Origin of the sequence: Labilibaculum manganireducens, from assembly GCF_002843385.1 — a bacterium.
GTDB classification, from domain to species: domain Bacteria; phylum Bacteroidota; class Bacteroidia; order Bacteroidales; family Marinifilaceae; genus Labilibaculum; species Labilibaculum manganireducens.
On sequence record NZ_MVDE01000042.1, the window covers coordinates 1 to 43,679 of the forward strand.

The 43,679-nt window shown below is 36.6% G+C and carries 38 protein-coding genes; 25 read left to right on the top strand and 13 right to left on the bottom strand.

Features of this window, described 5'->3' with window-relative positions:
- The 8 genes from BZG01_RS21650 to BZG01_RS18820 form a co-directional block, all read left to right on the top strand.
- Nucleotides 1-1,388, top strand: a 1,388-nt coding sequence (locus BZG01_RS21650) for an HYR-like domain-containing protein (RefSeq protein WP_218973165.1), incomplete at its 5' end; no start/stop codon positions are given.
- 18 nt (nucleotides 1,389-1,406) lie between these two features.
- Nucleotides 1,407-2,084: a hypothetical protein gene (locus tag BZG01_RS18790; protein WP_101311383.1), complete on the top strand. Its 678-nt coding sequence runs from the start codon at nucleotides 1,407-1,409 to the stop codon at nucleotides 2,082-2,084.
- 19 nt (nucleotides 2,085-2,103) lie between these two features.
- A complete protein-coding gene (locus tag BZG01_RS18795; RefSeq protein ID WP_101311384.1) occupies nucleotides 2,104-2,913 on the top strand; it encodes a hypothetical protein in 810 nt (269 codons plus the stop codon).
- Between the two features lie 28 nt (nucleotides 2,914-2,941).
- Entirely contained in the window at nucleotides 2,942-3,796 is an 855-nt protein-coding gene (locus BZG01_RS18800; RefSeq protein WP_101311385.1) for a hypothetical protein, read from the top strand.
- Nucleotides 3,797-3,882: 86 nt separating this feature from the next.
- Nucleotides 3,883-4,632 (top strand): hypothetical protein, encoded by a 750-nt coding sequence (locus BZG01_RS18805; RefSeq protein WP_143470954.1) that lies wholly within the window; start codon nucleotides 3,883-3,885, stop codon nucleotides 4,630-4,632.
- Nucleotides 4,633-4,638: 6 nt separating this feature from the next.
- The gene (locus BZG01_RS18810; RefSeq protein ID WP_101311387.1) at nucleotides 4,639-5,343 is read left to right on the top strand and encodes a PKD domain-containing protein; all 705 of its coding nucleotides are present in this window, start codon (nucleotides 4,639-4,641) and stop codon (nucleotides 5,341-5,343) included.
- Nucleotides 5,344-5,394: 51 nt separating this feature from the next.
- Nucleotides 5,395-7,920 (top strand): T9SS type B sorting domain-containing protein, encoded by a 2,526-nt coding sequence (locus BZG01_RS18815; RefSeq protein ID WP_180327394.1) that lies wholly within the window; start codon nucleotides 5,395-5,397, stop codon nucleotides 7,918-7,920.
- A gap of 214 nt (nucleotides 7,921-8,134) precedes the next feature.
- Nucleotides 8,135-9,193: a PorP/SprF family type IX secretion system membrane protein gene (locus BZG01_RS18820; protein ID WP_101311389.1), complete on the top strand. Its 1,059-nt coding sequence runs from the start codon at nucleotides 8,135-8,137 to the stop codon at nucleotides 9,191-9,193.
- A 99-nt stretch (nucleotides 9,194-9,292) separates the two neighbouring features.
- Here BZG01_RS18820 and rsmI read toward each other — a convergent pair whose 3' ends face one another.
- Nucleotides 9,293-10,006: a 16S rRNA (cytidine(1402)-2'-O)-methyltransferase gene (gene rsmI, locus BZG01_RS18825; RefSeq protein WP_101311390.1), complete on the bottom strand. Its 714-nt coding sequence runs from the start codon at nucleotides 10,004-10,006 to the stop codon at nucleotides 9,293-9,295.
- Nucleotides 10,007-10,008: 2 nt separating this feature from the next.
- Entirely contained in the window at nucleotides 10,009-10,641 is a 633-nt protein-coding gene (locus BZG01_RS18830) for a hypothetical protein (protein ID WP_101311391.1), read from the bottom strand.
- Nucleotides 10,642-10,853: 212 nt separating this feature from the next.
- Between BZG01_RS18830 and BZG01_RS18835 the strand changes: the two genes are divergently transcribed.
- Both BZG01_RS18835 and BZG01_RS18840 read left to right on the top strand, forming a co-directional pair.
- Nucleotides 10,854-11,444 (top strand): thymidine kinase, encoded by a 591-nt coding sequence (locus tag BZG01_RS18835; protein WP_101311392.1) that lies wholly within the window; start codon nucleotides 10,854-10,856, stop codon nucleotides 11,442-11,444.
- An 11-nt stretch (nucleotides 11,445-11,455) separates the two neighbouring features.
- Nucleotides 11,456-13,930: a bifunctional UDP-N-acetylmuramoyl-tripeptide:D-alanyl-D-alanine ligase/alanine racemase gene (locus tag BZG01_RS18840; protein WP_101311393.1), complete on the top strand. Its 2,475-nt coding sequence runs from the start codon at nucleotides 11,456-11,458 to the stop codon at nucleotides 13,928-13,930.
- 203 nt (nucleotides 13,931-14,133) lie between these two features.
- Here BZG01_RS18840 and BZG01_RS18845 read toward each other — a convergent pair whose 3' ends face one another.
- Nucleotides 14,134-14,850, bottom strand: coding sequence for a Crp/Fnr family transcriptional regulator (locus BZG01_RS18845; RefSeq protein ID WP_101311394.1), 717 nt, complete (start codon nucleotides 14,848-14,850; stop codon nucleotides 14,134-14,136).
- Nucleotides 14,851-15,005: 155 nt separating this feature from the next.
- The gene (locus tag BZG01_RS18850; protein WP_101311395.1) at nucleotides 15,006-16,652 is read right to left on the bottom strand and encodes an NAD+ synthase; all 1,647 of its coding nucleotides are present in this window, start codon (nucleotides 16,650-16,652) and stop codon (nucleotides 15,006-15,008) included.
- Between the two features lie 298 nt (nucleotides 16,653-16,950).
- Between BZG01_RS18850 and gldB the strand changes: the two genes are divergently transcribed.
- The 3 genes from gldB to BZG01_RS18870 all read left to right on the top strand — a co-directional run bounded on the left by gldB (nucleotide 16,951) and on the right by BZG01_RS18870 (nucleotide 19,406).
- The gene (gene gldB / locus BZG01_RS18860) at nucleotides 16,951-17,964 is read left to right on the top strand and encodes a gliding motility lipoprotein GldB (RefSeq protein WP_101311397.1); all 1,014 of its coding nucleotides are present in this window, start codon (nucleotides 16,951-16,953) and stop codon (nucleotides 17,962-17,964) included.
- A gap of 101 nt (nucleotides 17,965-18,065) precedes the next feature.
- Nucleotides 18,066-18,839, top strand: coding sequence for a nitrilase-related carbon-nitrogen hydrolase (locus BZG01_RS18865; RefSeq protein ID WP_101311398.1), 774 nt, complete (start codon nucleotides 18,066-18,068; stop codon nucleotides 18,837-18,839).
- A gap of 9 nt (nucleotides 18,840-18,848) precedes the next feature.
- Entirely contained in the window at nucleotides 18,849-19,406 is a 558-nt protein-coding gene (locus BZG01_RS18870) for a 5-formyltetrahydrofolate cyclo-ligase (RefSeq protein ID WP_101311399.1), read from the top strand.
- A 48-nt stretch (nucleotides 19,407-19,454) separates the two neighbouring features.
- Here BZG01_RS18870 and BZG01_RS18875 read toward each other — a convergent pair whose 3' ends face one another.
- The gene (locus BZG01_RS18875) at nucleotides 19,455-19,625 is read right to left on the bottom strand and encodes a DUF362 domain-containing protein (protein ID WP_096429549.1); all 171 of its coding nucleotides are present in this window, start codon (nucleotides 19,623-19,625) and stop codon (nucleotides 19,455-19,457) included.
- A gap of 201 nt (nucleotides 19,626-19,826) precedes the next feature.
- A complete protein-coding gene (locus BZG01_RS18880; protein WP_101311400.1) occupies nucleotides 19,827-21,008 on the bottom strand; it encodes a M20 metallopeptidase family protein in 1,182 nt (393 codons plus the stop codon).
- A 425-nt stretch (nucleotides 21,009-21,433) separates the two neighbouring features.
- Between BZG01_RS18880 and BZG01_RS18885 the strand changes: the two genes are divergently transcribed.
- The 8 genes from BZG01_RS18885 (at nucleotide 21,434) to BZG01_RS18920 (ending at nucleotide 30,839) form a co-directional block, all read left to right on the top strand.
- Nucleotides 21,434-22,534: a DUF1573 domain-containing protein gene (locus BZG01_RS18885; protein ID WP_101311401.1), complete on the top strand. Its 1,101-nt coding sequence runs from the start codon at nucleotides 21,434-21,436 to the stop codon at nucleotides 22,532-22,534.
- A gap of 289 nt (nucleotides 22,535-22,823) precedes the next feature.
- Nucleotides 22,824-23,951 (top strand): methylmalonyl Co-A mutase-associated GTPase MeaB, encoded by a 1,128-nt coding sequence (gene meaB, locus BZG01_RS18890; protein WP_101311402.1) that lies wholly within the window; start codon nucleotides 22,824-22,826, stop codon nucleotides 23,949-23,951.
- Between the two features lie 92 nt (nucleotides 23,952-24,043).
- A complete protein-coding gene (locus BZG01_RS18895; protein WP_101311403.1) occupies nucleotides 24,044-25,138 on the top strand; it encodes a TlpA disulfide reductase family protein in 1,095 nt (364 codons plus the stop codon).
- Between the two features lie 228 nt (nucleotides 25,139-25,366).
- Nucleotides 25,367-26,230 (top strand): metal ABC transporter solute-binding protein, Zn/Mn family, encoded by an 864-nt coding sequence (locus tag BZG01_RS18900; protein WP_101311404.1) that lies wholly within the window; start codon nucleotides 25,367-25,369, stop codon nucleotides 26,228-26,230.
- An 11-nt stretch (nucleotides 26,231-26,241) separates the two neighbouring features.
- On the top strand, nucleotides 26,242-26,982 hold the full coding sequence (locus BZG01_RS18905) for a metal ABC transporter ATP-binding protein (RefSeq protein WP_101311405.1): 741 nt from the start codon (nucleotides 26,242-26,244) through the stop codon (nucleotides 26,980-26,982).
- A 3-nt stretch (nucleotides 26,983-26,985) separates the two neighbouring features.
- The gene (locus tag BZG01_RS18910; protein WP_101311406.1) at nucleotides 26,986-27,822 is read left to right on the top strand and encodes a metal ABC transporter permease; all 837 of its coding nucleotides are present in this window, start codon (nucleotides 26,986-26,988) and stop codon (nucleotides 27,820-27,822) included.
- A gap of 89 nt (nucleotides 27,823-27,911) precedes the next feature.
- Nucleotides 27,912-29,306 carry a dihydrolipoyl dehydrogenase gene (gene lpdA / locus BZG01_RS18915; protein WP_101311407.1) on the top strand — a complete coding sequence of 465 codons (1,395 nt, stop codon included), beginning with the start codon at nucleotides 27,912-27,914 and terminating at the stop codon, nucleotides 29,304-29,306.
- 144 nt (nucleotides 29,307-29,450) lie between these two features.
- Nucleotides 29,451-30,839: a C1 family peptidase gene (locus BZG01_RS18920; RefSeq protein WP_101311408.1), complete on the top strand. Its 1,389-nt coding sequence runs from the start codon at nucleotides 29,451-29,453 to the stop codon at nucleotides 30,837-30,839.
- Nucleotides 30,840-30,934: 95 nt separating this feature from the next.
- Here the strand turns inward: BZG01_RS18920 and BZG01_RS18925 are convergent, their stop codons facing one another.
- Complete coding sequence (locus tag BZG01_RS18925; protein WP_101311409.1) at nucleotides 30,935-31,390, bottom strand: hypothetical protein; 456 nt, start codon at nucleotides 31,388-31,390, stop codon at nucleotides 30,935-30,937.
- Nucleotides 31,391-31,622: 232 nt separating this feature from the next.
- Here BZG01_RS18925 and BZG01_RS18930 point away from each other — a divergent pair, with 232 nt between their 5' ends.
- Entirely contained in the window at nucleotides 31,623-32,102 is a 480-nt protein-coding gene (locus BZG01_RS18930) for a Dps family protein (protein ID WP_101311410.1), read from the top strand.
- 42 nt (nucleotides 32,103-32,144) lie between these two features.
- Here the strand turns inward: BZG01_RS18930 and BZG01_RS18935 are convergent, their stop codons facing one another.
- The 4 genes from BZG01_RS18935 to BZG01_RS18950 all read right to left on the bottom strand — a co-directional run bounded on the left by BZG01_RS18935 (nucleotide 32,145) and on the right by BZG01_RS18950 (nucleotide 36,109).
- Nucleotides 32,145-32,756 carry a DEAD/DEAH box helicase gene (locus BZG01_RS18935; protein WP_101311411.1) on the bottom strand — a complete coding sequence of 204 codons (612 nt, stop codon included), beginning with the start codon at nucleotides 32,754-32,756 and terminating at the stop codon, nucleotides 32,145-32,147.
- Nucleotides 32,757-32,868: 112 nt separating this feature from the next.
- Nucleotides 32,869-33,771: a DMT family transporter gene (locus BZG01_RS18940; RefSeq protein WP_101311412.1), complete on the bottom strand. Its 903-nt coding sequence runs from the start codon at nucleotides 33,769-33,771 to the stop codon at nucleotides 32,869-32,871.
- 269 nt (nucleotides 33,772-34,040) lie between these two features.
- Nucleotides 34,041-35,219 carry a MalY/PatB family protein gene (locus BZG01_RS18945; protein WP_101311413.1) on the bottom strand — a complete coding sequence of 393 codons (1,179 nt, stop codon included), beginning with the start codon at nucleotides 35,217-35,219 and terminating at the stop codon, nucleotides 34,041-34,043.
- Between the two features lie 143 nt (nucleotides 35,220-35,362).
- Nucleotides 35,363-36,109, bottom strand: coding sequence for a hypothetical protein (locus tag BZG01_RS18950; protein ID WP_101311414.1), 747 nt, complete (start codon nucleotides 36,107-36,109; stop codon nucleotides 35,363-35,365).
- 256 nt (nucleotides 36,110-36,365) lie between these two features.
- Here BZG01_RS18950 and BZG01_RS18955 point away from each other — a divergent pair, with 256 nt between their 5' ends.
- The 3 genes from BZG01_RS18955 (at nucleotide 36,366) to BZG01_RS18965 (ending at nucleotide 42,096) form a co-directional block, all read left to right on the top strand.
- Nucleotides 36,366-37,358, top strand: coding sequence for a lytic transglycosylase domain-containing protein (locus BZG01_RS18955; RefSeq protein ID WP_101311415.1), 993 nt, complete (start codon nucleotides 36,366-36,368; stop codon nucleotides 37,356-37,358).
- Between the two features lie 31 nt (nucleotides 37,359-37,389).
- Nucleotides 37,390-40,251, top strand: a complete 2,862-nt coding sequence (gene uvrA, locus BZG01_RS18960) for an excinuclease ABC subunit UvrA (RefSeq protein ID WP_245870430.1) — start codon at nucleotides 37,390-37,392, stop codon at nucleotides 40,249-40,251.
- A gap of 177 nt (nucleotides 40,252-40,428) precedes the next feature.
- Entirely contained in the window at nucleotides 40,429-42,096 is a 1,668-nt protein-coding gene (locus BZG01_RS18965; RefSeq protein WP_101311416.1) for a nucleoside kinase, read from the top strand.
- 293 nt (nucleotides 42,097-42,389) lie between these two features.
- Here the strand turns inward: BZG01_RS18965 and smpB are convergent, their stop codons facing one another.
- Nucleotides 42,390-42,836, bottom strand: coding sequence for an SsrA-binding protein (gene smpB, locus BZG01_RS18970; protein WP_101260304.1), 447 nt, complete (start codon nucleotides 42,834-42,836; stop codon nucleotides 42,390-42,392).
- A 33-nt stretch (nucleotides 42,837-42,869) separates the two neighbouring features.
- A complete protein-coding gene (locus BZG01_RS18975; RefSeq protein WP_101311417.1) occupies nucleotides 42,870-43,460 on the bottom strand; it encodes a YIP1 family protein in 591 nt (196 codons plus the stop codon).
- Between the last annotated feature and the right edge of the window lie 219 nt (nucleotides 43,461-43,679).

The window sequence follows — 43,679 nt, forward strand, 5'->3', positions numbered from 1 at the left end:
ATAATTGTGACGGAGCAATCAGCGGAACACATTCAGAAACGTTCCCGATTACAGCATCAAAAACTGTAGTTTGGACTTATACTGACGGATCAGGAAATACCAGTACACAGACTCAGAATGTAGTAATCAATGATACAACGGATCCAGTAGCAGACGCAGCAAGTTTATCAGATGTGACAGCCCAGTGTGAAGTAACAAGCTTAACAGCACCAACAGCAACCGATAACTGTGACGGAGCAATCAGCGGAACACATTCAGAAACGTTCCCGATTACAGCATCAAAAACTGTAGTTTGGACTTATACTGACGGATCAGGAAATACCAGTACACAGACTCAGAATGTAGTAATCAATGATACAACGGATCCAGTAGCAGACGCAGCAAGTTTATCAGATGTGACAGCCCAGTGTGAAGTAACAAGCTTAACAGCACCAACAGCAACCGATAACTGTGACGGAGCAATCAGCGGAACACATTCAGAAACGTTCCCGATTACAGCATCAAAAACTGTAGTTTGGACTTATACTGACGGATCAGGAAATACCAGTACACAGACTCAGAATGTATTAATTAATGATACAACGGATCCATTAGCAGACGCAGCAAGTTTATCAGATGTTACAGCCCAGTGTGAAGTAACAAGTTTAACAGCACCAACAGCAACCGATAATTGTGACGGAGCAATCAGCGGAACACATTCAGAAACGTTCCCGATTACAGCATCAAAAACTGTAGTTTGGACTTATACTGACGGATCAGGAAATACCAGTACACAGACTCAGAATGTAGTAATTAATGATACAACGGATCCTGTAATTCCAATACTTTCAGATGTAATTGGAGAATGTACTGCAACAGCCATAGTACCGACTACAACAGATAATTGTGCTGGTGTTTTGACAGGAACAACAAGTGATCCTTTAACATACAATACTCAAGGAACTCACGTAATAGCATGGACTTTTGATGATGGAAATGGAAATTCAATTGTTGTAAATCAGAATGTAATAATTAATGATGTAACAAGTCCAATTTTAGCTGATTTATCAGATCTAAATATTATCGATTGCGCAGAAGATGAAAGCGTAATTCCTCAAGTGAAATCATTTACAGGCTTAGATATACAAGCAACTAGATATTCAGATAATTGCGCAACAAGTTTTATTGTTCAATATCGAATTCAATTACCGGATTCTTCATTTGCAAATGCATACGGTACAAAGGCTTTAGGGGCTAATTCGTTATCGGATCCATCCGGGTTTGAATTTCCTGAAGGAATCTCAATGATTCATTTTAGAGTATTGGATGCTAGTGGTAATATTTCAAATGCACAAACATATACAGTTACGGTTAATCATAAACCGATACCATCAGGAATAATTTATTAAATTTTAAATATAGTCAACATGAAAACAAATTTTACAAAACTATTAAGCGTATGCTTTTTCCTTTTTCTTGGATTTGCAGCTTCGGCGCAGACAGATACAAGAAGTGTTGGAGAAACCAAAGCTTATACTGTTACTCCCGAAAGTGGAAGTAATGGTTTACTGTGGACCCTATCGGGTACCTCAGGAACAGATTGGAATATTACTGCAGGAGCATTGAATTCAGGCTCAATTACAGTTTTATGGATGAAACCAGGTACGTACAACATGACTTTCACTGAAACAGAGAGCCATACAGGAGTTGATTGTTCTACCACAAAAAACTTAACAGTAACTGTTAATGCTGACTTTGATGTAGTGATCGCTGATGCGGTATCGGATTGTGCGACTGGTTCTACCGGTAACTCCACAGTAGACTATACCTTGACTAAGACAAATGGTGCTGCGGATTGGACATTCGATTATGCAACTACAGGTTTAACTCCTGAATTGTCTGGAACTGCAGTTGCAGTATCAGGAAATACGTATACTCTAACTTTAACTGTACCTAATTTAGCTGCAGGTGCGGATCAAACTTTTTCAGTTACTATTAGTAATGTAAAAGATAGTTTTGGTAACAGTGATAATACTGCTGGGAATAATGTTACTGGTGACGTAACTATTTATGGTGTGCCAAATACAGGAAACATTACATTTTAATAAGTTAAAATAAATCGATATGAAATCTCTTTTAAAACTTTTAATGGTTTTCGTGGGAGTATTATTAATTACTAATACTCAGGCACAAAATACAGGTACCACTCCATATGCTGGATCAACGCATGCATATACTATCACAAAAAGTAGTATTGCAGGTACAACCTTAGCTTGGTCTGTAACTTCGGGTACTCCAGGAACAGAGTATAACTTTGTTGGAGCAACGGATGGAGTAACTGCTAATGTAGAATGGTTACTTGCTGGTACATACATTTTACAAGTGGTTGAAACAAGAACAGATGTTACTCCGGCTTGTCCAACAACTCGTCAGATTTCTGTAACTGTAACTGCAAATACATTTGATGTTGTAGCTGCTTTAGTTACTTCTGCAACAGATTGTGCTACTGCATTTAACCCGGTTGTAGATGTTACTGCTGATGGCGATAATTCGAATGATGTATTTGGAACAACTACAAGAGAATATACAGTTAGTATGACTGGTGGAGATATAGCTAAAACATGGTCGTTTGATTATGCAATTAGCGATATTGCTACATCAGATAACGTAACAGGCGTTCTTGTAAATGGAGTTGCTGCTTTAACAGGTACAATTAATGTTCCTGCGAATACTGCATCTAAGACAATTACTGTTGAATACAATACCAATAAAAATACTGCTGGTGTGAATGGACAAGATCCAAATATCTCAATTGCTCTTACTATTTCTAATGGTAAAGATGAGTTAGGAACTCCTGACAGCAATGCAGTAAATGATGTGGCAACTTATACTGTAAATGCTGTTCCAGCAACTACAGGTATTATAACTGACTAATAGTAAACTCTGATAAAATTAATATATCATGAAAAGATTATTAAAAATAACTCTGGTTCTTGCAATTTCTTTAATTGCATTTGGAACATATGCACAAGATGCAACTCATGGAGTTGGTTCTATTCATAAATTTACAGTAAATGTGGATGCTAGTAAAGTACATTTGGCAGATCACGTAGGTAACACTTACACATGGGCTGTTTTTCAAGCTGATGGTACAACTGCTGCTGTAAGTGGAACAGATTATTCATTCACATCTGCAGGAGCAGGTGTGGACGCGAATACTGTAAATATTCAATGGTTACAAGCCGGGACTTTCTTTGTGGAAGTAACTGAAGCAAATGTTGCTGGAGCCTGTACAACCTTAAGACGTTTACAGATTCTTGTTTCGACTGGAACTATTGACTTGGCGGTTATTGCATCTGACAATGCAGGTGCTGTTGTTACTGGCGGTGCATTAACTGATTGTAATGATGGCAGTGGAGCACTAATTGATAATATAACGAATGATTTCGGTTCTTCAACTCGTTACTTTACAGTTTCGATGGCTAATGAGAGTAATCCTTGGACAACAGGAGCATGGGGATTTGATTTCGCAACTTCTGTCGCTTCAACTGTAACTTCATCAGCTGGTGGTACTGTAACTGGTTCAAGCGTAGCCGTAGCATCGGGAACTTCGCAAGTGATATTAGCTGTAACAACTGCTAACACTCCTGGAATTTCACCAGCGAATGATATAACATTGAATTTAGTTGCTTCTGGTGCGTTTATTACAACCGGAGCAGGAAATACAAGTGAAGATGTAGCTAATGCAGCTAATAATACACCTGATTCATTTGTTATTACAGCATCACCTGAAACGAGTGTGATTGCTATTGACTAAATATTGTAAAGTTTGTTGACTTACATATAGAATCCTTCCCGGATTTCGGTCCGGGAAGGTAATTCAAACATAAAGAATAGAAAGATTTGTTTAAAGGTGTACTACATAGAATTCTGATTGTCATTGTATTTACAATGATGGCTTTGGCTTCAGCTAAGGCACAGAGTCCGTATGTAATATTGCCTGGTAGTACGCATAAACTTACTATTACTGATCATGTTGGGAATACTTATGAATGGAAAGTTTATAAGGTGAGCAACTGGACAGATCAAAAAGACGCTTTATTGGCGGATAATGATGGATTGGGAGGAGATGATGACTTTTTATTTGTTGGGGGAGAATTTGAAAAATCTGAAGTTGACATTACCTTCTTAATTGAAGGAAAGTATTACGCAATTGTGGAAGAGTTTAATGCAGGAACTACTTTTTGTTCTTCTCGAAGAGATATACCTGTTGAGGTATTTGGCACTGAAGCCACTATTGTATTTAAAGATCTGACATCAGATGATTGTGCTGATTTAGATCCACAGTTTGCTGCAGAAATGATAGCAATGTTTAATTCAGGTACAGTGTTACCTGAATCACAATACCCGATTACAGTGAACTATCGTTTAGATGGGGATTCTGCTGATCGAACTGCAATTGTAAATTTTGCAGATAAAATGCTCCATGTAGCGGGTGTTATTGAAGATGAAAATATTGACACTATAAATACTATTACCATAAAGAGTGCAACCAATAAATATGGGGGTACGTTAAATGTGGTAACAGGAAAAGAAATTCATACAAGAACAATTAATAAGAAACCAAAAATATCGATCATAAATTTAAATTAAACTACTATGAAACTGACTAAAATATTTGGCTTGCTATTTATCAGCTTAATTGCATTTGCAGGAACTGTTAGTGCACAGGATCAAACTGTAACTATTAACACATCTCATACTTATAATGTTGATCCTGTTGCAGGAGTGACTTATACTTGGGCTACAACAGGTGGTACCAGCACTGATCTGGTTGCGCAAACAGGAAATTCTATGACACTGATCTGGGATGTTGCGGGAACATATGATGTAACAGTTTTTGGGACTGATGCAAATGGCTGTTTGACTGAAACAAGAACATCTCAGGTTTTAGTTGTTGGTGCAGCTTCTGTAATGTTTGCTAATTTACCTGCAAATGATGCAGTTGTAAGTTGTTCTCCATTATTGGGTGGTACTTTAACAGTTAGCGATTTCGATGTTGTATTCACCGGTGGTGTAGCTCCGTTCGAATTGACATATGAGATTACTGCTATTGATAATTCAAAAGAAACTAAGGTGGTTACAATGGGTACTGCAGGTGACGCAACTCCTTTAACAGGACAATTGTCAATTTCAGATTTTGAAAATCTAACTGCCGGTGATCAAACAGTAAGCATTCAATTGATTAGTGCAAAAACTGCTGATAATGGAACTGTTGCTGTTGATACTGATCTTGCTGATAACACAAGAAGTGTTACTGTTCATGGTAAGCCAGTTATTTCAGGTACTATTACACTTAACTAGAGATTAGTTTAGGAGTTTTATTTAAATAATTAAAAGAATAAAAATTAGATGTTGAAAACCTTACTACATAAAACACTGCTTACTGCAATAGCCATCCTTTTGGGAGGATGGGCTGTTGTGGCACAGCAGTATGTGGTTAAGGGAACAACACTTAATTTTAAGGTGGATGAAGTTACTGGTTATGAATATCATTGGTCAGTAACACATACATCAAGCGGTTCAGTAGCATATCTTGCATCAAAAACATTTGAATCAGGTGATTATGTATTCGCTAACGAAGGTGATTATCAGGTGAAAGTATATCCGGAGGATTTAGGGACACATTGTTTTGGTGATCCTTTAACCATGATGGTAGTGGTTGATGGCGCAGCTCCAACCGCTGAGTTTGATGATTTAGAGGTACCCTATGTTTGTTCTGCAAATAATGGAGGAGATGCAAATGGTAAAGTGAATATTACAGTTAATTATTCGGGTCCTAAGCCATGGACATTTAAAATTTCAGTGGATCGTGCACCTGCAGTAATGCCTGTTGGAGCAGACGAGCTGTACGTAAATACTTTTGAGTTTGAGCTTGAAATTCCGAATACTACCGGTAAAACACATAGAGCTGAGATTTTGTTGGTTGAAGCTAAAACAGTATCAGGAATTCCTGTAACTGAAGATCTTGCCAATCAAACTTTAGAGGTTGATGTAATGGCCTTGCCAAATACTATATTCGGGGATTATGCTCCGGTAATTCAGGCAGGAACAATTCAGTCTTATACTGCAACCATCGAGAAGAATGAAAATTATGAGCTTTTTGTTCCAGATGGAGCAACAGTCCTAAATGAAAAGACGAAGAAGCTAAGCGATAAGTTCCATAGTGAATTAAGTTTTGATGTTCAATGGGGAAATACGCCTGGAGATTATCAGATAAAATTGTTGGAGCGCACAGCTTTTGATTGTGCCGGAGATACAATTTATGCAGCTATTAGTGTTGTTGAATCTTTCGTAGTTAGTTTGGGTGGAGATATTCAAATTTGTGAAGGAGAGAGTGCAACATTAACTCCGACCATCGACTTTGATGGAACTTATACTTACCTATGGTCAGATGGATCAACAGGTTCTTCATTATCCGTAACTGAGGCGGGAACATATTCTGTTACAGCAACTGATTCCGGAACAGGTAAATCATCATCGGCAGCAGTAAGTGTTAATGTGTTAACAGCTCCGCTTGTTGATTTGGGAGCGGATTACGAATTGGCTGATGGTGAAACAAAGGTGTTGGATGCAGGAAATCCGGGATTAACCTATTTCTGGTCGACAGGTGAAACGAGTCAAACAATAAGCGTTAATAGTAGTAATACTTATAGCGTGGATGTAACTAATGTAAATGGATGTGTAGGAACTGATGAAATCATTATAAGCAGTAAAAGCGATGTATTTGCTATAAATTTAGGTGGCGACAAAAACATTTGTGATGGTGAAGAGGTGATTTTAAATCCAAATCCAAGCATTTCTCAAAACTATACTTACCTATGGTCAAATGGAGCAGGAACCTCCACACTTACTGTGAGTGAGTCCGGTATTTACTCGGTAACGGTAAGAGACGGTGCTGGCAATGAAAAAACCGATGAAATTGAAGTAATTGTGCATGCTTTACCAATTGTTGATTTAGGTGGAGATATTACATTATACGATGGTGAAACCACGACTTTGGATGCCGGAGTTTCAGGATCAGGTTTGGTTTACGAATGGAGTTCCGGAGAGTCAACCCAGACAATATCGGTAAGTGATGAAAATGTATATTCTGTGAAGGTTACAGATGAATACTCATGTTATAATACAGATGATATTAGTGTTGTTCGAAAAGACGGTCATAAATTCTCTGTAGATTTAGGTGGTGATATTCAGATTTGTGAGGGTGACAGAGTGTATCTTGAACCAATTATTGATAGAACATTTATTTCTGATCCTATTTATAAATGGATACCGTCAGAGTCAACTGAAAAGGGAATCCTTGTCAATCAATCAGGTAAATATTGTGTTGATGTAACGGATCCATTTGGTAATACAGAAGGAGATTGTATCGAATTAACAGTTAATCCTTCGCCTATTGTGGATCTTGGAGAAGACCTTATTGTTCAAACCGGAGAAAATGTAACTCTTGATGCTGAAAATAATGGTAGCTTCTACCGTTGGTCAACAGATGATATTTCTCAGACTATAAATGTGAGTCAGGCCGGAGAATATTGGGTTGAAGTAACCAATCAACAGAGTTGTATGGGAAGGGATACGATAAATGTAGTTTATCCGGAAGGTGATCAATTTGTTGGATTAGCCAGCGGATTCTCTCCAAATGGAGATGGTAAAAACGATGTTCTGTTTGTTCGGGGTAACAATATTGGTTCAATGAATTTGATTATTTATAACCGATTGGGACATAAAATCTTTCAATCGAACAGACAAGATGTAGGATGGGATGGTACCTATCGTGGAGTAAAACAAGATATGGATGTTTATGTTTTCTTCCTGCAAGTAACCTTCCTTGATGGTAGTTCTGTACAAAAGCGCGGAAATGTTACACTACTGTACTAATATAGTTGATGAATAAAATGGATTATTACTGTTAAATTTCATCATATTAATTATATTTATGCCAAATAATTTGTCGCAAAAAAATAAATGTAAAATAAAATATTTCGCAGTGGGTAATAGGCTATTATTACCCATTTTTATATTTTTGCTTGGGGTATTTCGTTTTGCTGGTTGAAAACTTTGCTAATCGGCTGAAAGACCCGTAAAATTGGATATGAGGAAGAGTTTAATTGTTTTTATACTAATATCGTTATTCGGGGTCTGTCAAGTCTCCGCTCAGCGTGTGCACTCTTCTCAATTCTATTCTATCCCATTATTGTTAAATCCAGCTCTTACGGGAAATTCTGATTATAACCTTCGGGGCGGGATGAATTATCGTAACCAGTGGAATAGTGTAACAACGCCTTTTGTTTCTCAAGCGGTTTTTGTTGATGGTAAATTATCGACTCAACTATTAAGTTCTTCATGGCTTGGTGTTGGGGGTATGATTTTCAATGATAAAGCGGGAGAAGGTAGTTTAAAGACCACTCAGGTCATGTTTTCAGGATCATTAAATAAAAGTCTGAATGCAGGGAATACATTGTTCTTACATATGGGAGTTGGTTTGGAATTAGTTAATAAATCAGTTGATTATAACAAATTGGTTTTTGATGATCAATGGGATGGTACACTTTTCGATCCAAATTATCAAACAGGCGAACCTTTAGGAACTCAATCTTTATTTTACACTGACTTTTCTGCTGGGACTATGGTTACCTTTTTTAAAGGGAAATCAAAATATTTTATGGGGATGGCAATTAGTCATATAAATCAACCCAATGAATCCTTTTACGCAATTACCAATAACCTTAAAAGACGATTTGCATGGCATGGAGGAGTAGAGTCCAGATTATCTTCGAGATTATATGTCAAGCCCGAAATTATGCATACTACCGAGAGTGGTTCAAACGAGTGGATTGCCGGAACCAATTTTATGATGCTGTATGGAGAAAAAGGCACCATTCTTCATTACGGATTGTGGTATCGTTTTACTCAGGATATTATTCCTGCATTCGGATATGAGAAAAACCGCATGAAATTTATGATTAGCTACGATATTAATGTCTCTGATTTACAGGCCGCATCTTCTAACAGAGGTGGTTTGGAGATTTCTCTGACTTACAATTACAACTATTCCAATCCCAGGGAAATCCGAAAGTTGAAGCGTCGTCAGAAAGTTAAAAAATTGGGTGATAAGGCAATCTCTTGTCCTAAATTTTCACATGAAGACTAAATTAATTACGAATTAGTAATTATGAGTTAGACGTTAAGAGTATATTAATGTTAATATTTAATCTGTGTCTTATGTGTATCTGAAGAAAGGGATTCGTAATTACATTCTGTCTTTTTTTACGTATTCTTTCTTCTTTTTCTCAACAAGCTTACCGCCAACAACAATTACAATTTCACCTTTTACAGTTTTAGAACTGAAATGAGCGATTAGTTCAGCGAGAGTGCCACGTACATTTTCTTCGTATAGTTTCGTTAACTCACGGGATACAGATGCTTTTCTATCTTCTCCCATTACTTCAGCAAATTGCTCTAAGCTTTTCACTAAGCGGTGTGGAGATTCATAAAAAATCATTGTTCTTGATTCTTCAGCCAGTTCGTCTAATTTAGACTGACGCCCTTTTTTTTGCGGTAAAAATCCTTCGAAACAAAATTTTTCATTTGGCAAACCGGAATTCACTATAGCAGGGATAAATGCTGTTGCTCCGGGTAAACATTCAACATCAATTCCATTATCAAGACAATGTTTCACCAAAAAGAACCCGGGATCTGAAATAGCCGGTGTTCCGGCATCAGATATTAAGGCAATGGTTTCACCGGCTTTAATTCGGTTAACGATGTTTTCGGCTGTTTTGTGTTCGTTAAATTTGTGATGTGAGTGTAAGGGTTTTGAAATTTCGAAATGTTTTAATAAAAACCCAGATGTTCTTGTGTCTTCAGCAAGAATTAAATCTACTTCTTTTAATATTCGTAAGGCTCTTAAAGTAATATCTTCTAAATTTCCAATTGGAGTTGGAACAAGGTATAGTTTCGACATGTTTAAAATTTTCTTTTGGTGATTTCGATGAATTGGGTTACGGTAGGATCCTCCAGATCCCACTCTTTTTCAGCTTTTATCCAATTCATAACAGATTCAAAAGTACCTGCTTTATTTATGAAGGAAATGGCTGTATTGTATTCATCTATATTGTTTTCGAAAAGCTCACGGGCAAACAAAAAGCGATCATTAATTCCAATAGCCGACTGAATATCTTTCAGTTTCTGAGATGGAAGTTTCTCGCCTATCAGTTGAATAGGTTCCGATTGAACTTTTTGGATTACAATTTCTGATTCTATTTGCTCTTTTTTTTCAGTTTCAGGTTTTTCAGTACTGATATTGTCAATTACCTGTTGTTTTTCAGAATTTGTATTAGAAAAATCAATTTCTTTTTTGATTGGTTCAGGTGAAGCAGATATAATTTCTTCAGGAATATCCGTTGAAACGGTCCCGGCCGGTTTTAATTCACAATTCTTTTTCAGGATTTTAAAATCCTGACTTAAACCCAGTATTCTGGAATCAAGTAACTCAATACCATCATTTAAATCCGCAGGCTTATTGGTGAAATGTTCCAGTAAGTTTTGAATTTCTTCGGTTTTACTTTTAAGCAGTTGAATGACTAGTTTATTATCCATGACCAGAATTTTAATATGCAACAGAATTCTATGTACTAATTTACAAAAGTAAAGCTAATTTTTTTTGTATTGATTGGTTGAGTGGTTTTTTCGGTTCAAACAAAATATTTTTTAGGGAGGTATTGTTTAAAAGTTTATTAGCTCAGTAATGCAAGTATGAAAGTGTTTTCCTATTTTTGTCTATCTATGTAAAATAACCTAAAGTTTATCACATGTTTCTTGAGAATGATATTAACAGAGCTGGCAGTAATGGTTGGATCGAAGTAATAGTTGGTTCTATGTTTTCGGGTAAAACCGAAGAATTGATCCGTCGGTTGAACCGGGCAAAAATTGCCCGTCAGAATGTTGAAATATTTAAACCTCATATCGATGTGAGATATTCAGAGGATGAAGTGGTTTCGCATGATTCCAACTCCATTCGCTCAACTCCTGTTGAAACATCAGCAAATATATTGTTGCTTGCCAGTAACGTTGATGTGGTAGGTATTGATGAAGCTCAGTTTTTTGATGCCGGCCTGTCTGACGTTTGTAACGAATTAGCCAATCAGGGTATTCGAGTGATTGTTGCCGGCCTGGATATGGACTTTAAGGGCAATCCTTTTGGTCCGATTCCGAGTATTATGGCTACTGCAGAATATGTTACCAAAGTTCATGCAGTTTGCATGCGTTGTGGAAATTTAGCCAATTACTCGCATCGTTTGGCTGAGGCTGATAAATTAGTGTTGTTAGGCGAAAAGAGTGAATATGAACCGCTTTGCCGAAATTGTTACCAGAAAATTTACAGAACATCTTCAACAAAATAAGCGGATGTATTATGACTGTTGCACAATCATATACTATTGAATCAGTAGCTTCTATAACAGGAGGTGTTTGTTATGGGAAAGAAAATCTCATTGTTAAAACCCTATCGATAGACAGCAGGTCATTACAACTTCCCGAGGAAATTTTATTTTTTGCTTTAGTTGGTGCGCGGCACGATGGTCATTTATACATCAAAGATTTGTATCAAAAAGGGGTTCGTGCATTTGTTGTTAGTAATTCTGAATGTACAGATTTAAAACAGTATCCTGAGGCCGGCTTTATTTTGGTTCCCGATACGCTTTGTGCTTTGCAGAATTTGGCCGAAAATCACCGAAAGAATTTCTCTTTTCCTGTAATGGGAATTACCGGCAGCAATGGAAAAACTATTGTAAAAGAGTGGCTGTATCAGTTGCTGAATGAATCGTATTCTATTGTTCGCAGTCCCAAAAGCTATAATTCTCAGGTGGGAGTTCCGCTTTCTGTCTGGAACATGAACAGTGAGGCCAATCTGGCTATTTTTGAGGCTGGTATTTCTCAACCGGGAGAAATGGATCAACTCTCAAAAATTATTCAACCTACCTATGGGATTTTTACTCATTTGGGGGATGCACATCGCGAGAATTTTAAGGATGAAGTTCAGAAATTAGAAGAGAAGATAAAATTATTCTCTTCCTGCGATTCGATTGTGTATTGTACCGATAATAAACTTGTAGATGAATCATTAAAGTCCCGGTATGGACAGAATAAAGAATTGATTTCCTGGTCAAGAAATCAGGCCACCAATCTGATGGTTGTTTCGGAAGAAATAAAAGGGAACCGGACATTCATTAAAACCAAATATAAGAAGGAAACAAAAGAAATAAATTTGCCTTTTAGCGATAAAGCTTCAATTGATAATGCAATTACCTGCTGGCTTTGTTTGCTGAACCTGAATGTTGATGATGAAACCATAAAAGAACGATTCCTGAAATTAGAACCAATTGCCATGCGATTGGAAATAAAAGAGGGAATAGGTGATTGCACCCTTATTAATGATTATTACAATTCAGATTTGGGTTCGCTGGGAATTGCCTTGGATTTAATGAATCAGCAGCAAAAAGATAAGAGCAAAACCCTTATTTTATCAGATATTTTTCAATCGGGTTATACAAATCATCAGCTTTACAAGGCGATATCCAAATTGCTCGAACAGAAGAAAATAAATCGTCTGATTGGTATTGGGGAAGGCATTTCGTCGCAATCGAAACTATTTACCTGCAATGCTTCTTTTTATCGCTCAACCGATGTGTTTCTGGCAGATTTGAATCGAAATCAGTTTAAGGACGAAATTATTCTAATAAAAGGAGCAAGAAATTTTCATTTCGAGAGAATTTCAAATGCGCTTCAATACAAAGCACACCAAACGGTTTTGGAAGTGAACTTAAATGCCATGGTTCACAACCTGAACTACTTTCGTTCTTTATTAAAACCAAGTACCAAACTGGTAGTAATGGTAAAAGCTTTTTCTTACGGAAGCGGATCAACCGAAATTGCTAATTTACTGCAATATCACCGGGTTGATTATTTAGCCGTTGCCATAGCCGACGAAGGTGTCGAACTAAGAAACGCAGGAATCACGATCCCAATTATAGTGATGAATCCGGAGCCTCATAGTTTCGATACCATGATTGAGTATCGCCTTGAGCCAGAAATATACAATCAGACTATTTGTCTTGAATTCGAAAAAGCATTAAAACGAAATGGAGTAAGAAACTATCCTATTCACATAAAACTGGATACAGGAATGAATCGTTTGGGTTTTGTTCATCACGATATTGACACTTTGTTGTCACTGATTGTGAGCAATGATCATTTCTTTATCAGTTCTGTATTTTCCCATTTGGCAGGTGCAGATGAGCAGCAACACGATGATTTTACAGCTCGGCAAATTAATTCGTTTACCCAATGGAGCGATCAAATATTGTCGCAGTTTTCGTATCCTATCGATCGGCATATTTTAAATTCAGCCGGTATCGAACGTTTTCCGCAAGCACAATTCAATATGGTTCGTTTGGGAATTGGTCTTTATGGAATCAGTGCCACGCACCAGGAAAAACTGATGAATGTGAGCAGCCTGAAAACTACAATTTCGCAGATAAAAGAAGTGTCGAAAGAGAATACCGTAGGTTACGGACGAAAAGGGCAATTACAGACCGATACACGCATTGGAGTTATTCCAATAGGTTATGCCGATGGTTTCAACCGTAAACTGAGCAACGGCCATGGAAAAGTGATGGTGAACGGGCAATTGGTGCCTGTTGTTGGCAATATTTGCATGGATATGAGTATGATTGATTTGACCAATACCGATGCTAAAGAAGGAGATTCCGTTCTGATTTTTGGCGACGATTATTCGGTAAGTAAATTGGCCGAACAATTGGAAACCATTCCCTACGAAATTCTCACCACCATTTCGCGTCGGGTAAAACGCATCTATTTTCAGGAATAAAAATATTTTGGGTGTTCCCCTCGTTCCTCGTGGCAGGCTTTTCACTCCTACTCCTCGCTCATTCTTCGCTGTGGGGTATCCGTTACAATCCCTAACACACAGGGTTCGAATATTTGTTCAGCTTTAGTTGCATCTGCTCATTACTACTGCAAAATAAAAGCCATCCCTAACGAGATAGCTTGCTATATTTTAAGAAGTAGCTCTTATCCTAGTTTACTCACTCGGTCTAATCTTACCTTATCTAAAATCTTAATTTTCCGGCCATCAATTGAAATGATTCCTTCGCTTGCAAAAGTGGAAAGGGTACGAATTGCATTTGATGTTGTCATGTTTGATAAGTTCGCTATATCTTCTCTCGAAAGATAAACCTTTATGGTTGCTTCATCATCTTCAAAACCATATGTATCACGAAGAAAAAGCAGCGATTCAGCCAATCTTCCTCGAATGTGTTTCTGAGTAAGGGTGATTGTTCTGTTGTTTGAAAATCCTAATTCGGTAGAAAGCGAACGTATAATGCACAAAGAAAGGTCCGAATTGGTTTTAATGAATTTCAGCATCAATTCGTAGCTAACTGTACAGGTTATAGAATCTTCAATTGCAACAGCCGAAGCAATGTTGTTTTCTTCGGCAAAAAGTGCACGGTATCCAATAAAACCAATAGGTTTTGCCATTCGAACAATTTGCTCGCGACCGCCTACGCCTTCCTTAAATATCTTTACTTTTCCTTCAGATAAACAAATAAGCCCAATTGGTCTTTCACCCTCTTTGTAAATGTATTCACCTTTCTTAAAAAAAGAACAGGTCATGTTCGCCATTAACTCTTCTTTTTCAGAAGGAGTAAGAACATTAAATACTGAACTCGAATTATTAATTACTTCCCCACAAATAATCTCTCTGGATTTTCTATCATTCTCAATCATATACAAGGTGGAATATGGATTTAAAATACGTTGTATGTTTTAAAACACTTCAAAAGTATATAAATGAAATGAAATGTGAAAATGAATACAGAAATAATTCATTATTTAAGTGATGTTCGACAACATGCTGTTAAGTAGGTGTTTATACCCATTAATTAGTGTTTTGCTACTAAGGGGATTTTTCGGCCAAAGCCGAAAGCCTTCGATGAAACGCGTAAAATAGGCGGAGTCTGGAATCTTTTGTATTCATTCATATTGACTAACCTGAGCGCTTTTTGAACCGTTACTCTTTCGAAACCATCTTGAATAATTTCTTCCGAAGACATATTTTTTTCTATATATCGAAATAAAATGCCGTCTAACACATCGTAATCTGGTAAAGAATCCGAATCTTTTTGATCGGGACGTAATTCGGCTGATGGTGGTTTTACAATTGAGTTTTCAGGAATTACCTCTTTATCTTTATTGATGAACCAGGCCAATTTAAAAACATCGGTTTTGTATACATCTCCCAATACGGACAAGCCTCCGTTCATATCTCCATACAAAGTTCCGTATCCAACTGCCGATTCACTCTTATTTGATGTATTTAGAAGGATGTGTCCAAATTTATTCGATAAGCCCATAACCAGTGTTCCTCTTACGCGGGCCTGTATATTTTCTTCAGCAACATTAAAAGGGAGATCGCCGAATATCGGATCTAAGGATTTCTGAAATTCCTGAAAAATATTCTGAATTGGGACAATATCGTATTGAATGCCTAAGTTTTCAGCCAAGTCTACTGCGTCTTTTATGGAATGATCCGAAGAGAATTCGGAAGGCATCAACAGAACCCGTACATTTTCTTTGCCAAGAGCTCGTTCTGCCAAAACCACTGTTACGGCCGAATCAATTCCGCCTGAAAGTCCCAGTGTCGTTTTGGTGAATCCCATTTTCCCGAAATAATCTTTCAGGCCTAAAACCAAGGCATCATGAATTTTTTCTATGTAATTTACATTTCTGGCTTCTGCTTTTTTATTTTCAATCGCTTCAAGATCAACTATTTGATAGTCTTCCTCGAAATAATTTAATCGTTTGGCTACTTCTCCCTTCGAATTCATAACCAGAGAGTCACCGTCAAAAATTAATTCGGTGTGTGCACCAATCTGATTGACGTAGAATATTGGAAGTTGATATCTTTCCGAAGTTGCCTTCAAAATATTGGTTCGTAAATTTTGCTGATTATAGGAAAATGGCGATGCTGCAATGTTTACCACAAAATCAGGATTGAGTTTGCTTAGCTCTTCCATCGGTGAAATTGTGTACAATGCTGATTTTGCAAAGTTGTTGTCTACAGGTTGGGTTTCCCATAAATCTTCACAAATAGTGATTGCAATTTTTTTTCCTTTCAATTCAACCAAAGAGAATTCTGTATTGGGCTCAAAGTACCTGTATTCGTCGAAAATATCGTAATTAGGCAACAGAGTTTTATTGTGAATGCTCTCAATTTTCCCGTTGGAAATGAAATATGCAGAATTGTATAAATTTTTCCCTTTCGGATGAGGATTTACCGATGGTCCTCCAATTACGGCAGCAATATCAATGCAATGCTCCGCTACTTTTTGAAGTGCTGATTTAGATTTCTCAACAAATTCCTTACGTTCCAGTAAATCTTTTGGCGGATATCCACAAATGGCTAACTCTGAAAACAGAACCAAATCTACGCCGCTTTTGCGCGACTTATTGATTGCTGAAATAATTTTTTCAGTGTTGCTCTCGAAATTACCAATATGATAGTTTAATTGGGCTAATGCTATTTTCATACTTAAAAGATATGAGTCCCGAAATCTTTCAGGATGAGAAGAAAGATCATTTAATCTGCTGTCTCATTTTAATAATTGAATACTTTAAAGCTGTACTTGTTTTCAGCTTAGCAAATTTAGTGATAAAAATATGGAATAGGTATTCCTTCTATCAGCAAAAACAAAACCGTGACAAAATTAATTAATCCTTGTATTTATTAAGGCATTGTAAGGAAAAACCAATTTTTGAACCGGGCTTAACTTATTTTTAATATTTTTGAGAAACACAAAAACAAATACCTACAATTAAATCATAAGAATGCAGTTAAATCACTACAAAAATACAAGTGCGAGTATTTTAATCTTGTTGCTGGGTTTTCTTTATTCATGTAATTCGGACACTAAAAGTCCTGATGTTTCAAATATTGATTTGGAAGTGAAAATTCAAAGATTTGAGCAAGAGCTTTTCGCGGTAAAACAAGAATCAGATTTAAATCAGTTAAGACAGCAGTATCCTGATGTATTGCAATTGTATAGTAATAAAGTGATTGGTCTGGGAGATTCAGATGATTCTGATTATATGGTTTATTTGAACAAGTTTTTAACTGATTCAACAATGAACCAGGTTGCTGACAGCGTTGCTAAAAAGTTTCCGACTCTGGATAAAGAAGAAAAGGAGTTGACAAATGCTTTTAAATATTTAAAGTACTATTTTCCGGAAAAGCCGATCCCAAATTGTTATTCTCAAATTTCAGGATTTAATCAGTCGATTGTTGTTGCTCAAAATTTGATTGGAATAAGCTTGGATAAGTATTTGGGAAAAGATTGTGCATTTTATTCCTATTTGGGAACGCCAATGTATGCCAGAGAAAATATGATTCCTGAAAGAATTGTTCAGGATGTTGTGCTTGCTTACGCCTTAACTGAATTTCCTTTTACTCCGTTAAAGGATGATTTAATCAGCAATATGATTTATCAGGGAAAAATAAGATACTTTTTACAAGCCATGATGCCCGAAAAGAGCGAGGCCGATGTGATGAAGTATTCGCAAAAAGAATTGGAGTGGTGTGAGGAGAATGATGAGTTGATGTGGGGATATATTATTGAGCAAAAACATTTGTTTACAAGCGAATACCGTACGGTTATTAAGTATATAAACGATGGGCCGTTTACTCCGGGAATGCCGCAGGAATCGCCTTCCAGAACCGGTATTTGGATTGGATGGCAAATTGTAAAAGAATACATGGTAAAACATCCCGAGGTAACTATAAATCAGTTAATGACTGAAAATGATTATGCTGCAATGTTGCGGGAATCTGCTTATCAGCCTTAAAATGATCAAAAATGAAACGTCCATAACAAGGATATTTTGACACACAGGGAGATGATTATCATGGTAAGTTCTATATGACAAAAACTTAAAATTATATTCATATGAAAATTGCTTTGATTCAATTTGCACCTGTCTTTGGTGATTTACAATCAACGATAGAATCTTTAAAGGTATTGTTTTTCAGAGCAAAAGAAGCCGATTTAGTCGTTCTTCCGGAATTGGCCAATTCCGGCTATAATTTCGATTCGAAAGAAGAAGCTTTTGAACTGTCGGAAACCGTAAAAGATAGTGTTTTTCTTGATTTTATTCAAGAATCGTGCTTGCAGTATAATTTTACCGTTGCCACTGGATTTTCAGAGAAGGATGGTGATCAATTGTACAATTCTGCTGTTTTGATGAATGCAACAGGGCTTGTTGGAACCTATCGGAAACTTCATTTATTCATGAATGAAAAAAATATTTTCGAGAAAGGAAATTTAGGCCTTCCTGTTTTTATTGTTGATGATGTTAAAATAGGAATCCTGGTTTGTTTCGATTGGATGTTTCCTGAAGTTTGGCGTAAATTAGCTTTGCAAGGAGTCGATTTAATTCTTCATCCTTCAAATTTGGTATTGCCATATGCACAATCGGTAATTCCTTCCTATGCATTGGTGAACAGAATTTTTATTGCCACAGCAAATCGAATTGGAACGGAAAAAGAACTTTCTTTCACAGGTCAGTCTGTTATTGTGAATCCAAAAGGAGAAGTTATTGCTAAAGCTGATAAGCTAGAGCAGATTTTGTTTGTAGATATTGATCCTGAATTGGCCAGAGATAAAATGATTACGAAGAACAATGATGTTTTTAAGGATAGAAGAACTGATATTTATGAATAAGAGCCAGAAATGAGTGTATTAAAGCGAAATATTGAAGAGGAAAAAGCAAGAATCCGAAAGGAGATAAGAGCTGTAAAGCAAAATTATTCTTTTGAGCAGAAAATAGAGTTGAGCTTACCTATTTTGAAACGTTTGGAACAACTTCCGGAATTTATCCAAGCCAAAACAGTAATGCTTTACTGGTCGATGAAGGATGAGGTTTATACTCACGATTTTGTTTGCAAATGGGCCAACGAGAAAAGAGTGATTTTACCTAGTGTTAAAGGAGAAACTTTGGATTTGAAACTTTTTGAAGGAGCGGATCAGCTGATAGAAGGCGAACATTATGGTATTCCAGAGCCTGAGGGATCTGTATTTATGAATGAGGACGAAATTGATCTGATTTTGATTCCTGGAATTGCTTTTGATCGGGAAAAGAATAGGATGGGTAGAGGAAAAGCCTATTACGACAGGTTGTTACAGTCGTTAAGTTCTTTTAAGGTTGGTATTTGTTTCGATTTCCAGATTTTGGATCATGTACCAATTGATGAGCATGATATTAAAATGGATGAAATAGTATTTCAATAAAAAAGCCAGTGATTATCTCACTGGCTTTTTAATATCGCTAAATTACGATTATTCTGCGTGAATAGCTTCCACAGGACAAGCGTCAACGCAAGTACCACAATCAGTACAAAGATCAGCGTCGATTACATAATGTTCATCACCCATAGAAATTGCTTCAACAGGACATTCTCCTTCGCAAGAACCGCAAGAAATACAGTCGTCGTTAATTACGTAAGCCATTTTCTTTAAATTTTTAGTGTTAATACTATCACAAATGTAATATCATATTTTTAATGGAGAAACAATTTCGCCGAGAATTATATTATTTTGAAACAGATTAAATAATGAAGAATAAGCTTAGGTAAATAATTTGCACTCTCTATTGTGCAGAATTAAAGATGTTTGTTTTTTTATTTGGTTGATTTTAGCTAATTACGAGAACTATTTGTTTAAATATGAAATCGCTAACCACGCCATTGTACTCATTGATGTTCGTAATGAATCATCGTTTGCTTCGAAAGTTGAAGTGTGCAAAGAGCCGTTTTTTTCCGATTGGACCCCAAAACGATAAAAAGTAACAGGATATTTCTGTGAATAGAAGCCAAAATCTTCGGTGGTCATTCTAATATCCATATTTACAACTTTTTCTTCGCCCAGTAATTCAATCGCATTTATTTTAGCTTCATGAGTGAAGTCTTCGTGATTGACTAAAAACGGATAGCCATGACGAATGTCTACTTCACATACCGCACCCATTCCTTTGGCTGTTGATTGAGCTATGTCAGTAATTAATTGTTTGGCCTTAGCTCTCCATTCTTCATTCATGGTACGAAAGGTTCCTTCTATTTTTACTTCATTCGGAATGATATTGGTCGCTCCGTCAGCAATCATTTTTCCGAAAGAAAGTACGGTTGGGATTCTTGCATCGCAATGGCGGCTGACGATTTGCTGCAGTGCTATAATTATATGTGAGGCTATAAGAATTGTATCTGTGCATTTGTGAGGCATAGCAGCATGTCCGCCTTTGCCTTTAACGGTAAGATATATTTCATCACCGGATGCCATATACATACCAGATCTAAATCCTATAGTTCCAGCAGGCATATCCGGTAAAACATGCTGACCAAGTATCCATTCCGGTTCAGGTTGTAAAGCTCCTTCTTCCATCATTAATTTGGCACCACCAGGTAATAATTCTTCTCCAGGCTGAAAAATAAGTAAAATCGTACCTTTCCATTCATCTCGGAATTCCAATAGAATTTTGGCTGTTCCAAGCAGACTGGCCATGTGCATGTCGTGTCCGCAGGCATGCATAACACCTTTGTTATGAGAGCAGTATTTGTTATTCGGATTTTCGTTAATGGGCAAGGCATCCATATCAGAACGAAGTGCAATAACCTTCTTTGCAGGGTTTTTTCCTTCAATTTTCCCAACAATCCCGGTTTTGACAAAGCCACATTTATAGGGAACTCCTAACTCACTCAAATAATTTTGAATAAATTTAGATGTTTCAAATTCTTCGAAAGAAAGTTCAGGATGAGCGTGCAGATGAGCTCTTATTTCTTTTATTTCATCATTAATCTGTTCTGAGAATGCTAATATTTTGGTTTTTAGTTTTGTCATTTGTGGTTTCTGGTTAATTTACTGCAAATCAATTTCTTGTTTGGTTGATTAGTGTCGGTAATATTTCAGGCATTTGAAATTTCACTTCAATCAAACACAAATCTACTAAATAGTTACAACAGATAGAAAGGTAAGCAATTTTGAAAGAAAATAATTTTGAACAGATAAACTTGGTTCGGTTTTTGTTTTTGGATACTGAAGAAACTCACTAATATTTTAGTATCCATAATCTTGAAAAACAAATAGAAAATATGTTATGGTTGCCTTTTGATTTGACTTAACAACTATTTAACGATATTTAGGTTTTCTTTTAGTGAAAAATAATTAATTTTGTTTGTTTGGCTAAATTTTCAAGGATTTTATGAACTCTTTAAATTGTTTGCCGTAATATACAAGATCATTGTAAATTAAAATAATTAATTGTTATGAGTAGAAAAGTATTTTATTTGTTGGTTGTTGCTATTCTAGGAAGCACATTGTCTGTGTCTGCTCAGGATGCTGCACCAGTAATGAAATTTGACACAAAGGAGTACGATTTCAAGACTTTTAAGGAAGAAGATGGATTAACATCTTACTCGTTTGAATTTATTAATACCGGAAATCAGCCGGTTATTATTAACCAGGTACGGTCCTCCTGCGGATGCACATCTCCGGAATGGAGTAAGGAACCAGTTGCGCCAGGGCAGAAAGGATTTGTGAAAGCAACTTTTGACCCTAAGAATCGTCCGGGGCCGTTCAATAAGTCGATAACGATAACTGCAAACACGAATCCAGCAATTACTATATTAAGAATTAGTGGTAATGTAATTGCCAGAGAAAAAACTGTGGCTGATTTGTATCCAAGAGAAATGGATGGCCTGCGATTGCAGAACAATCATCTTTCTTTTACTAAAGTGAAAAATACAGAGGTAAAAGATGCTTCAATGGAAGTTTATAATGATAGTGACAAACCAATAAGTATTGGATTTAAAAGAGTGCCTGCTCACTTATCTTTGAAGATGGTTCCTGAAACATTGCAGCCAAAACAAAAGGGTCAGATTATTGCGACTTACGATGCCAGCAAGAAAAATGACTGGGGATTTGTGATTGATTACCTGGATGTTTTAATCAATCAGGAATATAAATCGGGTAACCGGCTAACTGTTAGTGCTAATTTGGTTGAGGATTTTTCAAGTTTATCGAAATCGGAATTGGCTAATTCTCCAAAAGTTGAATTTGTAAAGGATGTATTTGATTTTGGAGAATTAACTCAAGGTGAAAAAGCAGAATATTCTTTCACAATGAAGAATATGGGTAAATCTGATTTGATTATCAGAAAAACCAAAGCTTCATGTGGATGTACAGCTATTGCTCCGAGCACTAAGATTGTTAAAGCAGGTGAAGCATCGGAAATTAAAGTGGTATTTAATTCCAGAGGAAAAAGAGGCCGTCAAAATAAAATGATCACTGTGATTACAAATGACCCTGTTGATTCGGAAGTAAAACTTCGTATTTCGGGAAATGTGGTGATGCCTAAAACGAATTAATTGAGATTCTAAAATTAAGTTGTGAAACGTTCATGCCAAGGTGTTTTGACACTCAGGGGGATGATTCAGGAATGGTAATCCCGAGCTTTCGTGACCAAATAGCAAATAAAAACAAATTATAATCATATGAAATTATAATCATATGAAATTATAATCATATGAAAGGCTTTTCCATCAGGAAAAGCCTTTTTTGTTGCTGACAAACATATACACTTTTCATGATGTTTACTAAATCATTACTTTGTAAATTTATAACTTCGCAAACAGAAACGAAAGGAAATTTCTTGTCATGACAGATAAAAATAAAAGAGATCATATCGAAAATGCACCTGATTACAAGGCGCTCAAAGTAAATAAAGGGATAAGTAAACCACCATCTATTAATCCAAGGATTGCGGATAGACTTATAAAGAATAAGCGTAAAAAACATTCTGTTGAGGATTATGTGCAGGGTATTTTAGATGGGAATATTGGGATGTTAAGTCAGGCAATAACTCTTATCGAAAGTTCAAAACATGAGCATCAGTCCGTAGCTCAGGAAATTATTGAAAGGTGTTTGCCTTATTCTGGAAAGTCTGTCAGGATTGGAGTAACAGGAGTTCCTGGAGCGGGGAAAAGTACCTTTATTGAAGCATTTGGAAAACATGTAACCGGACATGGGCATAAATTGGCAGTATTGGCAATTGACCCAAGTAGTGAAAGGAGCAAGGGGAGCATTTTGGGAGATAAAACGCGGATGGAGGAGTTGGCAGTTGATCCCAAAGCTTATATCCGGCCTTCACCTTCGGCCGGATCTTTAGGTGGAGTAGCACGTAAAACCCGCGAAAGCTTAATTCTTTGCGAAGCCGCTGGTTTCGATACAATTTTGATCGAAACAGTTGGTGTAGGACAGTCGGAAACAGCTGTACATTCTATGGTAGATTTCTTTTTACTGATTAAAATTGCCGGTGCCGGAGATGAATTGCAGGGAATTAAGCGGGGAATTATGGAGATGGCCGATGCGATCAGCATTAATAAGGCCGATGGGAATAATATTCACAAAGCTCAATTGGCAAGAGTTCAATTCGAAAATGCCCTGCATTTATTTCCTCAATCACCTTCGGGGTGGATTCCTAAAGTACTTACCTGTTCTTCTATAGAGAAAACCGGCATTGATGAGATTTGGGATAATATTATGGAGTATTGCAGTCATACGCAGCAAAATGGATACTTTGATCAGCGAAGAAGTGAACAGGCTAAATATTGGATGTATGAAACTATTAATGAGCAATTACGTGATAGGTTTTATCATTTGGAATTAATAAAAGGGCAGATTCCTGATTTTGAAAAGAAGGTTTTGAATGATGAGATGAGCTCTTTTGTTGCGGCACACAAACTATTGGATGCTTATTTTAGTGATGTAAAAAATCAAGAATAAAGCACTTGGTTTACTGAAAAACTTTTCTTTTTATTGTTTTATTTGGTAGTTTTAATGTCTAATAAAAAAAACAGATCAAAATACTTAATCACATGAAGAAAATTTTTATCGCAATTGCAGCGATTGGCCTTTTTTTAGGCTCTTGTACATCTAAAGATCAGTACAAATTAACTGGAAAAGTTGAAGGTATGACTGAAGGAAAAGTTTATCTTTCTAAACTTCAGGATAATAAATTGGTGAAAACAGATTCAACAGAAATGACTGCAACAGGTTTTTCTTTCGAGGGAACTGTTGCATCTCCGGATCTTTACTACCTTGAATTGGAGGGGCAGCGAGGCGCAATTCAATTGTTTCTTGAGAATACAGCAATTACTGTTGATGCTAATGTTGAAAATTTAAGGGAAGCTAAGGTTACAGGTTCTTTAAATCAAGATGTTTTAACAAATTTTGGTGCATTGCAGAAAGGATTTCAGGAAAAACAACAAGCTTTATATTCTGAATATCAAAAAGCAGCGGAAGCAAAGAATCAGGTTGCTATGGATTCTATCGAAGCAGAATTTAATAAATCAGAAGCTGATAAATTTACTGCAAGTAAGGAATTTTTAAAGTTGAATGGAAACACTGCAGCGGCAGCATTCGTTGCCTACAGAATTGCATCTCCGCTTGAAGTTGCCGAAATGGAAGAAGTTTACGCTGTGTTAGGAGAGAACGCTCTTAAATCATCTTACGCAGGATTACTTAAGGATAAAATTGAGGTGTTGAAAAAAGTTTCTGTTGGGCAACCTGCTCCTGATTTTACTTTAAATACCACAGAAGGAAAACCACTTAGCTTATCTTCTTTTAAAGGTAAGGTTGTTGTAATTGACTTTTGGGCATCATGGTGCGGGCCTTGCAGAGGGGAAAATCCCAATGTGGTTAAGATGTATACTGAGCTTCATCCTAAGGGAGTTGAGATTTTAGGTGTGTCTTTAGATGATAAGAAAGAAAAATGGTTAAAAGCGATTGAAGACGATGGGTTAGTTTGGAATCATGTATCTGATTTGAAAGGCTGGGAATCTTCTGCCGCTAAATTATATGGTATTAGTGGAATTCCTGCTACAGTAATCGTTGATCAAAACGGAGTTATTGTGGCAAAAAATCTAAGAGGTGAGGAATTAAAAGCAGCCATTGAGAAATTGGTTCAGTAGTTTTTTATAAATAAAAGCATTTTTGACCCGAGAGATAATTAAATTTATCTTTCGGGTCATTTTTTGTTAAATGAGTTGGTTTTCACTAAATTCAAGTTCTGAATTCATTCGGTTGTCTGTGTGATATACAATGAAAATTTAAACGGAAAATCTTTGTGGAAACAAAAAAACATCTACTTTTGTTATTTAAAGTAGATCTAAATAAAACAATATCCCCAAAACTTAGAAATGCACTTAGTAAATAAATTTATTCTGATCTTGCTTGCAGGAATTACAATGTCTTGTCAGTCAGGTAAAATCGAGAAGGACCCAAATTTGATATCGGTAAGTATATTGCCTCAAAAATATTTCATTGAGCGGATTGCAGGTGATGATTTTAAAGTGAATGTTTTGATTCCTCCGGGAGCCAGTCCGGCAACTTATGAGCCAACGCCAATGCAAATGAAAGATGTTGCCAAATCAATTGCATATCTTAGAATTGGATATATTCCCTTCGAAACTGTTTGGCTGGATAATTTATTGGAAGGAACAGATGGTATTAAGCTTATTGATCTTTCGAAAGACATCGAATTGATCAAAGGTCAGGAGAAGCATGGCGATCATTTTCATGAAGGTGGAATTGATCCTCATATTTGGTCATCACTAAAATCAGTAAAAATACTTAGCAAGAACTTGTATCAGGAACTAATTAAAATGGCTCCTGAAAAGAAGGATATTTATGAAAAAAATTATCAGCAGTTTCTTTCTGAAATAGAAGAGTTAGATCAGGTAGCTGAAGCTTCATTGAGTAATAAAAAAGGAATGTCATTTATGATTTTTCATCCGGCTTTGACCTATTTGGCAAGGGATTATAACTTAAATCAAATATCTGTAGAGATGGATGGCAAAGAGCCGTCTCCAACTCATATGAAACACTTGGTAGAGGAAGCTCAGCGATTAAGTATAAAACATGTTTTTGTTCAGAAACAATTTAATGTTGAGAATGCCAAAGCAATTGTTGCCGAAATTAATGGCGATGTTGTTGTTATTGATCCTTTGGCGGAAGACTGGCTGACAGAAATGAAACGAATCATTACTATACTTAAAGACTGAAATTGTCGGAAATGAAAAAAATTCTGGAATTAAAATCGCTGACTGCAGGATACGATGAAAAGATTGTATTGAAAGGAGTGAATTTGGTGGTGAAAGAAAATGATTTTTTGGGAATTATCGGTCCTAACGGTGGAGGTAAAACAACGCTGTTAAAAGTCATTTTGGGTACTATAAAGCCTGTTGAGGGAGAAATACTGCCGGATGGTAATGACAGATGTATTATTGGGTATTTGCCTCAAATCAATCAAATTGATAACAAGTTTCCTATTCCAGTTAAAGAGGTTGTTCTTTCTGGATTAATGTCTCATAAAAAGATATTTGGAAGATATAATAGTGAGAACAAGAGGCGTGCGGATGAATTAATGACGCAAATGGGCATTATTCATTTGAAGAATAAAAATATTGGAGAGTTGTCTGGCGGACAATTGCAGCGTGTGTTTTTGTGCAGAGCAATTATTGCAGATCCGAAGTTGTTGATTTTAGATGAGCCGGATACTTATGTGGATAGCAATTTTGAAGGAGAGTTGTATGAAATTCTTCATCATTTAAATTCTCATATGGCCATTATCATTGTTTCTCATGATGTTGGAACAATATGTTCTCATGTAAAGTCAATTGCTTGTGTGAATGAAACGCTATGTTACCATGATTCGAATGTGATATCGCAAGAGCAGTTGATGGCCTATAATTGCCCGATTGATTTAATAACACATGGCGAAGTTCCTCACCGAGTACTAAAGCATCACAAGTAAGATATGAACGAACTAATAGAGTTATTTCAATATAATTTCTTTCTAAACGCAGTTGGAGCAGCAATTCTGGCGAGTATTTCCTGTGGAATTATTGGTTCTTATATTGTTGCACGAAGAATTGTTTTTATCAGTGGCGGAATTACACATGCCTCTTTCGGAGGAATTGGCCTTGCCTGGTATTTAGGATTGAATCCGGTATTTGGAGCTGCGGTTTTTGGTGTGTTATCTGCTTTGGGAATTGAATGGATCTCGAAAAAAACTGACGTGAGACAAGATTCTGTTATTGGAATTTTATGGGCTTTTGGAATGGCTTTGGGTATCCTTTTTATTTACATGACACCCGGTTATGCGCCCAATTTAATGAGTTTTTTATTCGGGAATATTTTAACTGTCGGAGCCTTGGATTTATACCTGCTTTTAGGTTTATGTGTATTCACAATTGCTGTATTTTTCTTCTTGTTAAGGCCAATCTTATTTGTTGCCTTCGATGAAGAATTTGCACGAACACAGAAAGCTCCGGTTCAGTTTTTAAATTATTTACTGATATCATTGGTGGCTTTGGCCATTGTTTTAAATATTAGAGTGGTTGGAATTATTCTGGTGATTTCTTTTTTGACAATTCCGCAAACCATAGCCAATATGTTTACGAATAGTTTTAAGAAAATGATCTTCGGATCGATAGCATTTGGAATTTTGGGATCGTTTATTGGCTTGCTGGTTTCTTATCGAATTAATGCACCTTCAGGAGCAACAATTATTTTTTCGTTTGTGATTCTGTTTGTGATAGCAAAACTTGTTCAATTAGTAATGATTTCGGTTAGGCGGAAAAATTTGGCTTAATTCAATTGAAGAGGGGAAATCTTCTGAATTAAGAAAGAATATATAAATTAGTAAAACAAAATTTGTACTAATATAAACAACAAAATAAAATGAGTTACGATTTAATAGTAGTAGGAAGTGGTCCAGGTGGTTACGTAGCCGCCATTCGCGCTTCACAATTGGGTTTGAATGTTGCAGTTGTTGAACGCGCCGAATTGGGTGGGATTTGTTTAAACTGGGGTTGTATTCCAACCAAATCTTTGCTGAAATCAGCACAAGTATTTGAATATATGAAACATGCCGGAGATTATGGATTAACAATTGAAGGCGAGGTTAAACCTGATTTTGAAAAGGTGGTTGCCCGTAGTCGTGGCGTGGCTGAAAAAATGAGTGGTGGCATTCAGTACCTGCTTAAAAAGAACAAAATTGAGGTAATCAATGGTTTTGGAAAATTAGTAGCTAATAAAACGGTTGAAGTTACGGCCGAAGATGGAACTAAATCCAATCATGAAGCAAAGCATATTATTTTGGCAACAGGAGCGCGTTCCCGCGAATTGCCAAATCTTCCACAGGATGGAAAAAACATTATCGGATACCGCAAAGCATTAACTTTGGAGAAATTGCCTAAATCAATGATTGTAGTTGGTTCCGGAGCAATTGGATCGGAGTTTGCATACTTCTATTCTACTATGGGAACTCAGGTTACTTTAGTAGAATTTTTGCCGGAAATTCTTCCTGTTGAAGATGAAGAGGTATCGAAGCAAATGGGACGTAGTTTCAAGAAGAATAAAATTAAAGTCATGACCAATTCTACAGTTGAATCGGTAGAAGGGGCAGATGGCAATCTAAAAGTGAATATTAAAAATAAGAAAGGCGAAATTGAAGTTCATGAGTGCGAAATCGTGCTTTCAGCAGTGGGAATTGCGCCTAATACTGAAAATATTGGTTTGGAAGAGGTAGGAGTGGCTACTGAAAATGGCAGAGTTCTTGTTGACGACTATTTCAGAACCAATGTGGAAGGTGTTTATGCAATTGGTGATATTATAAAAGGACCAGCTTTGGCTCACGTTGCTTCAGCCGAAGGAATTTGTTGCGTTGAGAAGATTGCCGGAATGAATGTTGAGCCAATTGATTATACAACCATTCCCGGATGTACATATACAGTTCCTGAAGTTGCATCGATGGGATTGACCGAAAAAGCAGCGAAAGAAGCCGGATACGAGTTGAAGATCGGTAAATTTCCATTTTCAGCATCAGGAAAAGCAAGTGCGGCCGGAGCCAACGAAGGATTTGTTAAACTTGTTTTTGATGCCAAGTACGGTGAATTGCTGGGAGCTCATATGGTGGGCGCTAACGTAACCGAAATGATTGCAGAACTGGTTACTGCCCGTAAGCTGGAAACAACAGGTCATGAATTGATTAAGTCTATTCATCCGCATCCAACCATGTCGGAAGCTGTCATGGAAGCCGCAGCAGCCGCTTACGATGAGGTAATTCACATTTAAGAGACACTAATAATAATGCCGGATAAAAAGCCATCCTTTAGTTTATAGGGTGGCTTTTCTATTAAAATCAGGCGTTTTTTTAGATTCGTTTTTTTAAGTTTGTGAGAATTAATTTAAAACTTCAACCGACTAACTACAAAAAAAATGAAGAAATTTTTATTGGTACCTATTCTTGCATTGACATTCAGTACCATGTCAATTGGACAAAATAAGGGAACTGTAGATGCTAAAATGTTGAACGAGATTCGTTCAAGTTTCAAATTGGATGCTTCGAGCAGAGCAATTCAAAATGCAATTACCAATTCGGAAAGCATTAGAGAGCTGTCTCTGAATCATGAAAAGATTGGGAAAACAGATCACTTTTTCAAATACAGAGTTGATGTAAAGGGAATTACGAATCAGGAAAGTTCAGGCAGATGTTGGATGTTTACTTCTATGAACACAATTCGTCCGGAAGTAATGAAAAAATTTAATTTGAATTCATTCGATTTTTCTCACAACTACAACTATTTCTGGGATTTGTTTGAGAAATCAAATTTGTTTCTTGAGAATATAATTGCAACTGCTGATCGTACGATGGATGATCGGGAAGTTGTTCTTTATTTTAAAGGCCCTGTTGATGACGGTGGCGTTTGGAATTCTTTTTTTAATATAGCTAAAAAATATGGTGTTGTTCCGGCGGAAGTAATGCCGGAAACAAAGGTGAGCAATAAAACCCGCGAAATCACCAGCTTGATCAATGAAAAATTAAGAGGAGAGGGATACAAGCTTCGTAATATGATTGCTGAAAAAGCATCGGTGAAAGATATTGCATTGGCGAAAATGACAGCTTTAAAATCAATTTACCGCATGTTGGCTTTAAGTTTGGGCGAACCTCCGGTAAATTTTTCATGGAGATTTAAGGATGCTGATGGAAAAATCAGCGAAAGTAAAATGTATACTCCTAAAGAATTTTTGGCTGAAATTAATCCTGATTTTGCGAATACTGAATTGGTGATGATCATGAATGATCCGACCCGTGACTATTATAAGGTATACGAAATTAAGAATTACAGAAATGTTGAGGAAGGAATAAATTGGACGTATTTAAATCTTCCGAATGATGAGATTAAGAAATTTGCAATGGCTTCTATCAAGAACAATGAAGCAATGTATGCATCCTGCGATGTAGGAAAACAACACAACAGAAAAGCAGGTGTAATGGATTTGAATACCTACGATTATGCTTCTTTACTGGGAGTTGAATTCGATATGGATAAAAAAGCCAGAGTTTTGACTCGTCAATCCGGTTCTTCTCATGCAATGGCATTGATTGGCGTTGATGTTGATGAAAATGAAGTGCCTGTGAAATGGGAATTTGAAAATTCGTGGGGAAGTACCTCAGGAAATAATGGATATTTAACTTTCACAGATGAATGGTTCTCGGAATATATGTTTCGTGTGGTAATCAACAAAAACTATTTGGATGAGAAAGCGAAGGAGGCACTTAAAACCACTCCGATATTACTGCCGGTTTGGGATTATATGTTTTAGGCTCAGCCCAAAATAAATTTATAGTAAAAGAACCTCAAAGCTGAGGTTCTTTTTTGGTTTGTGACTTGTCTGTAGTGACAAGGAGCTATGTTGAGCTAATGAATAACATTTAGATTTAATAGCTGACCTATTTTTTGAGCTTCCAGTTTGGCTTCCAATAAATCTTTACACCTTTTAAAAGGAACTTTTCGATTGCGGTTTTTCAGAAATAAAACCACAAAGCAATCATCTGTCTTCAAATTCGTTTCTTTTTGTTCGGGAATATAGGAATCCCGCAGAATAATAGATGAGATTCCGGCAACACGGTCAATATTTTGCAAACTTCTCCACGAGCCCGATTTGAATAATCCAAAGTAGGAGTAGTAGAATTTGTATTTTTTATCGTCCTTGTCCAGGTAGATTCCAGAGTAGGAAAATGCCATAAACGATCCGATTAGAATTAATAATAGTGTGAGAGGGAGAATGGATGAATAAATTCCCACAAGCATGATCATCCAGCCAAGTATCGATCCCGCTTGCCCAAATAGTTTATCGAGTTTGTTATGAATCATCTTTTTGGTTATTTAGTTTAATTACTATATAACCGTAATTGATACCAATTTACCCTACTTCTGTTTTATCCTTATTTTTTAAGGGTGAAAACGTGGTTCCGAATATTGATTTGGGAGTAGTAATTTCATTAATAAGTTTTTCTTATTGACATATGATTTTTAATAATCTGAATGATGTGATATTTGTATCAGAGAATTAGAAATAATATTAATAAACTAAAAATAAGAAAACATGAAAAACAGTAAAAGTAACCTGGAAGTAGTAGAATTAAATGCAAAAGAAAGAGAAGTAGAGCAATTGCAAATATTGTTGGCCAATTATCAATTGTATTATCAGAATTTACGCAATTTTCATTGGAATGTAGGGGGAAACGATTTTTTTGAGCTGCATGCCAAATTTGAAGAGTTGTATGTTGATGCCAGCGATAAAGTAGATGAAATTGCAGAGCGGGTATTAACATTGGGAGGTCATCCTTTGGGAAATTTTTCCGATTACGTTGCCATTTCAACCATTCAGGAAGCCAACTCAAATTGTTCAGGTACCGATATGGTGAAACAAATAATTCAGTCGCACAATATTTTAATCGGGAAGGTAAAAGAAGTATTAATTCAGGCAAATGAAAATGAGGATGAAGGAACTTTAGATATTCTGCCAGCTTACGTTTCTTATTTTGAGAAGCTAAACTGGATGTTTAAAGCTTATTTGCGCTAAAATAAAATGCCTCCAATTTTTATTGGAGGCATTTTTTATATCTTATTCAAAATCCAGAACAATAGGAGAATACATGTAGTTTTCCATGTAATCTTCCATTTTATTGGTGATTTTATTCGTAAATACAATTCGTTGTGATTTGGGAAGATTATCAGATAGGCGATTAATATCCGAAACAATTTGTTCTTTTATAATCATCTCGGCATCATCAATGGCAACTATTTTTAAATTGCTGAGATTGATTCCGCTAAATGAGTACAATTCGTTGAATTTTCTTGCTGTTGCGATAACAATATCCGAACCGGCATAGATCAAATCGCGAAGCTTGTGTAAATTTCCCGCATCACCTTCGCTAAATATCCGCAGGCTGGTATTGTGACTTAGCGCCAGAAACTGTTCTTTCAGTTGAATTGCCTTCTCTCTATCCGAAACAACAACAATGGCTCTGGGTACATCCTCAAATTCAGCTTTGAGCTGCTGAATAATACCAATAATTATGGTATGGGTTTTTCCGGATTCATCAGGAGCTTTAACAAATAAATCAACACCGCTTTTTATTTTTGAGATGCAACTCTTTTGAACTTCTGTTGGAGTTTCAAAACCATATTCTTCAATAGCTTCTAAAAGCTGTGGATCTAATTTTTTTAAAAACATTGGGGGATTGTATTTTTTGTATTCAATGCAAAATTACTAAATATACCATCATTAGAAACTTTATAGTGATATTTGAAAGAAAGAGGCAGGTAGAGTTGTCTCTTTTCTTATTCTATAAAGGTTTACAGCAAACTCTACTTACCTTTTTTTTATTTGTAAGATAAACACCCAAAAGAATACATGCCATACATGTCAGATGCAGAATAGTAATGGTTTCGCCATCAATAACGCCCCAGAAAACAGCAAAAACAGGAATGATGTAGGTTACCGATGAGGCGTAAATTGCAGAACTGTATCTGATTAAGCTATTCATTAACAGCATGGCAAGAGCAGTTCCAATTATTCCTAAAGCCACCAATGCAAGAAAATGAATTGGCCAGTTTGGTGACTGAAGCACAGGTTCGAAATCTGTTGTTGCCAGATAGATTAATGCTGCAGGACCGGTAAAAAAGAAAGCCAAAGAGGTAATCTGAATACCCGTTAAATGAGATAATTTCGATTTAATTTCGTTGATGTTGATTCCGTAAAATACGGTGGCGAGAACAATTAGCAAGGCATGGCTGTTCACATTTCCCAAAGCCAACTCCTTACCTGAAGTAATTAAGCCCAAAGCACCAATTAGTCCGATCACCAGACCTGTAACCTGCAGCCATTTGAATTTCGTTTTGTGTAGCAGTATTCCAATGGCTAATGTGAATATTGGAGTAAGAGAATTCAACATGCCAGCCAATGCGCTGTCAATTTGAGTTTGTGCCTTGGTAAACAGAAAAGCCGGGATAAAACTTCCAATAAAGCCTGCAATCAAAAGACTTTTTACATCTTTCTTTTTCAGAAACTTTAAATTCTTGATTGAATAAGGCAAAAGCACCAGCGAGGCCAAAAGCATGCGGATTCCTGCCGCCTGTTCGCTGCTAAAACTTTTCAATCCAATTTTCATCAGAATAAAAGAAGATCCCCAAATAAAGGCGAGCAACAGTAAAATTAAGAATTGAAACCAAGCTTTGTTCCAGTGCATAGTGTAGTGTTTTTTAGGATGTCAAAAATACTAGAAATTAGTTATATAACAAGAAGTTGGGATGGCTAATATAAAATGAGAGGAAAAACTAATTTTGCAAAAATAAACCCCCGATATCTGTTTATCGGGGGTTTGTGTGAAAAAACAGATTGAGGTTTTGCGCAAAAACCAACAATTGATCGTCGTTTAATTTTGCAAGACATTGTGGTAGTAACTTAATCTCACCTCTTTATTCCGTTTTTTGGTAAAAGGTAACCCTTAAACAGGAATTATTTTTTTAATTGGTTTACAGTCAACTTTATTTTATTCAGAGCTTCCTCTACTACAGATCGGGGACAACCAATATTTATGCGCAGGTATCCCTCTCCTTCGGGTCCAAATTTAGTGCCGTCGTTCACAGCCAATCCTGCTTTGTTAATCAACAAATCATGCAGGTCTTTGGTCGAAATTCCCAGCGACCTGTAATCCAGCCAAAGCAAATAAGTTGCCCCGGGTTCAACCAATTTTATTTCGGGAATGTATTCCTGCAGATACGTTCTTAGAAAATCAACATTGCCTTTTAAGTAGACCATTAGCTGATCCAGCCATTCAGCACCTTCCTCGTAACCCGCCTGCATGGCAACGTGTCCAAATAAATTTCCCAAATCCAAATGCAGGGCCGATACCATTTTCTTGTATTTTTTTCGAAATTCAGGATTCGCAATAATAATTACAGAACTTGCCAGACCTGCAACATTAAAAGTTTTCGAAGGCGCAATACAGGTAACTGTTCTTTGATTTAAATCCTTTGACAGCGAAGCCAGCGGAATGTGTTTGTATCCTTCAAAAATTAAATCCTGATGAATTTCATCAGAAATAATGAAGAAATCATAAGTTTTGGCAAGATCTCCAAGTTGAAGCAATTCTTTTTTTGTCCACACTCTGCCAACAGGATTGTGCGGATTGCATAGGATCAATGCTTTTAATCCCTGTTTCGCCAATTCCTCCAGCTGATTAAAATCCATTTCGTACCCTGTCTCTGTTCTTATCAATGGATTGTAAACCAGCTCTCGCTTGGTGTCATTTACAACATGATAGAAAGGGTGGTAAACCGGAGGTTGAACAGCTATTTTATCACCTTCGTTGGTTAAGCTCATTAGTAAAAGCGACAAACCGGTAACTACGCCCGGACTTGTTGATATCCATTTTTTACGAACAGACCAGTTGTGTCTGGTTTGAAGCCATGTTTGAATGCTTCCAATACAATCGTCGCTGCGAAACGAATAGCCGTAAATTTCATGATTTGCTCTTTTTATAATGGCATCGGAAATGCACGGGGGCACTTTAAAATCCATATCGGCTACCCATAGGGGAAGAAGATCTTTTTTTCCAAAGAATGCATCAAGTTTATCGTACTTTATGCAGTCCGTATTTTTTCTATCAATAATTTCATCAAAATTGTAACGCATATTTTCTTTTTTTAAGAGGAGTGAATTTAGATAAAAGGCTCAACTAAAAAAAGACTTTCAGGAGTAAGATTTTTGATGATAAAGAAATCGTTCGGGGTATTGTTTTCTTTTGGATAAATGTAAACGTCTGGTCGGAGTGAGTTTTACGGTAATTCTTTACCCGATTCGGCAATCAGTTCAACAATACCAGAGCCATACACACCTAACTCCCAATAGTGTCTGTTTATACATCCGGAAGGACAATCGCCCCAGCCATAGCTGTAAATCAGGTGAATGAAATCGGAAGTGTAATCTATAATTTCAATTTGAGATCCATCGCCTATGCATAGAGTTGATTTCGCAGAAAGTATGAAAGGGATTTTCTTCAGTTCAGAGGCCAATGCCAAATGATTAATCCCGGTTTCCGATCGATATTTGTATTGATTATTTCCAAGGGAATCAAGACTGATATTGTACTCGTAGATGTAATCATCCAGTTGCCTGTGATCCGAATAGCCATTATGGTACCAGGAATTGATATGAGTATTTAAAGTGTCTGAGCTTAGTATGCCTTCGTGCAGCTGAACGGGGCAAAGAGCATGAATCTGATATTCTCTGATTTCATGAGCCGATTGCAGTAAAGAATCCAAAAAGACCATTTGAAGAGCTGATATGACTGGCGCTACATGGGATTCATTGATCTCGATATTGTTTAATTCCCTGGTTTCTTCATTTAAGTACAGGTTTAAACAAAGAAGTTTGGCATCGTCCAAAAGAATTTGAAAAGTTGAGTCAGAAACTCTGGAGTCCTGAATGATATCAGTAGGAAAATCGATCGTAGTTTCACCATCACATGCAGCAAAGAATATGCCTGCCAAAAAGGAAGAGAGAATAAAAAGGTAGTTTTTCATTCTATTTGATTTTGGAAAAAGGTTCGTAATAGCCTTACGTGTTGTGATGCAATAGCTTATCTGTTATATAACGGATTCGAAATGAATTTGTTGCATTTTTATCTGAAAAAAAGGAATAAATAGTTGATTTAAATTATTTAGAATCATTCTTGATCAATGGTGGATTTTTGATGATGTAAACAGGTGTTTTTTCGGAACATTTCTGATTGAATTAGAGTAGAATCTTATACTTTTGGTAACCAATAAAAGATCAGGCATGACAACATATACTTCATTAAAAAATACTTTCATTATTATCGTTCTTCTGGGAGGAATCTACATGGCGGCTCAATTGTTTAATTATTCGAAGATTGATGATCCGGCAAAAGAGCATATTGGAAGCGAATACATGAGTAAATACAATGTGTACGCTTTAAAAACGCCCGATAAAATGACTTTTGCCGGTGAAAATGTACCATTGGAAAGGTGGGATGTGAAAGAATCTTTTGATAGAGAACTGTTGGTAAATACCTACTGGCAATCGCAGACACTTCTCTTTATTAAAAGAGCCAATCGTTATTTTCCCATTATCGAACCAATTCTGAAAGAGCAGGGTGTACCCGATGATTTTAAATATTTGGCATTGATCGAAAGCGGATTGGTTCCTACTGCAGAATCATCGGCAGGTGCTGTAGGAATATGGCAATTTATGAAGGGAACAGCTAAAGATTATGGTTTGGAGGTTGAAACAGAGGTGGATGAGAGATACAATGTTGAAAAATCGACCATCGCGGCCTGTAAGTATCTGAAGAAGTCGTATGATAAGTATGGAACCTGGAGTTTGGTTGCAGCATCCTACAATGCGGGCAGAAGGTTTATCGATAAACAATTGCAGCTGCAGGATGCAGGGGATTATTTTGATTTGCTTTTAGGGGAAGAAACAGGTAGATATGTATTTCGTATTATGGCTATTAAACGAATAATGGAGAATACGGATGAATTTGGATTTAGATACAGGGCATCCGATTTGTATCCAAATATCCCAACTCGTAAAGTGAAAGTTTCGGGAAATGTTGATGATTTTGCTGTCTTTGCAAAGGAAAATGGTGTTAATTATAAGATACTAAAGCATTTTAACCCTTGGCTTCGAAAAGCTTATCTAACAAATTTATCTAAAAAAGAGTACGAAATTACACTTCCTGCCAAAGGATATATTAATTTTGCATTTTCTGAATATAAAAGTCCTTCAGATTCTGTTGCGGTAAAGTAGCAAATTAAAGGGTGTAAAAGGAGATTGTAAATTGAGTATCAAAGACAGCAAGAATAGAAATGGGGAAGAGCGTCTGGAAACTGAAAGCATTGAGGTTTTTGGTGCCCGTGTTCATAACCTCAAAAATATAGATGTAAGCATCCCAAGGAATCAGCTTTCGGTAATTACAGGATTAAGCGGAAGTGGAAAATCCTCTTTGGCTTTCGATACAATTTATGCCGAAGGTCAGAGGAGATACATAGAAACTTTTTCGGCCTATGCCAGACAGTTTTTGGGTGGAATGGAGCGTCCGGATGTAGATAAAATTACTGGTTTGAGTCCGGTAATTTCCATCGAACAAAAAACGACCAATAAAAATCCTCGTTCCACAGTTGGAACCATTACCGAATTATATGATTTTCTTCGACTTCTTTATGCCAGAGCAGGTATAGCCTATTCTTACGAAACGGGCGAGGAAATGGTGAAATATACCGATGAGCAGATTATCAATTTAATTCATGAAAAGTTCAGCGATAAAAGAATTCTTATTCTTGCTCCAATTGTAAAAGGCCGTAAAGGTCATTATAAAGAGTTGTTTGAGCAGATCAGGAGTAAAGGATTTCTCTACGCGCGTGTTGATGGTGAAATTGTTGAGCTGTACCATGGCTATAAAGTCGATCGGTATAAAAATCATGACATTGAAGTTTTGATTGATAAGTTGGTAGTTGAGGAGGTTGGAGATAAGCGTCTGAAGGAATCTGTGCAAACCGCAATGAAACATGGAAAGGGAATTACCATGATACTGGATAAGGATACTGATGAAGTGAGGTTTTACAGTCGCCTGCTGATGTGTCCTACCACTGGAATTTCCTACAATACTCCGGCACCGCATAGTTTTTCATTCAATTCTCCGCATGGAGCTTGTTCAAAGTGTAAAGGTTTGGGGCGGGTAAATGCCATCGATATGGATAAGATTATTCCTGATGCGAATTTGAGTATTCGTGAAGGTGGAATTGTTCCTTTGGGAAAATATAAAAATTCATTGATATTTTGGCAGCTCGAAGCAATTGGCCGAAAGTATCATTTTGTGATGGATACGCCCATAAAAGAAATACCCGATGAGGCGCTAAGCATTATTTTGGATGGTTCCAGCGAAACATTCAAATTGGAAAATACACCATTGGGCGCATCTTCCAATTACTTTCTTAGTTTCGATGGAGTGATTAAGTACATTTCAAATCAGGAAAGCAATGTAACATCGAAAAAAGCTAAAAAATGGGCCGAGCAATTTATCATCACAAAAGTTTGCGAATCCTGTAATGGCAATCGTCTTAAAAGAGAATCTCTTCATTTTAAAATCCACGATAAAAATATCTCAGATGTATCAACGATGGATCTGGGCTTGTTGAGTGAATGGTTTCGGGATTTGGAACAGCACTTAAATGAAAAACAGCAAATAATAGCTCAGGAGATATTAAAGGAAATCCGATCACGTTTAGGCTTCCTGATTGATGTTGGTTTGGAGTATCTGTCTCTTAACAGAAGTTCTGTTACTCTTTCGGGTGGAGAATCGCAGCGCATTCGACTTGCTACCCAAATAGGTTCTCAGCTGGTTAATGTGCTCTATATTCTCGATGAGCCAAGTATCGGTTTGCATCAAAGAGACAATCAGCGGCTGATTTATTCACTGCAGCAACTGCGAGATTCGGGGAATTCGGTAATTGTTGTTGAGCACGATAAGGATATGATTCTGTCGGCTGACTATGTGGTTGATATGGGACCATTTGCCGGAAAGCATGGTGGAGAGGTTGTGGTTGCAGGAACACCTTCTGATATTTTAAAAGGTGATAGTTTAACTGCCCACTACTTAAATGGTGATAAGAAAATTATCATTCCTGAAAGCAGACGGGAAGGGAATGGAAAAACAATAAGCCTGAAAGGTTGTACGGGAAATAATCTGAAAAATGTAAATGTTACTTTGCCTTTGGGTAAATTTATTTGCGTTACCGGTGTTTCGGGAAGTGGCAAGTCAAGCTTGATAAATGGAACACTGCAGCCAATTTTATCTCAGCATTTTTATCGGTCGGTTGCAGATCCTTTGCCGTACGAAAAAATTAGCGGGATAAAGAATATCGACAAGGTTGTAGAGGTGAATCAATCGCCTTTAGGTCGCACACCGAGATCCAATCCGGCTACATACACCAATTTATTTGGTGATATCAGAAAGTTATACGAGAAATTACCGGAGTCGCAGATTCGTGGATACAAGGCCGGACGCTTCTCTTTCAATGTGAAAGGCGGCCGATGCGAAACCTGTCAGGGGGCTGGAGTTCGGTCCATCGAAATGAATTTTCTGCCTGATGTTTACGTGCATTGCGATGAGTGCAACGGAAAGCGTTACAACAGGGAGACTTTAGAGGTGCGTTACAAAGGAAAATCGATTGGCGATGTTCTGGATATGACCATTAATCAATCGGTGGAATTTTTTGAACACATTCCTGCTATTCAAATGAAACTGAAGGTTCTTCAGGATGTTGGATTGGGGTATATAACTCTTGGGCAGCCATCTACAACCCTTTCGGGAGGTGAGTCGCAAAGGGTGAAACTGGCAACAGAGCTGGCCAAAAGAGATACCGGGCAAACTATGTACATTCTCGATGAGCCAACTACAGGTTTGCATTTCGAAGATGTGAGAGTTTTGCTTGAGGTATTGAACCGATTGGTGAATAAAGGAAATACAGTTGTAGTGATAGAGCACAATATGGATGTAATTAAAGTTGCCGATCACGTAATTGATATTGGAGTTGAAGGAGGTCGGAATGGTGGCGAAATCTTGTTTGAGGGTACACCCGAAGATCTGCTTGCATGCAAGAAATCATTTACTGCTCAGTTTCTGAAAGATGAAATGAAATAATTTACAATTGAAATTTAATGGAAAGGATCTCTAAATGGAGATCCTTTTGTTTTTATTAAATTGGGATTGTGTGAAGCTTAACAAAAATTAACCCGACAGCTTTTAATTGTGCCATCCTAATTGTTATCTTTAAAAACAGTATAATCATAACCGGGCACATTGTAAATTTAGAATTCTATGGGAAAATTGATTGATATTTATTTTGAAGATATAAAAGAGAAAAGATCTTATCCAATTGGCACCAATCTTCAGACAATACTTGCAGATCTCAAGCCACAACCTAATGGGGCTGTGCTTGGAGCAATGGTTAATAATAAGCTTAAAGAGTTAAGTTATGAAATTTACAAGCCTAAAAATGTAAAGTTTGTGGATGGAACACATCCAGATGGGCGCAGAATGTACGTCCGTTCATTGTGTTTCCTTCTTTACAAGGCAGTTCATGATTTGTATCCAAAAGCAGGTTTCAGGGTCGAGCATTCAATTTCGAATGGCTTGTATTGTCGGATAACAGATAAGAACATACTGCTTACGCCTGATGATATTGAAAATATAAAAGAGAGAATGATTGAGATCATGGAGGCTGATCTGCCTTTTGTTCGTGAAGAAATTGAAACAGAGAAAGCAATAGAATTGTTCGAAGCTCAGGGCTTGAAAGAGAAAACCAGTCTGTTTCGCACCCGGGGAAATCTATTCACATCCGTTTACCATTTAGGCGATAGTGTTGATTATTTTTATGGTTTTTTGGTTCCGTCTACAAGTAAACTGAAGGTGTTTGATTTATTGCCCTTTGCCCAGGGAATGTTGCTTATGACTCCTGGACGAAGAAATCCTTTGGAAACGGAAACCTTTATTCCTCAGGAAAAAATGCTAAAGATATTTAGTGAATACAAACGTTGGGGAAATGTTTTAAATATTGCTAATGTTGGTGATTTGAATGGCTATGTGGAGAATAACAATATTTCAGAGCTGATAAAAATATCGGAGGCTTTGCACGAGAAGAAAATTTCTCAAATAGCAGATAAAATCAGAAAGAAAAGAAAGCATGTAAAGCTCATCTTGATTTCCGGACCTTCATCATCAGGGAAAACAACCTTTGGAAAAAGATTAGCCATTCAGCTTAAAGTTGCTGGTCTTCATCCGGTAAATTTATCTTTGGATAACTACTTCGTTAACCGGGAAAAAACTCCTAAAGATGAAAATGGAGAGTACGATTTTGAGGCGTTGGAATCTTTGGATGTTCGCCTTTTTAATGAGAATTTGGTGGATCTTCTGAATGGTGTAGAGGTTGAGTTGCCAAAGTTTTCATTCGAAACTGGTACTCGTTATTTCGACGGAGAAAAGTTGAAAATTAATGGCAAGCAGGTTTTAGTTGTGGAAGGAATTCATGCTCTGAATCCAAAATTAACTCCTCTTATTGCCGATGATTCAAAATTTAGAATTTATATATCTGCTTTAACCTCAATTTCTATTGATGGTCATAACAGGATTCCATCAACAGATAACCGTCTGATTCGTAGGATTGTTCGTGATCATAAATATCGAAATTACAGTGCTTTTGATACAATTAGTCGTTGGCCGAGTGTTAGGCGTGGTGAAGAAAAAAATATTTTCCCGTATCAGGAAGAGGCTGATGTGATGTTTAATTCAGCTCTTCAGTACGAATTGGGTGTTTTAAAGAGATATGCAGAACCAATATTGAAAGAGATTCAGCCCAATCAGGCAGAATATTCGGAAGCAAACAGGCTGTTAAAGTTTTTTAGTTACTTTCTTCCAATCAGCGATGCTGAAATACCTCCTACTTCCTTAATGAGAGAGTTTCTAGGTGGAAGTACTTTTGAGTATTAGTTTGTTAATAACTTTTTCCCTGTTCATATTCATTCCTGTTTTGGTTGTTAATATCCTTACTGACTAAAACAGGAATTTTTAGTTATTAACAGTTGTGTTGATCTAAAATAGGGGTATTTAGAAGTTATTAACAATTAATCAACATTGTTGATAACTTGTTAATACTCTGTTAAAAAGTAAGAAAATGAATTTTGCCTGGGTTTTTAGAACCGGGGTGCAAATATAGGATAAAAAGAAGGAGTTCTGGAAGGAAATAACTTGTTTTTTTAATAAAAAATGATGCATTGAGCTAACTACCTCTTCATCATACGGTCTATCTCAATTTTGTGATCGCGTTGTTTTAAACTTTCCCTTTTGTCGTAGTGTTTTTTTCCTCTACAAAGCGCAATTTCCATTTTTGCAAAACCTTTTTCGTTCAGGAAAATTCTCAAAGGAACAATGGTTAAACCACTTTCTTTAGTTTTTCGATCCAATTTATCCAACTCTTTTCGGTTAAGAAGGAGTTTTCGTTCTCTTTTTTCTTCGTGATTATAGTATGAACCAAATTTGTATTCGGAAATGTGCATTTCTTTTACGTAAAGTTCATTTGCGCTAAAGTAGCAAAAGGAGTCTCCTATGTTTGCTTTCCCTGCACGTATGGACTTGATTTCGGTTCCAAATAGTTGAATTCCTGCTACAAAGGTTTCGATGAATTCGTATTCGAAGCTTGCTTTTTTATTTCTTATATTTATTTTCTGCATTGTAAATTCTTTATTGCCCGACAAATTTACGATTTAAATTGTAACCGGAAGCTTGAAAATAACGGAAAACATTCGTTCAAATATTAGTGGGAGAACTAAAATAAGCAAACTGGCTACAATTGTAAAGCCTGGTTTTTTATTTTCGGCTATAGGAAGCAGAGGAGATATTCCCAGCCATAAAACACGAATAAAATACAATTCGAAAACCAGACATATCTGATTAAGAAAAGAGTAGGGTGAAAATAATTTTGCAAAACTGTGGAATAAACAGAAAACTGCTCCACTGTATACAATTAATTGATAGATAGTTGATGTCTTAATTTGTAATTGGAAGTTTGGAGCCAATAGTTCAATCATTTTTCCGGCCGTTAAAAAACCCAGGTTTAAGGAAATAAAAGAAACAATAAATTGAGAAATCACAATGCTAAGACTTCCTGTGTGGATGAAAGCTCCGATGGAAGAAAGAAGCGAGCAGACGGCAATTACAGGAAACGCAAAATGTATAAAAATAGATTTCACATCGGGTGTTTCCAGAGCAATAGCTTCCCACTCCTTTTTTGGTTCAATAAGCAGATTAAACCATCTGGAGAAAGAGTATGTAATTTTTTGTATGCGAAAATTCATTGCTGTAATTTCTTAATATTGATTGATATCAAAATTAAACAAGCTTTTTTAATTTACTGTGCTTTTTCGCAAAATTGTAGGCTTCTGTTACACAATAGTTCGTTAAGTTTTATGCAGCTATTAAACCAAAATTATTGAGTTGCCTGACTTTTTCTTTATTTTTCTTCGTGTTTGGGTTTATCCCAAACACAATTAAAAATCTATCCATTAGTAATTGAT

Excerpts from the sequence above, each read along its gene's own strand:
- BZG01_RS18840 (WP_101311393.1), top strand. The coding sequence starts at position 11,456 with ATGACTGTTGCACAATCATATACTATTGAATCAGTAGCTTCTATAACA.
- BZG01_RS18865 (WP_101311398.1), top strand. The coding sequence starts at position 18,066 with ATGAAAATTGCTTTGATTCAATTTGCACCTGTCTTTGGTGATTTACAA.
- BZG01_RS18945 (WP_101311413.1), bottom strand. The coding sequence starts at position 35,219 with ATGCGTTACAATTTTGATGAAATTATTGATAGAAAAAATACGGACTGC.
- BZG01_RS18965 (WP_101311416.1), top strand. The coding sequence starts at position 40,429 with ATGGGAAAATTGATTGATATTTATTTTGAAGATATAAAAGAGAAAAGA.
- BZG01_RS18895 (WP_101311403.1), top strand. The coding sequence starts at position 24,044 with ATGAAGAAAATTTTTATCGCAATTGCAGCGATTGGCCTTTTTTTAGGC.
- BZG01_RS18790 (WP_101311383.1), top strand. The coding sequence starts at position 1,407 with ATGAAAACAAATTTTACAAAACTATTAAGCGTATGCTTTTTCCTTTTT.
- BZG01_RS18830 (WP_101311391.1), bottom strand. The coding sequence starts at position 10,641 with ATGGATAATAAACTAGTCATTCAACTGCTTAAAAGTAAAACCGAAGAA.
- lpdA (WP_101311407.1), top strand. The coding sequence starts at position 27,912 with ATGAGTTACGATTTAATAGTAGTAGGAAGTGGTCCAGGTGGTTACGTA.
- BZG01_RS18820 (WP_101311389.1), top strand. The coding sequence starts at position 8,135 with ATGAGGAAGAGTTTAATTGTTTTTATACTAATATCGTTATTCGGGGTC.
- BZG01_RS18880 (WP_101311400.1), bottom strand. The coding sequence starts at position 21,008 with ATGACAAAACTAAAAACCAAAATATTAGCATTCTCAGAACAGATTAAT.
- BZG01_RS18910 (WP_101311406.1), top strand. The coding sequence starts at position 26,986 with ATGAACGAACTAATAGAGTTATTTCAATATAATTTCTTTCTAAACGCA.
- BZG01_RS18940 (WP_101311412.1), bottom strand. The coding sequence starts at position 33,771 with ATGCACTGGAACAAAGCTTGGTTTCAATTCTTAATTTTACTGTTGCTC.
- BZG01_RS18795 (WP_101311384.1), top strand. The coding sequence starts at position 2,104 with ATGAAATCTCTTTTAAAACTTTTAATGGTTTTCGTGGGAGTATTATTA.
- BZG01_RS18950 (WP_101311414.1), bottom strand. The coding sequence starts at position 36,109 with ATGAAAAACTACCTTTTTATTCTCTCTTCCTTTTTGGCAGGCATATTC.
- BZG01_RS18935 (WP_101311411.1), bottom strand. The coding sequence starts at position 32,756 with ATGTTTTTAAAAAAATTAGATCCACAGCTTTTAGAAGCTATTGAAGAA.
- BZG01_RS18810 (WP_101311387.1), top strand. The coding sequence starts at position 4,639 with ATGAAACTGACTAAAATATTTGGCTTGCTATTTATCAGCTTAATTGCA.
- BZG01_RS18955 (WP_101311415.1), top strand. The coding sequence starts at position 36,366 with ATGACAACATATACTTCATTAAAAAATACTTTCATTATTATCGTTCTT.
- BZG01_RS18930 (WP_101311410.1), top strand. The coding sequence starts at position 31,623 with ATGAAAAACAGTAAAAGTAACCTGGAAGTAGTAGAATTAAATGCAAAA.
- BZG01_RS18870 (WP_101311399.1), top strand. The coding sequence starts at position 18,849 with ATGAGTGTATTAAAGCGAAATATTGAAGAGGAAAAAGCAAGAATCCGA.
- BZG01_RS18900 (WP_101311404.1), top strand. The coding sequence starts at position 25,367 with ATGCACTTAGTAAATAAATTTATTCTGATCTTGCTTGCAGGAATTACA.
- BZG01_RS18920 (WP_101311408.1), top strand. The coding sequence starts at position 29,451 with ATGAAGAAATTTTTATTGGTACCTATTCTTGCATTGACATTCAGTACC.
- BZG01_RS18875 (WP_096429549.1), bottom strand. The coding sequence starts at position 19,625 with ATGGCTTACGTAATTAACGACGACTGTATTTCTTGCGGTTCTTGCGAA.
- BZG01_RS18925 (WP_101311409.1), bottom strand. The coding sequence starts at position 31,390 with ATGATTCATAACAAACTCGATAAACTATTTGGGCAAGCGGGATCGATA.
- rsmI (WP_101311390.1), bottom strand. The coding sequence starts at position 10,006 with ATGTCGAAACTATACCTTGTTCCAACTCCAATTGGAAATTTAGAAGAT.
- meaB (WP_101311402.1), top strand. The coding sequence starts at position 22,824 with ATGACAGATAAAAATAAAAGAGATCATATCGAAAATGCACCTGATTAC.
- BZG01_RS18975 (WP_101311417.1), bottom strand. The coding sequence starts at position 43,460 with ATGAATTTTCGCATACAAAAAATTACATACTCTTTCTCCAGATGGTTT.
- BZG01_RS18835 (WP_101311392.1), top strand. The coding sequence starts at position 10,854 with ATGTTTCTTGAGAATGATATTAACAGAGCTGGCAGTAATGGTTGGATC.
- BZG01_RS18845 (WP_101311394.1), bottom strand. The coding sequence starts at position 14,850 with ATGATTGAGAATGATAGAAAATCCAGAGAGATTATTTGTGGGGAAGTA.
- BZG01_RS18905 (WP_101311405.1), top strand. The coding sequence starts at position 26,242 with ATGAAAAAAATTCTGGAATTAAAATCGCTGACTGCAGGATACGATGAA.
- BZG01_RS18885 (WP_101311401.1), top strand. The coding sequence starts at position 21,434 with ATGAGTAGAAAAGTATTTTATTTGTTGGTTGTTGCTATTCTAGGAAGC.
- gldB (WP_101311397.1), top strand. The coding sequence starts at position 16,951 with ATGCAGTTAAATCACTACAAAAATACAAGTGCGAGTATTTTAATCTTG.
- smpB (WP_101260304.1), bottom strand. The coding sequence starts at position 42,836 with ATGCAGAAAATAAATATAAGAAATAAAAAAGCAAGCTTCGAATACGAA.
- BZG01_RS18850 (WP_101311395.1), bottom strand. The coding sequence starts at position 16,652 with ATGAAAATAGCATTAGCCCAATTAAACTATCATATTGGTAATTTCGAG.
- BZG01_RS18800 (WP_101311385.1), top strand. The coding sequence starts at position 2,942 with ATGAAAAGATTATTAAAAATAACTCTGGTTCTTGCAATTTCTTTAATT.